Origin of the sequence: Micromonospora sp. SD12 (genome assembly GCF_052068495.1) — a bacterium.
GTDB lineage: Bacteria > Actinomycetota > Actinomycetes > Mycobacteriales > Micromonosporaceae > Micromonospora > Micromonospora echinofusca.
In genome coordinates this window covers 455235-512017 of the sequence record NZ_JBQHDF010000002.1, presented here as the reverse complement: position 1 = coordinate 512017, position 56783 = coordinate 455235, and the positions used below count along the sequence as shown (strand labels likewise).

The window sequence follows — 56783 nt, the reverse complement described above, 5'->3', positions numbered from 1 at the left end:
CGGCGTCCAGCCCTGGAGGGTGGCGGGGATGCCCACCCGGGTGTTGCAGTTGATGACCTGGAAGTGCAGGTGCGGGCCGGTGGACGCGCCGGTGCTGCCCGACCAGCCGATGACGCGGCCCTGCGGCACCCAGGTGCCGGCGTTGTAGATCGCCCGGTTCAGGTGCGCGTAGTGGGTGCACTGGCCGTTCGAGTGCCGGATGATCACCTCGATGCCGTTCTGCCAGTACGGCGACCAGTTCGACATGATGATGGTGCCCCCCTGCGAGGCGGAGACCTCGTAGTTGGCCGGCAGCCCGAAGTCCCAGGCGTACTCGTTGTAGGGGCCGACGTGCGAGTAGGTGCCCTCCGGCCCCTGGGTGACCCGGTAGGACTCGCCCGCCGGGTACGGCAGCTCGTAGTAGTAGTTCGCGGCGGCGGCGGGGGTCGCGCCGGCGACCGTGGCCCCGGCAACCACCAGCAGGGCAGTCACGGCCCCGCCGATCCGGCGCAGGACCGTCTTCATGGTGTTCATGGGGATCGCTTCCTGGTATGTCGGCAGAAATCGGCATCGCCGTGGTCGACGGTGCCCCCGGGAGCTAAGCAGCGCGCCAGATGGGGATCAATCGATCCGTGGACGTCTGGGGTGGGATCAATGGGTCGACAGGGGTCGGCGCGACACCGGGTGACGTCCGCGAGGCGTGGCGTCGAGGGAACCCGTACGGGGACCCGGCAGCCGCGACAGTCCCGGGCGCCGGCAGGCGTGCGGCCGGTCACTACGCTGCCGCCCGTGGAGCGGATGGGGAGCGTGTTCTGGATGGGCGGCTGCGTGGCCGTCGCCCTCCTCATCGGTGTGGGCATCGTCGCGCTGATCGTGACGACCCACCGGCAGGAGCGGGAGCGGCGGGAGCGCTGGCGACAGTGGGCCGCCCGGTACGGCTGGACCTTCGTCGAGCGGCCCCAGCTCACCTGGACGGACCGCGTACCGGGGCGCAACCGCCGGGGCGTGCGGTTCGCGCTGACCGGGACGCTGCACGGCCGGCCCGTCTGCGTGGCCGAGTACGCGTACACCGAGACGCACACCTCGACCGGCGCCGACGGCAACCAGACGACCAGCTCGCAGACCCACACGTACGTCGTCAGCTCGGTGTGGCTGCGACGGGAGTTCCCCACGCTGGCGGTCGCGCCGCGGCACGCCCTCTCGAAGCTGGGTCGCGCGTTGTTCGGCAGCGACACCTACGCCACGGGCCACGAGGAGTTCGACCGGCAGTGGCGGGTGGCCGCGGCGGCGCCGGGGCAGCAGGCGCTGGTCGGGCCGACCCTGATCGCCGCGCACCTCGCCGGGGCGGTGCCGAGCTGGAGCGTCCGGGCGGCGGAGCTGATCACCCACCGGGGCGGCCGGTTGGACGATCCCGCCCTGCTGCCGTCGCTGGTGACCCCGTTGATCACGGTCGCGGACCTGCTGGAGCAGGGCCGCTGACCGTGCACCGCCTGCGATCCGCGGGCCGGCCGACGTGACGGCGGCCGGCGGACCCGACCAGCGCGGGGGAGGCCGGCGGACCCGACCAGCACGGACGGCGGACGGAAGATGCGCGGGAGGCCGGCCCCGAGGGACCGGCCTCCCGTCACGAGGCGCGGGTCACGGCCGCCAGGAGCCGGCGGTCTTGAACCTGTGCCGGTACTCGAGCGTGCCGTTCTTGTCGGCCACGTTGAACACCACCGTGCCCGCCCGCTTGCTGCCCTCGGGCAGGTTGTTGCCGGAGCCCAGCAGGTCGCCGCAGCCGGAGAGCGCGCTCGCCAGGCCGTTGGCCTTGGTGCCGTTGGCGCCCACCCACTCGAAGTAGAACGGGTTGATGGAACTCCTGCCCTTGGTCACCGTCGCGTCGACGTGGGCGATCAGGTACATGCCCTTGTCCGGGGCCGGCGCGTACGACCGGCAGCCCTTGGTCTCCGTGGTGAACCGGGTGACCGTGATCTCGATGGTGCCCTCGTCGTCGGCGACCACCAGGGTGGCGCCGGGCCTCAGGTTGAAGTTCTCGCCGGTCCTCGCCGTCGGGGCGGGGCCGTCCGGCTGAAGCGTGATTCCCGGGACGGCCTTCTCCAGGTCGTTCGCGGCCTTGTTGGCGCCGGCGACGAGCGCGACGATGCCGCCGACGCAGCAGAGCAGGGCCAGCACGGCCACCACGGCCACGACGATCAGGACGGTGTTGTTCTTCTTCGGCGGCGCCACCGGGTGCGGCGCCCCGAGCGGGTAACCGGGTGCGCCGGGCGGGTAACCGGGCCCACCGGGCGGCGGGTAGCCGGGTGCGCCGGGCGGCGGGTAACCGGCCCCACCGGCCGGGTAGCCGGGCGTGCCGGACACCGGCGGGTACGGCGTACCGGAGGTCGGCTGGTGCGGGGCGGCCCACGGCTCGCCCGGTGCGCCGGAGACCGGCGGCTGCGGCATGCCGGAGACCGGCTGGTGCGGTGCGCCGGAGACCGGCGGCGGCGCCCACGGCTCGCCGGGCGCGCCCGACACCGGGGGTTGGGGCGCCCCGGAGAAGGGTGGCTGCGGCGCGGCCCACGGGTCGCCGGCCGGCTGCTGCGGCGGCACGGGCGGGAGCGGGGCCCACGGATCGCCCGTGGTCTGCGGGGCCCCGGAGGTCGGCGGCTGGGGCGGCTGGCCGCCCTGTTCGGCGGGGAACTGCGGCATCGGGGCCGGCGGGTACGGCTGCGGCTGCTGCTCCGGGTTCGGTTGGTTCGGATCCTGAGGCCCGTAAGGGGGCGGGGGGTGACTCACCGTACTCCTAGGCACACCTGACGACGACGGCAAACGCGGCTGACGCTACCGTGCGCGGACAACGGACCATCTTCGCGTCTCCGCCGGCGCCGCGCCGTCCCCTGTTCGGTTACGCCCGCCCCGACCCGTGCCGTGTGCGGCTCAGCGGGGCCGCAGCACGGCGGCGGTGCGTACCAGGGCCTCGTCGACGCTGAAGCGGCCCGTGACCAGCGCGGGCGGATCGGGCACGGGGGCGGTGTCCCGCCGCGCCGGCGCGATGCGGGCCGTGAACGTGCCGGCCTCCGGGTCGAGCTCCACCAGGGCGTCGTGGAAGTCCAGCCACGTGCCGACGAGCGGGTGCCACACCTTGTAGACCGTCTCCTTGACGCTGAACACCACCGCCGGCCAGGAGGTCCCCGCAGGCAGGCGGGCGCACCGGTCCTCCTCCTCGGGCAGGCAGACCAGCCGGCGTACGCCCGCGTTGAGCTCGCGGTGCCCCTCGGCGTCGATGCCGACCGACCGGATCTCGTCGGCGCGGGCCGCGACTGCCGCGCAGTAGCCGGCGGTGTGGGTGATGGCGCCGACCACGCCGCCCGGCCAGACCGGTGACCGGTCGGCGGCCGACGGCACCGCGACCGGGGGCACGCCGAGGGCGGCCATCGCCCGTCGGGCGCAGACCCGTCCGGCGGTGAAGTCGCGGCGGCGGCTCTGCACCGCGCGATCGCTGAGGCAGGCCCGCTCGGCCGGCAGCAGCTCGCCCGTCCAGTCCGACGGCCCGGCCACGGCCACCGCCACGGCCGGCGGCAGCAGGTCACGCATCGCCGCCTCCCCAGGGGTACGCCGGCCCGACGGCGGGCCCGGCGGGCGGCGGCAGGTGCGGCAGGTGCGGACCGCACCGGCGGGCCGGCGCCCGGTCCACGGTCGGCGTCGCGAGGGCCATGACTGGTGAACGTACCGCACCGCGTAACGCCGGAGCGTCCTGCGGCGCTGACAGGGCGTCGCCGGGGGACGATCACCTTCCACTGTCGACGGCGGTCGTCCGGAACGGACCGTCTGGCGAACCGGAGAGGGAGTGCGATGACCGGTGGTGTGGAGTCCTCGGCGTCCGGATCGGACGAGCACGCTCCACTGGCACCCGGCTGGACCTGCGGCACCTGCGGCGCCGACTGGCCGTGCGCGGTCAAGCGGTCCCGGCTGCTGGAGGAGTACCGGACGGACCGGGCCATGCTCAGCGTCTACCTGGGGTCCTGCCTCGCGGCCGCCGCCCAGGACCTGCCGGCGGCGCCCGGGGCGTCCCTTCAGGACCGCTTCATCGGCTGGTTGCCCCGCGTCCCCCGGGTCTCCTGACCAGTGTCCGGGGCGGCCGACCGGCCGCCCCGGACGCTTGGCGGTCAGTACGCGTGCGTCACCGTGATCGTGATGTTCGTGCAGGAGCCCGCCCGGCTGGTCAGCGCGCTCTTCTCGGCGCTGTCCACGCTCAGCCGCCACCGGGTCTTCACCGCGACCCACTCGCCGACGTAGCGGCACTTCTCGTTGGTCGGCAGCCAGGTCGCCGGGTCCTGGTCGCCCTTGGCCTGGTTGACGTTGTCGGTCACCGCGACCAGTGAACGGACGTCGCCGAGGTCGTTGGCGAACGCCTGCCGCCGCGACGTGGTCCAGTTCCGGGCGCCGGAGTCCCACGCCTCGGCCAGCGGGACCATGTGGTCGATGTCGAGGTCGGACGGGTTGGTCCAGTAGGCGCCGTCGTAGTAGGAGCGCCAGCGCCCACCGGTCAGTTGGCAGCCGGAGCCGACGGTGGGGCGGGTGGTGGCCTCGGCGATCAGTACCTCGTACCGGGTGTTGCAGCCGTCGGAGTCCGCGTCGGTCCAGTGTGGGAAGAGGCTCCGGGAGTACCCGGTGCGGCTCTCGGCGGCCACCGGCAGGTCGGCGACGAGGGTGCGCAACGGCACCGAGACGGTGGCCGCGTGGGCGGGGGCGGACAGTCCGAGGGTGGCGGCGGTGACGGTGGCCAGCAGGCCGCCTGCCCAGCGGAGGGTACGGGTCATCGCGAACTCCGTCCGATCGATCGGGGGTTGGCCCACAGTGCAACCGGCCGGGGTGCCGGCGGACCGGACCCGAGATGGCCGGAGAACCAAATCTGTCGATACGTTACGGGAAGTCGTGACTGCTGGGAATCCCGTCAACGGCAAAATGTGGCAGATGCCGGACCCGCCGACGGCGTCGATCCGTACCGTTTGCGCAGGATGACGGACCGTAAGATGCCGGATGTAAACCATCTGTTCGGTGTCACGTCGGTCGGAAATCTGACCGAAGTCGACCCGTTGTGCCAGTGGTACGGGGTGGTTAAGCTCTTGATGCGCGCCCCAATCGCCCGCTTCCCCCGTGGCAGGCGATCGGGGCGCGCTTCTACGTCGAACGGGCCCGCACGCCACCGCGTGCGGGCCCGTTCTCCGTGCACCCGCCGCGCCGGGCGACGGGTGCCGTGCCGTGCCGTCCGTCAGATCCAGCGGCCGTCCAGCCACATCCGCGCGGACCACTCCGCGTACGGCAGCAGCTTCCCGACGAAGATCGGATAGAAGTACGCGAAGCAGAGCGCGACCAGCAGGACGTACGCCCCGACGATCACCCCGCCGACGAGCCTGCGTTCCCGCGCCTCGTCGGACTCGCCACCCGGGGCGGGGGAGCCCGGCTGCGCGTCCGTGGCCGGGGCGCCGATCTGCGCGGTGGCGGCGCCCGGTGGGCCGGCCGGCGTGACGATCGCGCCGAGCACGTAGGTCACCGCCAGCACCAGGAACGGCAGCGCCGGTGCGGTGTAGAAGGAGAACATCGTCCGGCCGTCGAGCGCGAACCAGAACCAGGGCAGCAGGCCGGCCGCCACGACGAGCAGGATCGCCCCCGCCCGCCAGTCCCGCCGGGCCAGGCCCAGCCAGGCCAGCGCCACCAGGGCCGGCAGGAACGACCACCAGAGCAGGGGAGTGCCGAGCAGCAGGACCTCCGCGGCGCAGCTCGCCGCCCCGCAGGACCCGTCGCCGGACCAGTAGAAGGCGACCGGCCGACCCAGCAGCAGCCACTGCCACGGCCACGACTGGTACTTGTGCGGGTCGTCGAGGCCGGCGTGGAAGCCGTACGCGGCCTTGTGGTACTCGATCAGGTTGTTGAGCGCGCCGAACACCGGGGTGTCGCTCAGCGGGGCGTTCGGGTACCGCTCGGCCAGCCGGTAGTAGCCCTCGTCGCCGAGCAGCCAGCCGGACCAGGTGGCGACGTAGGTGAGCACGAGCAGCACCCCGGCCAGCACCAGCCACGGCACCTCGTCGAGGAGCGTGTCCCGCCACGGCCGGCGTGCGCCCGCGGAGCGGCGGACGCCCACCTCCCACAGGATCACCAGCAGCGCGAAGACGGGCAGGAAGTAGAGCGCGCTCCACTTGACCGCGCAGGCGCAGCCGAACAGGACGCCGGCGGCGAGCCGCCACCACGGCCAGTTCCGCCAGCCGCCCGCGGGCCGCCCGGCCCGCCCCGGCCGGCCCGGGTCCAGGCCGGCCTCCAACGCCCGCGCCCACCGGCGGCGCCGCGCGTCGCGGTCGAGCACCAGGGCGCCGAAGGTGGCCAGCACGAAGAAGAGCAGGAAGATGTCGAGCAGCGCGGTGCGCGACAGCACCAGGTGGAAGCCGTCCAGGGCGAGCAGCAGGCCGGCGGCGCAGCCGAGCACGGTGGAGCGGAACATGCGCCGGCCGATGCGCACCAGCAGCAGCACCGACAGGGTGCCGACGACCGCCGCCGAGACCCGCCAGCCGAACTCCGGCGCGGTCGTCATCAGCTGCCCCGGCACCGAGATGCCGTGCTCGGCGTCCGAGTAGCCGAAGGCCCACTCGCCGAGCCCGATCAGCCACTTGCCCAGTGGCGGATGGACCACGTACGACGGGCCGCCGTCCTTGAAGTTCCACTCGACGCCCTTGTCGACCAGCCCCCAGGCGTCCCGGGCGTAGTAGGTCTCGTCGAAGATCTTGCCCGGCGGGTGGCTCAGCCCGACGAAGCGCAGGATCGCCGCGATCGCGACGACCACGCCCGTGGCGAGCCAGGAGCGCCCGTCCAGCCCGGCCTCGACCGTGGCCAGCCGTCGCCGGACCGCGCCGGGAACCCCGCCGGACGCGCTCGGCGGTCCCTGGGGCGGGCCCCCGTCCGTGGGATCCGGCCCCGCCTGGTCCGCGCTCTGTGCTGTCGACGCACTCGTCACCCGGCGATCGTAGGCTGCGAAGGTGCCCGGTGGCGCCCGTCGTCTCCGATACCGGCAACATCGTCGATGAAGGAGTCCCATCTCGTGGGTGAAATGTCCGCAACCGGGCGCCTGGTCCTGCTCGGCGCGCCGCTCGGCAACCCCGCCGACGCCTCTGCCCGGTTCCGCGAGGTGCTCGCCGCCGCGGACGTGGTGGCCGCCGAGGACACCCGCCGGCTCACCCGGCTGGCCCGGGACCTCGACGTCACCGTCGGCGGCCGGATCGTCTCCTACTTCGAGGGCAACGAGGAGCGGCGCACCCCCGAGCTGGTCGACGTGCTCGCCGCCGGCTACGTCGTGGCCCTGGTGACCGACGGCGGCATGCCGAGCGTCTCCGACCCGGGCTACCGGCTGGTCACCGCCGCCCTGGACGCCGGCGTGCCGGTCACCGCCGCGCCGGGCCCGAGCGCGGTCACCACCGCCCTGGCCCTCTCCGGCCTGCCCTGCGACCGGTTCTGCTTCGAGGGCTTCCTGCCGCGCACCGGCGGCGCCCGCCGGTCGCGCCTGCGGGCCCTCGCCGCCGAGGAGCGGACGCTGGTCTTCTTCGAGGCGCCGCACCGGATCGCCGCCGCGCTGGCCGACCTGGCCGCCGCGTTCGGCGCCGACCGGCCGGCCGCGCTCTGCCGCGAGCTCACCAAGACGTACGAGGAGATCGTCCGCCGCCCCCTCGGCGAGTTGGCGGACTGGGCGACCGAGGGGGAGCCGCGCGGCGAGATCACCCTCGTCGTGGCCGGCGCGCCCGAGTCGGCCCCCGAGCGGCCCGACGACGACACGCTGCGGGCCGCCGTCGCCGCCCGCGAGGCCGCCGGCCTGTCCCGCCGCGACGCGATCACCGAGGTCGCCACCCAGTACGCGCTGCGCCGCCGCGACGTCTACACCGTCGTGCACGCCTGACAGAGAGAGGCGTCGGCGACCGCCGAATGGCTTCCTCGCACAAGGCGGTCAGGCCCTGGTCGCCTGGCCCGAAGGCGGCCATCCAGGTCTCGACCAGGAGTATCACGCCCCGAGCGTCCGTCCCGAGAAGAACCGACCATGGTCCAACTCGCCCAGCGGGTGGAGCGATCGTCCGGTCTGAGCACCCCAGGCCAGGAACCGATCCTCCTCACCGACGCAGAGTGACGGATTCAGCTCGAACGCAGTGTCCGCTCGACGTCAGGCGGGAACCTTCCGGCCATCCGCTTTCCTTACCCGTCGCTCGCCGGCACCTGGAAGGAGTCCGAGGCCCCGGACTTCGACGCCAATCTCGACCGCATCGAGCTGGTCAAGTTGCAGCCCGCTATGCGTTCGCGGCTTCAGCTTGCGGGTCAGCGTGAACGTCGCCGACCGGCGGCCCGGGCATGCCGCGCAGTCCAGTGCGCCGACGAAGACTCACCGGGTGATTTCAGGCGGCCCTGACGCTGGGCGCCCCGGCGTGGCCGACCCGGTGAACGCTCGTGGTCAACGCACTAGCGGCGGTTGGCCCGCTCCGTCTGGAGTTCCCCGCCGAATCCTCCCGCATCTGCCGTCGCGGCCCACCTGGCGTTGCCAGTCGTGCGGGATCGCCTGGCCCTGCTCGGCGGCGAAGCTGCGGCTACTGGCCGAGTACCGCGAGAACCGCACGGCCCTGATGGCCCACCTGGCGACGCTGAAGGCCGAGGCTGCCGGGCAGTTGGCCGAGCTGGACCACGGCACCCCGTTGGACGATCTCGACCGGCGCTTCCTGCACTGGGCGACGCCCGTCCTCTGACAGGGCGAGGTGGCCGCCGGCCGGTTTACCCGGGCGCACCCGGCGGCACCACCCCGGATCTCACCAGGCGGCGACGAGGAAGCCGGCGGTGATCACCAGCGGGCCGGCCAGCGCGACGGTGACCGCCCAGCGGCGGGCGCGCGGGTCGGCGATCCGGGTCGACCCCGTCCAGCGGGCGATCCCGGCGGCGCAGCCCAGCACCACCAGCAGGCCGAGCAGCCAGCGCAGGTGCGCGGCCGGGCCGGTGTCCGCGTACGCGGTGCCGCCGTGCGGGCCGGTCATCCGGGCCGGCAGCGTCGTGCCGGTCGCGGTGCGCTCGGCGGCCACCCCGCTCACCCGCACGCCGTGTGCGGTCCACGTCTCGTCGGCCGGGGCGAAGTTGCCCCGGCAGCGCTGCGTCAACCCGCCCCCGGTGCAGTCGGCGATCACCACCGTGCCCCGCGTGGCGTGCCCCACCGCCAGCCAGAACGGGCCGGCGCTGACCCACGCGAAGAACGCCGCGACCAGGCTCAACGCGAGCAGCGCGGCCAGCCCCGGCAGCGGATCGGGCGGGCGGGGGCGGCGTGGTGCCCGCCGCCGTGCGGCCTCGTCCCGCGTCGACCGTTGCCGCTCGTGCGGCGGGTCCTCCCGGACCGGCGTGCCGTCCCAGTGCACCAGCTCGATCGGCGGCCAGTACGCGCCGTCGTCGTCCGGCCCGTCCCCGCCGCCCGGCGTACGCCCGGCGTCGTTCCGGTCGGGCGCGGACCGACCGCCCGCGCCGTCCGGCGTACGCCCGCCGTCGTCGGGGTCCGGCGGGCCGTCGGCGGCCGGACGTCCCCGCCGGGGCCAGCGGTTCGGTTGGCGGACCGGGACCCGGCGTGGCAGGGCGTCCACCGGCGCCCCGGTCGTGGGCTCCACCTCCACGGCGGGCGCGGGGGGCGGCGGCGCGGACCCCGCGACGGCGGCCTCGGTGGGCGGCTCCGGCGGCGCGGCGGCCGGGACCACCCGGGGGTGCGGCGCGAGGGTGCCGCGCGACGCCCCCGCCCCGCCGCCGTCCGCAGGGCCGGAGGGGCGGTCGTCGCGATCGGGGGCCGCTCGTCTGCCAGTCACGGCGTTCATTGCACCCCGCCACCGGGGCGAGGGCCGGCAGCTCAGGCCGCGTGTCGGCGACAAATCGGGCAAACGGCGGAGCCCTTCCGGCCGGGCCGCCGACCCGCGGGCCCTATTGGTTCGCGGTCACCGAGAGCGGGTCACTAGGCTTGCTGGTCATGAGTCACGTTCTCGCGGCGGTCGCCTGGCCGTACGCCAACGGCCCGCGCCACATCGGCCACGTCTCCGGTTTCGGCGTTCCCTCCGACGTCTTCAGCCGGTACATGCGGATGGCCGGGCACGACGTGCTCATGGTCTCGGGCACCGACGAGCACGGCACCCCCATCCAGGTGCAGGCGGACGCCGACGGGGTCACCCCGCGCGAGCTGGCCGACCGCTACAACCGGGTGATCGTCGAGGACCTGCACGGCCTCGGGCTCTCCTACGACCTGTTCACCCGCACCACCACCCGCAACCACTACGCGGTGGTGCAGGAGCTGTTCGAGGGCATGTACCGCAACGGCTACATCGTCCCGAAGACCACCATGGGGGCGATCTCCCCGTCCACCGGCCGGACGCTGCCCGACCGCTACATCGAGGGCACCTGCCCGATCTGCGGCTACGACAGCGCGCGCGGCGACCAGTGCGACAACTGCGGCAACCAGCTCGACCCGATCGACCTCATCGGCCCGAAGTCGCGGATCAACGGCGAGACCCCGAAGTTCGTCGAGACCGAGCACTTCTTCCTCGACCTGCCCGCCCTGGCCGACGTGCTGCGGCAGTGGCTCGACACCCGCGAGGGCTGGCGGCCCAACGTGCTGCGCTTCTCGAAGAACCTGCTCGACGACCTCCAGCCCCGGGCCATCACCCGCGACCTGGAGTGGGGCGTGCCGATCCCGCTCGACGGCTGGCGCGAGCGCCCCGACAAGCGCATCTACGTCTGGTTCGACGCGGTGATCGGCTACCTGTCCGCCTCCATCGAGTGGGCCCGCCGCTCCGGCGACCCCGAGGCGTGGCGCCGGTGGTGGTCCACCGACGGTGAGGGGAAGGACGCCCGCGCCTACTACTTCATGGGCAAGGACAACATCGTCTTCCACTCGGTGATCTGGCCGGCGCTGCTCTCCGGCTACTCCGGCGAGGGCAGCCGCGACGGCGAGCCGGGCCGGCTGGGCCGGCTCAACCTGCCCACCGAGGTGGTCTCCAGCGAATACCTGACCATGGAGGGGAAGAAGTTCTCCTCGTCGCGCCGGGTCGTCATCTACGTCCGCGACTTCCTGGAGCGCTACGACGCCGACGCGCTGCGCTACTTCATCGCCGCCGCCGGCCCGGAGAGCAACGACACCGACTTCACCTGGGCCGAGTTCCTCCGCCGCAACAACGACGAGCTGGTCGCCGGCTGGGGCAACCTGGTCAACCGGTCCGTCTCCATGGCGGCCAAGAACTTCGGCGCGATCCCGCCCGTCGACCCGGCCGGCCTCACCGAGGCCGACGAGGCGCTGCTCGCCGTAGCCCGGGCCGGCTTCGCCACCGTCGGCGACCTGATCGCCCGGCACCGGCAGAAGCAGGCCATCGGCGAGGCGATGCGGGTGGTCGCCGAGGCCAACCGGTACCTCTCCGAGCAGGCGCCGTGGAAGCTCAAGGGCGAGGACGACAAGCCGCGGATGGGCACCATCCTGCACGTCGCCCTCCAGGTGGTCAGCGACGCCAACACGCTGCTCACCCCGTTCCTGCCGCACTCCGCGCAGAAAGTGCACGAGCTGCTCGGCGGCACCGGCGTGCACGCCCCGATGCCGGTGATCGAGGAGGTCGAGGACCTCGACGGCGGGCCCGCGTACCCGGTGCTGACCGGCGACTACACCGTCGGCGCGCGCTGGGAGTCCGTACCGCTTCAGGCCGGCCGGCCGCTGGCCGCGCCGAAGCCGGTCTTCCGCAAGCTCGACCCGTCGATCGTCGACGAGGAACTGGCCCGCCTGGCCGACTGACGGCCGCCTGCCGTGCCGACGGGCGCGACCCCCTCGGGGGCCGCGCCCGTCGCCGTCGGGTGCCGACCGCCGCGCCCGTCGCCGCCGAGGAGCCGGCGGCCCTGACGCGTCAGGCCCGGGCCATCGCCGGCGCGCCGATGAAGTCCATGATGCTGCGGTTCACCTCCGCCGCGTTCGTCCACGGGATGCCGTGCGGCGCGCCCTTCAGCGTGACGAGCTGGCTGCCGGGCAGCATCGGCTGGAGCCGCTGACCGGTCTTCGGGTACGGCAGCACCGCGTCGGCGTCACCCTGCACGATCAGCACCGGCACGTCGATGCGGGACACGTCGCCCCGGAAGTCGGTCTGCCAGGCGTCCACGCTGTCGTGCGTGCCCTTCGCCGAGGCCCGGGTGCCGATCTCCCAGTGCGCCCGGAACGCCTCCTCGCTGACCAGCCTGCCCTTGTTCTCCCGGTAGTTGAAGAACGCCTCGCAGAAGGTGGTGAGGTAGGCGAACCTGTCGTCGATGATGGCCTGCTGGAAGCCCTGGAACAGGCTCTTCTCCACCCCCTCCGGGTTGTCCGAGGTCTTCAGCAGGAACGGCGCGAGCGGGGCCAGCAGCACCGCCCGGTCCACCCGCTGCGAGCCGTACACGCCCAGGTAGCGGGTCACCTCGCCGGTGCCCATCGAGTGCCCGACCAGGATCGCGTCGCGCAGGTCCAGCTCCGTCATCAGCACGTCGAGGTCGGCGGCGAAGGTGTCGTAGTCGTACCCGGACGCCGGCTGGGCGGAGTTGCCGAAACCCCGCCGGTCGTACGTGATCGTCCGGTATCCGGCGGCCAACAGCGGCCCGGTCTGCTTCTCCCAGGTCGCCCCGTTGAACGGGAAGCCGTGGATGAGCACGACCGGCTGCCCGGAGCCGTGGTCCTCGTAGTACAGGTCTACGGGGGCGGAGTTCTCCGTCCCCACGGTGATGAAAGGCATGCGCGTCTCCTCGTCACGTGACGGTCGGGACGCCGGCGGGTTCCCGCCCTGCCCGGGGTTATGCCGCCGCACGCGCCTGCCGGGCCCGGGTCACGGCGCGTACGGCAGGTCCACCACCCGGTCGTCGGTGGCCTCGGCCGCGGGCGCCCACGTCTCGTAGACGCCCCGCTCCTGGCACTGCGCCCCGGTCTCCGCCACGGCGTCCGGGCCGGGTCGGCGCAGGCGCAGGCGCAGCCACCCGGACTCCTCCCGCAGCACCAGGCAGGGCACGCCCCGCCAGTCGGCCAGCCGCAGCCGGCGCGCCGCCGACTCCACCGGGTAGCGGGCGGCCCGCGTCATCGCCAGCACCCGGAACCCGCCCGGCAGGTCGGCCACCGCCTCGTACTCGCCGCCGGCGTAGCCGCCGACCAGGCGGGTGGAGCGGGGTGCCTCGCCGGTCGGCACGTACTCCTGGTCGGGGGAGAGCCCCGGCACCGCCGCCAGCAGGTGCCGCCACTGCGGGCCCACCATCCGCAGCCAGCCGCGCTGCTCGGCCTGGTAGCTGTAGAGCACCACCTCCGCGCCGTCGGGCGGGTAGGCGAGCAGGGTGGCGTTCGCCGGCATCGGCAGGTCCGCGAAGTCCCGGGTGACGAACTCGGGGACGAGCTGGGCGCTGCTGGGCACGAAACCGGTGCCGAGCACCGCCCCGCCCAGCCGGTCCCGGGGCGCGAGCGCGGTCAACCCCCGGTGCGCCTCGCCGACCGGCACGTCGTAGTCGGTCGGGTCGGCCGCCCGCCAGCGCAGCGCGTACGTGACGTCCGCGCCGTCGTGGCCCTCCGTGCCGTCGGTGCGCAGCACGGCCGTGGCCGCCGGCGTACGCAGGTGCGCCACGTCGTGCTCCCGGTAGCAGAAGCCGTGCGGCAGCCACCCGCGCACGTACCCGGCGAGCTGCCGGGCGGAGAGCACCTTGACCATCCGGGTGCCCCGCCGCAGCACCGCCGAGGCGCGCACCGCCGCCAGCGTCGGGTCACCGGCGGCAGCCGGCTGCTGGCTGAGCTGCTGCACGTACGACCAGCCCCGATCGCGGTGCAGCGGCACCAGCAGCGGGGGCTCCGCGTCCTCGGCCGGCACCGCCGCCGGAGGCACGACGCCGACCTCGGTCGCGTGCGCGAACCTGCGCCACGGCAGCGCGGCGCCGGGCCGGGGCGCCCACTCGAATCCGGGTGCCTCCTCGGCACTGAACAGCTCGTACGCCGCGCCCCGGGCGATCTCCTCCGCCGGGTACACCACGCCCCCGTACGTCACGCGCGGGCCGTTTCCGCTGCTCTGAGGGGTGACGGTCACGCCGACGACGCTAGGCGCGAGATGTGCCGTTGCGGTGAACGGCCGGTGGCGTCCCCGGAACACCGGCCGCCCGCGGTGTGTGATGCTGGCCGCGATGAGCGAGCCCACCGAAACCCGCAAGCAGCGCGCCGCCCGCCGGGCCGGGGAGTTCCCGCCCGTACCCGAGCCGCTGCCCCGCCCCGTGCTGGACAGCCACACCCACCTCGACATCACCGTCAGCGAGGCCGGCGTACCGCCACGCCCGCGCGCGGACGGTGAGCCGGGCGACGGGCCCGCCGGGGACCCGGTCGCCGCGGCCGTCGCCGTCGCCGCGTCGGTGGGCGTCGACCGGCTGGTGCAGGTCGGCGTGGACGTCGCCTCCTCCCGCTGGGGCGCCGACGTCGCCGACACCCACCCGGCCGTGCTGGCCACCGTGGCGCTGCACCCCAACGAGGCCCCCCGCCTGTCCGACCTGGACGAGGCGCTGCGCGAGATCGAGGCGCTCGCCGCCCGGGACCGGGTACGCGGCATCGGCGAGACGGGAATGGACTTCTTCCGCACCGGCGAGGAGGGCCGCGCCGTGCAGGAGGAGAGCTTCCGGGCGCACGTCGCCATCGCCAAGCGGTACGGCAAGGCGCTGGTCGTGCACGACCGCGACGCGCACGCCGACGTGCTGCGGATCCTCGACGACGAGGGCGCACCGGACACCGTCGTGCTGCACTGCTTCTCCGGCGACGCCGACTTCGCCCGCGAGTGCGTCCGCCGGGGCTACCTGCTCAGCTTCGCCGGCACGGTCACCTTCGGCAGCGCCGCCGCCCTGCGGGAGGCCGCCGCGGCGACCCCGGTCGAGCAGCTCCTGGTGGAGACCGACGCGCCCTACCTGACCCCGATGCCGCACCGGGGCCGACCGAACGCCTCGTACCTGATCCCGCTGACCGTACGGTCGCTGGCCGAGACGACCGGCACGGACCTGGACGAACTCTGCGCCGCCATCTCCGCCACCGGCGAGCGCGTCTTCGGCCCGTGGTGACGGGGAGGACCCCTGGCCCGCGCGCCCCGGGAGCGGCCCGCATAGGCTACGGGGCGTGACCGGTCTCCTCGGCCCGGCGGAGATCCGGGAACTGGCCGCCCGGCTGGGCGTCACCCCCACCAAGAGGCTCGGCCAGAACTTCGTGCACGACCCCAACACCGTCCGGCGCATCGTCACCGCCGCCGGGCTGACCCCGGACGACGTGGCGCTGGAGGTCGGCCCCGGCCTCGGCTCCCTCACCCTCGCCCTGCTTCCCGCCGCCGCGCACGTGCACGCCGTGGAGCTGGACCCGACGCTGGCCGCCGCGCTGCCGGAGACCGCCGCCCGGCACGCCGGCGCCGACGCCGCGCGGCTGAGCGTGCACCACGCCGACGCGCTGCGCGTCCGCGCCGCCGAGCTGGCCGATCCCGCGCCGACCGCGCTGGTGGCGAACCTGCCCTACAACGTGGCCGTGCCGGTGGTGCTGCACCTGCTGGCCGAACTGCCCAGCCTGCGCCACGGGCTGGTGATGGTGCAGAAGGAGGTCGCCGACCGGCTCGTCGCCGGCCCGGGCTCCAAGGTGTACGGGGTGCCGTCGGTCAAGCTCGCCTGGTACGCCTCGTCCCGCGCCGCCGGGAAGGTCCCGCCGAACGTCTTCTGGCCGGTGCCGAACGTGGACTCGGGGCTGGTCGCCTTCACCCGCCGCGAGCCGCCCCGCGCCGACGTACCCCGGGAACGGGTCTTCGCCGTGGTGGACGCGGCCTTCGCACAGCGCCGCAAGACCCTGCGCGCCGCGCTGGCCGGCTGGGCCGGCGGCGCCGACCGGGCGGCCGAGGCGCTCACCGCCGCCGGCGTCGACCCCGGCGCGCGGGGCGAGGCGCTCACCGTCGAGCAGTTCGCCGCCATCGCCGCGTCGGCTCCGGTCGCCCCACCCGCCGCGCAGTAGGCTGACGCCCGTGACCGAGGCCTGGGGACCGGACGACGAGGACGAGCAGCGGCGGCGTGGCGCCAGCGGACCGGTGCGCGTCCGGGTTCCCGCCAAGGTCAACCTGCATCTCGGGGTGGGGCCGCTGCGCCGCGACGGCTACCACGAGCTGAACACCGTCTACCACGCCATCTCGATCTACGACGAGCTGACCGCCCGTCGGGGCGACACGCTCACCCTCACCATGGAGGGCGAGGGCGCCGGCGAGCTGGCCCTGGACGACACCAACCTGGTCATCCGGGCGGCCCACGCCCTCGCCGGCTACGCCAAGGTGCCGCCGCACGCCCGGCTGCACCTGCGCAAGCAGATCCCGCTGGCCGGCGGGCTGGCCGGCGGCAGCGCCGACGCGGCCGCCGCACTGGTCGCCTGCGACGCGCTCTGGGGGACCGGGCTGTCGCGCGACGAGCTGGCCCGCATCGCCGCCGGCCTCGGCTCCGACGTGCCGTTCCTGATCCACGGCGGCACCGCGCTGGGCACCGGCCGGGGCGAGACGGTCAGTCCCGTGCTGGCCCGCCCCACCACCTGGCACTGGGTGGTGGCCGTCGCCGACGGCGGCCTCTCCACGCCGGCCGCCTACCGGGAACTGGACCGGCTGCGCGACGCCGGCACCGCCGGCGAGCCGCTGGGCAGCACCGACGCGCTCTTCGCCGCGCTGCGCCAGCGCGACCCCCGGGTGCTCGCCGCGACCCTCGGCAACGACCTCCAGGACGCCGCCCTGGCGATGCGCCCGTCGCTGGCGGAGACGCTGAAGGCCGGCGAGGCGGCCGGCGCGCTGGCCGGCATCGTCTCCGGTTCGGGGCCGACCTGCGTCTTCCTCGCGACGGACGCCGCCGACGCGGAGCGCATCGCCGCGGAGCTGACCACCGCCGACGTGTGCCGCGAGGCGCGCACCGCGCACGGCCCGGTCCCCGGCGCGCGCGTCACCTGACCGGCCCGCTCCTCCCCGCGCCCGACCCGGCCTCCCCGGGGGCCGCCGGCCCAGGTTCGCGGGAGCCCGCGCCCGGCGGGCGGCGGGGCGGTCCGCGTACGCTGGAAGCTCAGGCGTCCCAGGTGCCGACCGGCACCGGGACGCCTTGATCATGGGAGGTGAGGTCGTGGCCAACATCGTCAACCTGGACCGGGTGTCCAAGGGCTACGGGGCCGCCGGGCCGCTGCTCACCGACGTCTCGCTCGGCCTGGACGACGCCGACCGGATCGGCGTGGTCGGCCTCAACGGCGCCGGCAAGTCCACGCTGCTGCGGCTGCTCACCCGGATCGAGGAGCCGGACGACGGCCGGGTCACCCACCGCCGCGACCTGCGGGTCGCCTGGCTGCCGCAGACCCTCCAGCTCGCCCCCGAGGCCACCGTCCGGGACGTGGTGCTCGGCACCGCCTGGCTCGGCGAGAGCATGGGCGCCGAGCACGAGTGGGCCGGCGACGCCGGCGTGCGGGCCATCCTCGACGGCCTCGGCATGCCCCATCTCGGCCTCGACCAGCCCGTCGGCCCGATGTCCGGCGGCGAGCGGCGGCGGGTCGCGCTGGCCGCGCTGCTGGTGCGCGAGTCCGACCTGCTCATCCTCGACGAGCCCACCAACCACCTCGACGTCGGCGGGGTCGACTGGCTGGCGAAGTACCTCGTCGGCCGCAAGGGCGCGCTCGTCGTGGTCACCCACGACCGGTGGTTCCTGGACGCCGTCTGCACCACCACCTGGGAGGTCGCCGACCAGACCGTCCGGGCGTACGAGGGCGGCTTCGCCGCGTGGACGCTGGCCCGCGCCGAGCGGGACCGGGTCGCCGCGGCCACCGAGGCCCGCCGGCAGAACCTGCTCCGCAAGGAGATCGCCTGGCTGCGGCGCGGCCCGCCCGCCCGCACGTCCAAGCCGCGTTTCCGTATCGACGCCGCCAACGCCCTCATCGCCGACGTCCCGCCGGCCCGCGACACCATGTCGCTGCAACGGCTCGCCACCGCCCGGCTCGGCAAGCAGGTGTACGACCTGGAGCACGTCACCCTGCACGCCGGCCCGAAGGAGATCCTGCGCGACACCACCTGGCAGGTAGGCCCCGGCGACCGGATCGCCGTCCTCGGCCGCAACGGGGCGGGCAAGACCACCCTGCTGCGGATGCTGGCCGGCATCACCCGTCCCGACGGCGGGCGCTTCGCCACCGGCTCGACGGTCCGGCCGGCCTTCCTCTCCCAGGAACTGGCCGAGCTGCCCGGTCACCTGCGCGTGCTCGAAGCGGTGGAGGAGGTGGCCCGGCGGGTGCAGCTCGGCGACCGGGAGGTCTCCGCCGCCCAGCTCGCCGAGGTCTTCGGCTTCGACGACCGGCGGCTCTGGACGCCGGTCAGCGACCTCTCCGGCGGCGAGCGCCGCCGCTTGCAGATGCTGCGGCTGCTCGCCGGGGAGCCGAACGTGCTCCTGTTCGACGAGCCCACGAACGACCTGGACACCGACACCCTCGCCGCGCTGGAGGACCTGCTCGACTCCTGGCCCGGCACCGTCATCGTGGCCAGCCACGACCGGTACCTCATCGAACGGGTCACCGACGTCGCGTACGGGATGTTCGGCGACGGCCGGCTGGTGCACCTGCCCGGCGGCGTCGACGAGTACCTCGCCCGGGCCGCCGGCCGGCCCGACCCGGTGCTGCCCGAGACGGCGTCCGGAGCCGACGCCGACGCCCCCGCCGCGACCGGCATGTCCGCCGCCGAGGCGCGGCAGGCCCGCAAGGAGCTGGCCCGGCTGGAACGGCAGGTCGCCAAGCTGGAGCAGAAGGAGGCGGCGCTACTCGACCAGCTCGCCGCGCACGCCACCGACTACGCGAAGGTCGCCGAACTCGACGCCCAGCTCAAGGAGCTGCGGGCCGAGCGGGAGCGGACCGAGGAGTCCTGGCTGGCCCTGGCCGACGAGATCCCGGCGAGCTGAGCCACCACCTGCTCGTGGCGCCGCACCGGGAGGCCCCCCGTGTGCGGCGTCACACCCCGGCGTGCGGGACAATCGCTGTCGACCCTCACCCGAACGGCGTTGGAGACTCAGACATGGCCCACACCCCCGTCAACCACCCCGCGCGGCCGGTCTACCGGGCGATCGGCGGGCTGACCGGTCTGTACCTGGTGGCCTTCGGCGTGCTCGGCATCATCGCGAGCGCCGGCAACGAGGTCCTCGCCCAGGATGACACCCAGGTCCTCGGCCAGGGCACGAATCTCGGCTTCTCGCTGCTCAGCGTCCTGCTGGGGGCCGCGGTGCTGGCCGGCACCGCGATCGGCCGCAACCTCGACGTGATGATCAACCAGTGGCTGGCGTACGTCATGATGGTGATCAGCCTCGCCGGCCTCGCCTTCATCCAGACCGAGGCCAACATCTTCAACTTCAGCATCTTCACCGTCATCACGCTGATGGTGCTCAGCCTGGTCCTGCTGATGGTCGGCATGTACGGCAAGGTCGGCACGGACGAGGAGCAGGAGGCCTGGCAGAAGGCCCGCCTCGTGCTCTGAGCTCTTCTGCTGCTGGGTTGTCGCCGGAGCCCGACCCGCTCCGGGCGGTCAGGGTTGATCCCTGCGCGGGTCGGGCTCCGGCGACAACCGACGTGGTCCCGCTCCGACCCGGCCCTGCGGCCCGGTGGGGTGGGATCTTTGTGTTTCCGCCCGCCGTTGAACGGTTTGGCGGACGGACGACCCCCTCCGGGGGACAATCGGGGTGAATGTCCTGATTGGTGGAGGGGCCATGCCGCACTTTCCCGTGAACCATCCGGCGCGACCGGTCTACCGGCTCCTCGCCGGCCTGGTGGGGCTCTACATCCTGGTCTTCGGGGTCTGGGGCGTCGCCCTGACGATTGGCGACCCGCTCTTCGACCGGGGCGACAACTGGGCCCTCGGGCTCCGCACCAACCTGGCCTTCTCGCTGGCCTCCGTGGTCTTCGGGATCGTGCTCATCGTCGGGGCGTCCCGGCGCGGCAACCTCGGCCACTACATGAACCTGACCGCCGGGATCATCTTCCTGGTCACCAGCATCCTCATGATGTCGGTGCTCCAGACCGAGGCCAACTTCCTCAACTTCTCGATGTCGACGGTGATCGTGTCGATGCTCTTCGGCCTGCTCCTGCTCGGCACCGGCCTGTACGACAAGGTCGGCACCGACGAGCACGCCGAGGAGGAGCGGCGCCGCCGCCACCACCCGGTCTCCGAGGCCCACGGCCGCTGACCGGCACCGGGCTCAGCGCCCCCGGACCGTGATCAGGCTCGGCTTCGCCTCCAGGTGCGACAGCCCGCTCCAGGCCAGGTTGACCAGGTGCGCCGCCACGGTCTCCTTGCGGGGCTTGCGCACCTCCAGCCACCAGCGGCCGGTCAGCGCCACCATCCCCACCAGGGCCTGCGAGTAGAGCTCGGCCAGCTTCGGGTCGTAGCCCCGGCTGGAGAACTCGGCCCCGAGGATGTGCTCCACCTGGTGGGCCACGTCGTTCATCACGCTGCTGAAGTTGCCCGCCGCCGACAGCACCGGCGACTCCCGTACCAGCACCCGGAAGCCGCTGGTCTCCTCCTCGATGTAGGTCAGCAGGGCCAGTGCCGCCTGCTCCAGCAGCTCGCGCGGGTGCCCGGCGGTCAGGGCCGTGGTGATCCGGTCCAGCAGGGCGCGTACCTCCCGGTCCACCACCACCGCGTAGAGCCCCTCCTTGCCCCCGAAGTGCTCGTAGACCACCGGCTTGGAGACCTTCGCGCGGGCCGCCACCTCCTCGATGGAGGTGGCGTCGAAGCCGCGCTCGGCGAAGATCTGCCGGGCGATCGCGATCAGCTGCTCCCGGCGCTGGGCCGCCGACATGCGTACGCGCGCGGATGGTTTGCCGGCCCCGACGGGAACCACCGGCCGCCGGCCGGTCGCGCGGTCGCGGCCAGGGACATCGGCCATGTTCTCGTCAGTCCGCCGGCGCTCGGTCACCCGGCCATCCTGCCAGGCGGCCCCCGCGCCCACCGCCCGCGCTACCGCCCGGCGGCCGGTTCGACGAGCTTCGCCGCGACGCGCTCGGGCTTCGGCCAGCGCACGTCCCAGGCCGCGCCGGCCTTCTCGAACAGCCAGATCACCCGGGCCGAGACGTCCACCTGCCCGCGCAGTACGCCGTGCCGGGCGCTGGTCGGGTCGGCGTGGTGCAGGTTGTGCCAGCTCTCGCCGAACGACACGATCGCCAGCGGCCAGAAGTTCGACGCCCGGTCGCCCTGGCGCACCGCGAACGGCCGCTCCCCGTAGACGTGGCAGACGGAGTTGATGGACCAGGTGACGTGGTGCAGGAGCGCGATGCGCACCAGGCCGGCCCAGAAGAGCGCGGACAGCGCCCCCCGCCACGACCAGGTGAGCAGGCCGCCCATCAGCGCCGGGCCGAGGACCGAGACCACCACCAGCAGCGGGAACAGCCGGTCCACGCGGCTGATGTCCCGGTCGGCGAGCAGGTCCGGGGCGAAGCGTCGGCGGTTGGACAGCTCCCGGCCGAAGAGCCAGCCGACGTGCGCGTGGAACAGGCCCCTGGTCAGGCCCCGCACGCTCTCGCCGTACCGCCACGGCGAGTGCGGGTCGCCCTCCAGGTCGGAGAAGGCGTGGTGACGCCGGTGGTCGGCCACCCACTGGATGATCTCGCCCTGCACCGCCAGCGAACCGGACACCCCCAGCGCGACCCGCAGCCAGCGCTTCGCCTTGAACGACCCGTGGGTGAAGTACCGGTGGTAGCCGACGGTGATGCCCAGCCCCGAGACGACGTACCAGAACGCGGCGACGGCCACGTCGGTCCAGCTCAGCCAGCCGCCCCAGGCGACCGGCACGGCGGCGAGGAGGGCCAGGAAGGGGATCACCACGAACGCCCAGAGGGCGACGAGGATGCCCCGTGACTGGGTGCCCTGGGTGAGCGGCTTCGGACCGGCGGCAGGGTCGAGGGACGTGGCGGCCATGGCACCTCGCAAGGGGACGCGATGATCACGTAGTTACGCCTACGTCACCGTAACTTAGGTGCCCGGCGCGCGCACGGGACAGCGGCGCGGATGAATATCTGATCGTGTCGTACGCCCGCCCGGGGTGCTGCCCGCGACCACTCCACCGCCTGCCGGCAGATGCGGGGAGGAAATGGGCGATGGCGTCTCGGGCGAGGGGCGCTAAGGTGTAGGGGTCCGGCAGGCTGTTAAGTTTGCCCGTTCTAGACCGTCCCGGGTCGTCTAATGGCAGGACGTCAGGTTTTGGTCCTGATTGTAGGGGTTCGAGTCCTCTCCCGGGAGCTTCCGCTCGTCGCAGACGATGTCTGGTTAGCATGGCCGCGAGATTGTTCGCCGTCCCGACGGGAGCCCGTGTCGTGTCCCAGCCCCACCTCCGCACCGTTGTCGTGCTCGCCGCCGGAGAGGGCAAGCGGATGAAGTCGGCGCTGCCCAAGGTGCTGCACCCGCTGCTCGGCCGTACCCTCGTCGGCCACGTGCTCGCCGCCGCCGCGCCGCTGGCCGCGGACCGCACGGTGGTCGTGGTGGGGCACGGCGCCGACCAGGTCCGCGCGCACCTGACGGAGATCGCCCCCGCGGCCACCCCGGTGCTCCAGGCCGAGCAGCTCGGCACCGGCCACGCCGTCCGGATCGCGCTGGACGCCGTGCCGGACGCCACCGGCACCGTGGTCGTCATCAACGGCGACGTGCCGCTGCTGCGCCCGGAGACGGTGGCCGCGCTGGTGGAGGCGCACGAGGGCGCGGGCGCGGCGGCGACCGTGCTCGCCGCCGAGGTGCCCGACCCGACCGGCCTGGGCCGGATCGTGCGCGACGCCGGCGGGCGGCTCGAGCAGATCGTCGAGGAGCGCGACGCCACCGAGGCGCAGCGGGCGATCCGGGAGATCAACGCGGGCATCTACGCGTTCGACGTCGCCCGGTTGCGCGACGCGCTGGGCAAGTTGTCGACCGACAACGACCAGGGCGAGGAGTACCTGACCGACGTCTTCGCCCTGCTGGGCTCGGCCGGTGAGCCGGTGGCCGTGCACGTGGCGGCGGACCACGTGGAGACGCTGGGCTGCAACGACCGGGTCGAGCTGGCCACGCTGCGCCGGCTGCTGCGCGACCGCGTCAACGAGGCCTGGATGCGTACCGGGGTCAGCCTGCTCGACCCGGACACCACCTGGATCGACGTGACGGTCGCCCTGGACCGGGACGCCGTGGTCGACCAGAACACCCAGCTGCGCGGCGGCACGGTGGTCGGCACGGGCGCGGTCGTCGGGCCGGACGTGACGCTGATCGACACGGTCGTCGGCCCCGGCGCCACGGTGCTGCGCAGCCACGCGGTGGGCGCGGAGGTCGGCCCGGGCGCCAGCGTCGGGCCGTACGCGTACCTGCGGCCGGACGCCCGGCTGGCCGAGAAGGCCAAGGTCGGCACGTTCGTCGAGGTCAAGAACTCCGAGGTGGGCGCGGGGGCGAAGGTGCCGCACCTGTCGTACGTGGGCGACGCGACGATCGGCGCGAAGGCGAACATCGGCGCGGCGACGATCTTCGTCAACTACGACGGGGTGAACAAGCACCGCACCACGGTCGGCGAGGCCGCGTTCGTCGGCTGCGACACCAGCCTCATCGCCCCCGTCGAGGTGGGCGCCGGGGCGTACGTGGCGGCGGGCAGCGCGATCACGCAGGACGTGCCGCCGGGGGCGCTCGGGGTGACCCGCGCGCCGCAGCGCAGCATCGACGGCTGGGTGGCCCGCAAGCGCGCCGGTACGGCCTCGGCGGAGGCGGCGGCGCGGGCCCAGAAGGCCGATGAGGATGCGTCGGCATCGGGATCCCGGGCAAGTGAAGGTGAGGCAATCCACGGGGATGCCGAGCCGGTCAGGTCGGCCTCGGGCGCGGGGGATACTGCAACCGAATAGTCCCCGGCCCACCACCACCGCCGGGTACCACCGACCAACGGGAGCAGACGGGCCCATGGGCAGCATCGTCGCCGAAAACCGCAAGAGCCTGATGCTTTTTTCCGGACGTGGCTTTCCGGAGTTGGCCAAGGAGATCGGTGAGGTGCTCGGCGTCGCGCCGACGCCGGCCGACGCGTACGAGTTCGCCAACGGTGAGATCTTCGTACGGTTCAAGGACTCGGTACGCGGTTCGGACGCCTTCGTGGTCCAGTCCGTCACGCACGGGGTCAACACGTGGGTCATGGAGACCCTCATCATGATCGACGCGCTGAAGCGCGGTTCGGCCAAGCGGATCACCGTGGTCCTGCCGTTCTACCCGTACGCCCGGCAGGACAAGAAGCACCGCGGCCGGGAGCCGATCTCGGCCCGGCTGGTGGCGGACCTGCTGAAGACGGCCGGGGCGAACCGCATCCTCACCGTCGACCTGCACACCGCGCAGATCCAGGGCTTCTTCGACGGCCCCGTCGACCACCTCTTCGCCATGGACATCCTCGCCGAGTACGTCCAGCACAAGTACGACGGCCGCCCGATGACGGTGGTCGCGCCGGACTCGGGCCGGGTGCGGGTGGCGGAGCGGTGGACGGACCGGCTGGGCGGCTGCCCGCTGGCGTTCATCCACAAGACGCGCGACCCGCTGAAGCCGAACCAGGTGGTGGCGAACCGGGTGGTCGGCGAGGTCGAGGGCCGGGTCTGCCTGATCGTCGACGACATGATCGACACGGGCGGCACGATCTGCGGGGCGGCGGACATCCTCCGGGAGTCCGGTGCGGCCGACGTGATCGTGGCCTCGACCCACGCCCTGCTCTCCGACCCGGCGACCGAGCGGCTGAAGAACGCCCCGATCAGCGAGGTCGTGGTCACCAACACGCTGCCGCTGCCGCCGGAGAAGCAGCTCGACAAGATCACCGTACTGTCGATCGCGCCGCTGCTGGCGCGGGCGATCCGCGAGGTCTTCGACGACGGCTCGGTGACCACCCTCTTCGGTGGCCTGAGCTGACCGTGCGACGCCGGGCCGGGCGGCGCGAACGCCTCCGGCCCGGCGTCGGACGCCCCGGCGTACGGGGTGTCGTCGGCCGGGGCCCGATCACCCTGCGGGCCTGCGGGAACGGTGATAAGGGGACTGCCGGAGCGCGCGGAATCAGCTCGGGTAGACTGGTGCGGTTGCCACGGCGAGGGTGCCCGGCGGGCCGCTGACAAGCGCCGCACGGAGGCACCGTCATCGACGCGGTGCTCCGGGCAGTCGTTCTCGACGCATGAGCCCCAGCGAGCCCCTCGCCCCAGCACCGCCAGACGACAAGCCGCCGCAGCGAAAGCATCAGGAGTTTCCCCGTGTCCGAGGTAAAGATCAGCGCCGAGCCCCGCACCGAGTTCGGCAAGGGTGGTGCCCGTCGTACCCGCCGGGCCGGCAAGGTGCCCGCCGTGCTGTACGGCCACGGCGAGAAGCCCAAGCACATCGCGCTGCCGTCCCGCGAGTTCGCCGCCGCGATCCGCAAGGGTGGCGCCAACCAGCTCTTCGCGATCGAGGTCAGCGACGGCACCCAGGTGCTGGCGCTGCCGAAGGCGATCCAGCGTGACCCGATCAAGGACACCTTCGAGCACGTGGACCTGCTGCTGGTCCGCCGGGGCGAGAAGGTCACCGTCGAGGTCCCGGTCCAGCTGACCGGCGAGGCCGCCAAGGACACCCTGATCGTGCACGACCACGACACCCTGTCGGTCACCGCCGACGCCACCAAGGTGCCGGACCACCTGGAGGCCTCGATCGAGGGCCTGGAGGCCGGCACGCAGGTCACCGCCGGCGACGTGGAGCTGCCGGCCGGCGTCGAGCTGGCCGCCGACGCGGACCAGACGGTCGCCTCGGTGACCGCCGCGCCGACCGCCGAGCAGCTCGAGGCCACCCTCCCCGAGGTCGAGGAGGCCGCCGAGGAGGCCGAGGCCGGTGTCGGCGAGGAGACCGCCGAGGGCGCCGAGGCTCCGGCCGCCGAGGGCGAGGAGAACGCCGAGGCGAAGACCGAGGCCTGATCGGTTCGCAACGTTGCGACAGGCGTCCCCGCGCGGTCGGGGGCGCCTGTCGGCGTATCGGTGTCCGGTGGGTGCGGTGACGGCGAGCAGCGGGAGGGGCGGGGCGTGACGGACGAGGCGGGGCCGTGGCTGGTGGTCGGCCTGGGCAACCCGGGCCGGGAGTACGCCGGCAACCGGCACAACGTCGGCTTCATGGTGGCCGACCTGCTGGCGGGCCGGCTCGGCGCGAAGTTCGGCCGGCACAAGCGGGCGGTGGCGGAGGTAGCCGAGGGGCGGCTCGGGTTCGGCGGGCCGAAGCTGGTACTGGTCAAGCCGCTGACGTACATGAACCTCTCCGGCGGGCCGGTGGCCGGCCTCGCCCAGTTCCACAAGGTGCCGCCGGGCCGGGTGATCGCCGTGCACGACGAGCTGGACATCGGCTACGGCCAGCTGCGGGTGAAGTGCGGCGGCGGCGAGGGCGGGCACAACGGCCTGCGGTCGATGTCCAAGTCGCTGGGCACGAAGGAGTACGTCCGGGTGCGCTTCGGCATCGGCCGGCCGCCGGGGCGGCAGGATCCGGCGGACTACGTTCTGTCGGATTTCGGCGCGACCGAGCGCAAGGAACTGGAGTTCCTGGTGGACCGGGCCGCTGACGTGGTGGAGTCGGTGGTCACCAGGGGCGTGGAGCCGACGCAGAACCTCTACCACGGGGTGTGAGCGCCGGGTTGGGCGCCCGGGGCCGGTAGTCTTCGCCTTTCGGCGCGACGCGACCGTCGGGGCGGGGTCGTCGGCGTGGGCGTGCCGGGCGCGGAGCGAGGCGAGGCGACGGGAGCGAGAGTCATGGGCAGTCCTCCGATGATCGACGGGGCCTTCGCCCGGTGGCTGGCGGCCCGGGCCGGTCAGGCGCTGCTCGGCCTGCGCGCCGAAATGGGCTTCGCGGACGCGGGGGCGTTGCGCTCGGCGGGCGACAAGGTCTCGCACGACCTCATCCGCACCGAGCTGGCGAAGTGGCGGCCGGACGACGCCGTCCTCTCCGAGGAGGACGAGGGTTCGCGGCTGGCGTGGGCGGCGGAGGTGAACGCCGAGGCGGTGTCCCGGCTGACCGCCGACCGGGTGTGGATCATCGACCCGCTGGACGGCACCCGGGAGTTCTCCGAGGAGGGCCGTTCGGACTGGGCGGTGCACGTGGCGCTCTGGTCGCGTACCGCTCCGACGCCGCACGGGCTGGTCGCGGGCGCGGTCGGGCTACCGGCGCAGCAGCGGGTGCTGGGCACCGACTATCCGCCGGCGTACCCTCCGGCGACGGTGGAGGCGGCGGCGCCCGGCGGGCGGACGATCCGCCTGGCGGCGAGCCGGAGCCGGCCGCCGGTGTTCCTGACCGACCTGGCGGAGGACGTCGGCGCGCACCTGGTGCCGATGGGCTCGGCCGGGGCGAAGATCGCCGCGGTGGTGACCGGTGAGGTGGACGCCTACATCCACGCGGGCGGCCAGTACGAGTGGGACTCGGCCGCGCCGGTCGCTGTGGCGACGGCCACCGGCCTGCACGCTTCCCGGATCGACGGTTCTGCGCTGAGATACAACGAGGCGGATCCGCGCCTGCCCGACCTGCTGGTCTGCCGCGAGGATCTCGCCAGTCGGTTGCTTGCAGCGTTGCAGCGTCATTCCGGGTAGCCTGAGCGGCACTTCTTGGCATGCCCGACCGGAAAGGTCTGGAATACGATGAGCGGATTCGAGCGAAGCGAGCCCGTGTCATGACCGCCCCCGCCGCCTACCAGGTGTCGCACCTCGACGCGCTGGAGGCCGAGAGCATCTTCGTGATGCGCGAGGTGGTCGCCGAGATGGAGCGGCCGGTGCTGCTCTTCTCGGGCGGCAAGGACTCGATCGTCATGCTCCGGCTGGCCCAGAAGGCGTTCGCCCCGGCCAACGTGCCGTTCCCGGTCATGCACGTGGACACCGGGCACAACTTCCCCGAGGTCCTGGAATACCGGGACCAGCGGGTCGCCGAGCTGGGGCTGCAACTGGTGGTGGCGAGCGTGCCGGAGGCGCTGGCCCGCGGGCTGGTGCGCGAGTCGGCCGACGGGATGCGCAACCGGATCCAGACGCCGGTGCTGCTGGACGCGGTGGAGAAGCACCGCTTCGACGCGCTCTTCGGCGGCGCCCGCCGCGACGAGGAGAAGGCCCGGGCCAAGGAGCGGGTGTTCAGCTTCCGCGACGAGTTCGGCCAGTGGGACCCGAAGAACCAGCGTCCGGAGCTGTGGGCGCTCTACAACGGCCGCCACCACCCGGGCGAGTCGATCCGGGTCTTCCCGCTGTCCAACTGGACCGAGCTGGACGTCTGGCACTACATCGCCCGCGAGCGCATCGCCCTGCCGTCGATCTACTACGCCCACGAGCGTGAGGTGGTCGAGCGCGACGGGATGCTCTACGCGGTCAACGAGTTCTTCCGGCCCCGGGCGGGTGAGGACCGGTTCAAGGCGCGGGTGCGCTACCGGACGGTGGGCGACGCGTCCTGCACCGCCGCCGTGCGCTCCGACGCCGACACGGTCGAGAAGGTCATCGAGGAGGTCGCCGCCACCCGGATCACCGAGCGCGGCGCGACCCGCGGCGACGACCGGGTCAGCGAGGCCGCCATGGAGGACCGCAAGCGGGAGGGCTACTTCTGATGACCACCGAGACCGTCCCGCCGGCCGACGCGAGCCCGACGGACGCCCGGGCCGTGCCGGAGCCCCGGCCGATGGACCTGCTGCGCTTCGCCACCGCCGGCAGCGTCGACGACGGCAAGTCGACCCTGATCGGCCGGCTGCTCTACGACACGAAGTCGCTCTTCACCGACCAGCTCGCCGCCGTCGAGGCGGTCAGCGCCGCGCGGGGCGACGAGTACACCAACCTGGCGCTGCTCACCGACGGCCTGCGGGCGGAGCGCGAGCAGGGCATCACCATCGACGTGGCGTACCGCTACTTCGCCACGCCCCGGCGGAAGTTCATCATCGCGGACACCCCCGGGCACATCCAGTACACCCGCAACATGGTGACCGGGGCGTCGACGGCCGACCTGGCGCTGATCCTGGTGGACGCCCGCAAGGGCCTGGTCGAGCAGTCCCGCCGGCACGCGTTCCTCTGCTCGCTGCTGCGGGTGCCGCACCTGGTCCTCTGCGTCAACAAGATGGACCTGGTCGACTTCTCGCAGGAGGTCTTCGAGCGGATCGCCGACGAGTTCACCGCGTTCGCCGCGAAGCTCGACGTGCCCGACCTGACGGTGGTGCCGGTCTCGGCGCTGCGTGGCGACAACATCGTCACCCGGTCGGAGAACATGCCCTGGTACGAGGGCCCGTCGCTGCTGCACCACCTGGAGCGGGTGCACATCGCCAGCGACCGCAACCTGGTCGACGTGCGCTTCCCGGTGCAGTACGTGATCCGCCCGCAGTCGACCACCGTCACCGACTACCGGGGCTACGCCGGCCAGGTCGCCTCCGGCGTGCTCAAGCCGGGCGACGAGGTGATGGTGCTGCCGTCCGGCTTCACCAGCCGGATCGCCGCCGTGGAGACCGCCGACGGGCCGGTCGCGGAGGCGTTCCCGCCGATGTCGGTGACCGTACGCCTCGAAGACGAGATCGACATCTCCCGGGGCGACATGATCTGCCGGCCGAACAACGCCCCGGCGGTGTCCCAGGACATCGAGGCGATGGTGTGCTGGATGGACGAGACCCGCCCGCTCCAGGTCGGTGGGAAGTACGCCATCAAGCACACCACCCGCTCGGCGCGGGCGATCGTGCGCGGCCTGCACTACCGGCTGGACATCAACTCGCTGCACCGCGACGAGTCCGCGGGCGGGCTGGGGCTCAACGAGATCGGCCGGGTGCGGCTGCGGACGACCGTGCCGCTGCTCGCGGACGAGTACCGCCGCAACCGCACCACCGGCGGCTTCGTGATCATCGACGAGTCCACCAACCGCACCGTCGGCGCGGGGATGATCGTCGAAGCGCAGTGACCCCCACGGTGGGCGGGTGACCGCCCACCGTGGTCAGTCCAGCCGGGTGGCGCCCGGGCCGGGCAGGACGGTGACGTGGCCGGGCGCGGCGAAGCCCCGCTCGGCGTACGCGGCCGTGACGGCGGCGGCGACCCCGTCGGCCCGTTCCGCGTCGACGAGGGCGAGGACGCAGCCGCCGAACCCGCCGCCGGTCATCCGGGCGCCGAGCGCCCCGGCGGCCAGGGCCGCCTCGACGGCCGTGTCGATCTCCGGGACGGTGATCTCGAAGTCGTTCCGCATCGAGGCGTGCGAGGCGGTCAGCAGCGGCCCGATCTCGCGTACCCGGCCGGCGCGCAGCAGCGCGACGGTGTCGAGCACGCGCTGGTTCTCGGTTACGACGTGCCGCACCCGGCGGCGGGTCTCGTCCTCGTCGAGCCGGGCCAGGGCGTCGGCCAGCCCGTCGGCGGGGACGTCGCGCAGCGCCGCGACGCCGAGCAGCCCGGCGGCCCGCTCGCAGGAGCCGCGGCGGGCGGCGTACTCGCCGTCGGCGTGCCGGTGCGGGGCCCGGCTGTCGACGACCAGCACGGCGAGGCCGGCGGCGTCCAGGTCGAACGGGACCTGCTCGACGGACTCGTCGCGGCAGTCCAGGAAGAGCGCGTGCCCGGCGCGACAGCGGATCACCGCCGACTGGTCCATGATGCCGGTCGGCGCGCCCACGTAGTCGTTCTCGGCGCGCTGGGCCAGCCGGGGCCGTCGCTCGGCGGGCAGGTCCAGCCCGCCCAGGTCGACCAGGGCGGCCAGCACGGCGGCCTCCAGTGCCGCCGAGGAGGACAGCCCGGCGCCCAGGGGCACGTCGGAGGCGATCGCCAGGCGGGCGCCGGGCACCGCGTGCCCCGCCTCCCGCAGCGCCCAGACGACCCCGGCCACGTACGCGCCCCAGCCGGTGACCCGGCCGGGCCCGGCGACCTCCTCGGCGCCGAAGGTGATCGTCTCGCCGGTCAGCTCCGAGCGGACCGTCCAGGTGTCGCCGGGCTGCGGGGCGGCTGCCACCACCGTGCGCAGCGGCAGGCTCGCCGATGAGGTTCGCCCGCCCGGGAGCCGCCCAGCGGCCGGCGGGCGGCTCGCCGTACGCCGAGTGGAAGTCGGCGGTGGCGCGGGCCGCGACGTCGTCGGTCACCGTGGCCCCGCGACGTGCGTGCGGTAGAACGCCCAGGCGTCGGCGACGATGTCGGGCAGGGTCGGCTTGCGCGGCACCCAGCCCAGCTCCTCGCGGGCCAGCGCGGACGACGCGACCAGCTCGGCGGGATCGCCCTCGCGGCGCGGCGCGACCTCGACCGGCACGGGGTGCCCGGTGACCTCGCGGACCACGTCGACCACCTGGCGGTTGGTGAAGCCGTTGCCGTTGCCCAGGTTGTAGATCCGGTGCTGCCCGCCGGTCGCCGCGTCGAGCGCGAGCAGGTGGGCGCGGGCGAGGTCGGCGACGTGGATGTAGTCGCGCACGCAGGTGCCGTCGACGGTCGGGTAGTCGTCGCCGAAGAGCTGGAGCTTCTCCCGCCGGCCGGCGGCCACCTCCAGCGCGATCGGGATGAGGTGGGTCTCCGGGTCGTGCCGTTCGCCGAGCGCGACGTCGCCGTCGAGGTACGCCCCGGCGACGTTGAAGTAGCGCAGCGAGACGGCGGCCAGGTTGTGCCCGATCGCCTCGGAGGTGAGGGCCATGTCGACGGCGAGCTTGGTGGCGCCGTACGTGTTCGTCGGGGCCTTCACCGCCGTCTCGGGGATCGGCAGCTCGGTGGGGTTGCCGTAGACGGCGGCGGTGGAGGAGAAGACCAGGCGGGGCACGCCGGCGGCCCGGACGGCGTCGATCAGGGCGATCGAGCCGACGGTGTTGGTGTGCCAGTAGAGCTCGGGCCGGGTCATCGACTCGCCCGCGGCGATCAGCGCGGCGAAGTGCAGCACCCCGTCGAAGCCCGCGCCGGGGGTGAGCACCCGCGCGGCGTCGTGGACGGGCGCGTCGACGTGCGTCGCGTCGGGGGCGAGCGCCTCGCGGTGGCCGGTGCGCAGGTCGTCGAGCACCACGACCTCGTGGCCGGCGTCGAGCAGCATCCGGGTCACCACGCTGCCGATGAAGCCGGCGCCGCCGGTGACGAGCAGTTTCACGTCGGTCTCCTCCTGCCTGGCCGTCCGGTGGCGGCCCGTGTCGTGATCACCCTACGGCCGGCCGGCCGGTGCCCGCCCCGCGTCGGCCACCTTGTGATTCCATCATGATTCCACAACTTCGAACAGAGCCGAACACGGGCTGCCCGCGGGCCCGGCGCTGTCTACCATCACTGTCATGCGGGAAGCGGGTGCTCCCGGGTTGCGGCGACGCGCCCGGAGCCGGCCACGCCGCGAGCCGGGGCCGTTGCCCCGGGCCGTCGCCCGGATCGTGGTGCGCGCCGCCGACGCCGCCACCCGCGCGGTGACGGCGCTGCTCGGCGCCAGCCCGGCGGCCGGCCGGGAGCGGATCAGCGAGGCGGAGCTGCGCGACCTGGTCGCCGCCAACACCCTGCTCGACCCGGTCGAGCGGCGGATCATCGACGAGGTGCTGGTCGCGGGCGCGAGCCTGGTCCGCGAGGTGATGATGCCGCGCACCGAGGTCGTCTTCCTCTCCGCCCGGCTCACCATCGCCGAGGCGGAGCGGATGGTGCGGGCCGAGACCCACACCCGCTACCCGGTCATCGACGGCACCCACGACGACGTGGTCGGCTTCGTGCACCTGCGCGACGTGCTGCTCCGCCCGGACGTCGACCCCTGCACCACCGTCGGCGAGCTGACCCGGGAGGTGAAGCGGCTGCCCGGCAGCAAACGGGTGCTCGCCGCGCTCAGCGAGATGCGCCGGGAGCGCCACCACCTCGCCGTGGTCGTCGACGAGTACGGCGGCACCGCCGGCATCGTCACCCTGGAGGACCTGATCGAGGAGCTGATCGGGGAGATCCACGACGAGTACGACACCGATCCCGACCCGGTGCACGCCGGCCTGCCCGCCGTGGTGGACGGCCGGCTCAACCTCGCCGACTTCGCCGAGCACACCGGGGTGCGCCTGCCACCCGGCCCGTACGAGACGGTCGGCGGCTTCGTGATGGCCGCGCTGGGCCGGCTCCCCGTCGCCGGCGACGAGGTGCCGGTGACCGTCGGCCCGCCCGGCGACGGCGGCGCGGAACCCGACGACCCGCCCGACGGCTGGCTGCTGCGGGTGCTCACGCTGGAGGGACGGCGGGTGGCCCGGCTCACCGTCTCCGCCGGGCGCCTGCCGGAGCCGCGGCGCGAGATCACCGCCCCCGCGCCGGTGGGGCGGAACCGACCCGCCGGCCCGTCATGACGCGCACCGGGTCTTGCTGACAGAATTGCCGCCATGTCCGACGTTCCCGCCCGCCCCCGCGTCTTCTCCGGCATCCAGCCGACAGCCGACTCGTTCCACCTCGGCAACTACCTGGGCGCCGTGCGGCACTGGGTGGCGTTGCAGGACACCCACGACGCCTACTACTGCGTGGTCGACCTGCACGCGATCACGGCGGGGCACGACCCGAAGACGCTCACGCAGCGCTCCCGGATGGCCGCCGCGCAGCTCTTCGCCGTCGGCCTCGACCCCGAGCGCAGCACGCTCTTCGTGCAGTCGCAGGTGCCCGAGCACTCGCAGCTCGCCTGGGTGCTGGGCTGCATCACCGGCTTCGGCGAGGCGAGCCGGATGACGCAGTTCAAGGACAAGTCGCAGAAGCAGGGCGGCGAGCGGGCGAGCGTCGGCCTGTTCACCTACCCGATCCTCCAGGCCGCCGACATCCTGCTCTACCAGGCCAACGCCGTGCCGGTCGGCGAGGACCAGCGCCAGCACCTGGAGCTCTCCCGCGACCTGGCCCAGCGGTTCAACTCGCTGTTCGGGCCGACCCTGACGGTGCCCGCGCCGCACATCGTCAAGGACACCGCGAAGATCACCGACCTCCAGGACCCGACGGCCAAGATGTCGAAGTCGTCCTCGTCGCCGGCCGGCATCGTCAACCTGCTGGAGGATCCGGCCCGCTCGGCCAAGAAGATCCGCTCCGCGGTCACCGACACCGGGCGGGAGATCGTCTTCGACACCGAGACCAAGCCGGGCGTCTCCAACCTGCTGACCATCTACTCCGCGCTGAGCGGGCGGAGCGTCGACGACCTGGTCGCCGCGTACGCCGGCAAGGGCTACGGCGACCTCAAAAAGGACCTCGGCGAGGTGGTGCGGGAGTTCGTCGGCCCGATCCAGGAGCGCACCAAGGCCTACCTCGACGACCCGGCGCAGCTCGACAAGCTGCTCGCCGCCGGCGCGGAGAAGGCCCGCGTGCTCGCCGGCGCGACGCTGCGCACCGTGTACGAGCGGGTGGGCTTCTTCCCGCCGGTGCGCGGCGAGTAGCGCCCCGGCGCGACGGGTGAGGGCGGACGGGTCGGTGGCCGGAGGGATGACGCACAGCGTGGATCGCAGGGACGGGGCGCCGGACGCCGGCGACACCATCGAGATCGGCATCGCCGTCGACATCCCCGAACCGTGGGGCGGCCTGCTCACCCGGCGGCGGGTCGAGGCCGGCGACCCCCGGGTCGTCCCCGCCCACGTGACCCTGCTCGGGCCGACCGAGATCCCGGTGGCGACGTTGCCGGCGGTGGAACGGCACCTCGGCGCGGTCGCCGCCGCCCACCTGCCCTTCACCCTGCACCTGCGGGGCACCGGCACGTTCCGCCCGGTGACCCAGGTCGTCTTCGTGGCGGTGGCCGCCGGGATCAGCGAGTGCGAACTGCTCGCCGCCGCGATCAGGGCCGCCCCCGAGCTGCACCGCGAGACACGCTTCCCCTACCACCCGCACGTCACGGTCGCCCAGGACGTCGCGCCGGAGGCGCTGGACCGGGCGTACGAGGACCTGGCCGACTTCTCGGCCATGTTCGAGGTCGAGGCGTTCACCCTCTTTTCGCACAGCGGGCAGACCCGGTGGCAGCCGCGCCGGGACTTCCGGCTGGGCGGCTGAGCGGTCGCCCGGGTGCGCCACGGCGTCGACGCCGGCTCCCGCCGTACGACCGCCGCCCGGCGCGGGCCGGCGCCCGGTTGCCCGCGCGGCGGCGGAAGATCGGCGAGGATGACGGCGTGAACGTGCTGGGCCGCATCGAGGCGGGCATCGACCGCCGGATCAGCGCCACCCGCCGCCGGTGGGGCGCCGCCGACCACCTCTGGCGGGCCGGCGTGCTCTACAACGACGTGCTGGGCGGGCGGCTGGCCGCCGCGATCGCCTACTACGGCTTCTTCGCGGTCTTCGCGCTGGCGCTGGTCGGGTACTCGATCTTCGGGGCCATCCTGGAGGACAACGACGAGGTCAGCGCGGCCGCCGCGGACTTCCTCCGGGAGAACCTGCCGTTCCTCGATCCGGTGCAGATCGCCGACAGCAGCGGCACGGTCGGGGTGATCGGCCTGATCATCCTCGCGTTCACCGGAGTCGGCTGGGTGGAGGCGATCCGGTCCTCCCAGCGGCTCATGTACGGGCTCAACCAGCAGCCCGGCAACCTGGTGGTCCGCCGCCTGGTCGACCTCGGCGTGCTGGTGGTCATCTTCGTGCTGCTCGGCGTCTCGGTGGCGGCGGTGGACGCCCTGGAGTCGCTGCTGCGGTTCCTGCTGCGCAGCACCGGCTCGGTCGGCCTGACCACGGTCAGCGCGGTGCTCAGCGTGGTGGTCAACGCGGTGCTGGCCACCCTGCTGCTGGTGGCGGTGCCGAGGCTGCGGATGAGCCGGTCCCGGCTGCGCCCGGTGGTGCTGCTGGTCGCGGTCGGCATCACGCTGCTGAACACCGTCGGGCGCTTCTACGTGGTGCGCACCGAGCGGAACCCGGCGTACACGGTGGTGGCGGGCGCCGTGGGGCTGCTGCTCTACCTCTACCTGCTCAACCAGCTGGTGCTCTTCGGCGCGGCGCTGGCCGCGACCAGCCCACGCGGTCGGGTGGTGGACCTGGCGGCGGCTCCGGGGCCGGTCGACCCGGACGCGGACACGGACCCGGGCACCCCGGGCGGGGCCGGATGAGTGGGGGAGCGGGCGTGCGGATCACGGTCGACCAGGGCTCGGCGGTGCCGCCGTACGAGCAGGTGCGCGGGCAGCTCGCGGAGCTGATCGGGACGGGCCGGTTGGCGGTGGGCACCCGGCTGCCGACCGTCCGTCGGTTCGCGGCCGACCTCGGGCTGGCGGTCAACACGGTGGCCCGGGCCTACCGGGAGCTGGAGGCGGCCGGTCTGCTGGAGACCCGGGGCCGGCACGGCACCTTCGTCGCGCCCGGACGCGACGACGCGTCGGACCGGTTGCAGCGGGTGGCGGCCGAGTACGCCGCCGAGGCCGCCCGGCTGGGCGTACCGCCCGCGACGGCGCTGGCCCTGGTCCGCGCGGCGTTGGACGCGGCGCGACCGGCCTGACGGTGCCGGCGACCCCGGGTCGGGGCGCCGGCGACCCGCGCGCGGTAGGTGGAATGGCGGGAATGACTCCCCGGGTGCCCGGCGCCACGGACATGATGGGCGCGTGGGCGCACTCGTGACACTGGACCTGCCGGACGACTCGCCGATGCTCGGCCTGCCGTGGATCATCACCTTCGGCCCGCTCGGCGACGCCGACGAGTGGGAGCCGGTGGTCTGCGGCCCCTACGAGCGGCCGCACGCCCTCGCGCTGGCCGAGTCGATCGTCGCCGAGGAGCAGCTGATGGCGGTCGTCGAGCCGCTGCTGCCGGCGGTCTCGGCTGAGGAGATCCGGGGCGAGATCGCCGCGGCGCAGATCGCCGCCGAGGACGAGGCGGCGCAGCTCGACCAGGCCGATCTCTACGGCGACTTCGAGGACACCATCGACGAGGAGTTGGAGGCGGCGGCCGAGGAGGCCGACCGCGCGGAGCCGCTCGCCCCGCCCACCGAGGCCGAGCTGCGGGCCGGCTTCGGGCGCATCGCCGCCAAGCTCCCCGGCGGCGCCTGAACTGGTCCGGCCGGCGCATCCCGATGGACGCCGGCGCCACCGGAGCGGACTCCGGAGGCGCCGGCGCCACCTCACCCCCCACCACAAGGGGTCGGTAGCCCAGTCGCCCGTCGGCGCGGGGCACAACGGACGACCAGGTCGATGACGGGTTACCCGCTCAGCGCCGTTCGAACCAAGCGGCCGCGTCGACGCCGAGCAGGTGGCCGGAGCCCTGCCCGGTGAGCGGCTCGCTGGCGGCGATCGGTGCGCCGTACCCGTCGATCAGGGCCGGCGCACCGCTGATGTTGACCACGCAGGTCAGCACGGTGTCGCCGGCGGTGCGGCTGAAGGCGAGCACGCCCGGCCCGGCCTCCAACCAGGTGACTGCGCCCGCGTCGGCGGCCAGCGCCGGGTGCTCGCGGCGGATCCGCAGCGCGGTGCGGTAGAGCTCCAGCGTCGAGCCGGGCATGCCGGTCTGGGCGGCGACCGAGAGGGCACGCCAGGTGGCCGGGGCCGGCAGCCAGCTCAGCTCGCTGCCGGCCGGCCCGAAGCCGTAAGGGGCCAGCTCGCCGCTCCACGGGATCGGCACCCGGCAGCCGTCGCGGCTCTCGCCGGTGCGCAGGAACGCCGGGTCCTGGCGCAGCTCGTCCGGCAGGTCGAGCACCTCCGGCAGGCCCAGTTCCTCGCCCTGGTAGAGGTAGGCGCAGCCGGGCAGGGCGAGCATCAGCAGGGTGGCGGCGCGCGCCCGGCGCAGCCCCTCGGCGCCGTCGCCGTAGCGGGTCACGTGCCGCTGCTTGTCGTGGTTGGAGAGCACCCAGGTGGTGGGCGCGCCGACGATGGTCGACTCGGCGAGCGCGGTGTCGATGACCTTGCGGAACGAGTCGGCGGACCAGGTCGCGTCGAGGAAGTCGAAGCTGAACGCCTGGTGCAGCTCGTCCGGGCCGATGTAGCGGGCGAGGCGCTGCGGGGTCTCGGCCCACGCCTCGGCGACCGCCATCCGGCCGCCCGGGTAGCTGTCCAGGATCGGCCGCCAGGCGCGGTAGATGTCGTGGACCTCGTCCTGGTCGAAGTAGGGGAGCCGGCCCTTGCCGAGCAGCTCCGCCTGGCGCTGGCCGGTGGTCATGGAGTTGAAACCGACGTCCGGCAGCCCCTCGGCCTTGATCATGCCGTGCGCCACGTCGATCCGGAAGCCGTCCACGCCCCGGTCGAGCCAGAAGCGCAGCACGCCCTCGAACTCGGCGCGTACCTCGGGGTGCCGCCAGTTCAAATCGGGCTGGGCCGGGTCGAACAGGTGCAGGTACCACTGGCCGTCGTCGATCCGCGTCCAGGCGGGGCCGCCGAAGATGCTCTCCCAGTCGTTCGGGGGCAGTTCGCCGTTCTCGCCCTTGCCCTCGGCGAAGAGGTAGCGCTCCCGCTCGGGGGAGCCGGGCCCGGCGGCCAGCGCCGCCTGGAACCACGGGTGCGCGCTGGAGGTGTGGTTGGGCACCAGGTCGACGATGATCCGTAGGCCGAGGGCGTGCGCGTCGGTGATCATGTTGTCGAAGTCCGCGAGGGTGCCGAACATCGGGTCGACGTCGCGGTAGTCGGCGACGTCGTACCCGCCGTCGATCATCGGGGAGGTGTAGAAGGGGGTCAGCCAGAGCGCGTCCACGCCGAGGTCGTGCAGGTACGGCAGGCGCTCCCGGATGCCCTGGAGGTCGCCGACGCCGTCGCCGTTGGAGTCGGCGAAGCTGCGTACGTAGACCTGGTAGACGACCGCGGAGCGCCACCAGTCGTCGTCGGAGGCCAGCGGCGAGGGGTTGCTGACGGTCATGGGTGGCGTTCCCCGTTCTGTGGCGCGGGAGGGCGGCACCCGAGCGCGGCGCGGGTGCGGGGGTGGTGTCTGAGCAGAATGCCGCTCGTTACTGCAAGAGTCAAGCATTCCTTGCGCAAGAAATGGCGTCGGTCACGCGGTGCCCCGAGAAAGCCCCGCTCGCGCGGGCCTTCCGGGGACGGGCGGTCAGGCCGTGACGGCGAGCGCGGGCGGGGCCGGGCGCTGCCGGGTCGGGCCGCCCGGGGCCGGGCGCGCGGCGCCGGTGGGGGCGACGGCGGTGGAGCCGCGCACGACCAGTTCCGGGCGGAAGACGTACTCCGAGTGCGGGGCGGCGTGCCCGTTGATCTCGTCCACCAGGGCCCGGACGGCGGCGACGGCCATCGCGGCCACCGGCTGCCGCATCGTGGTCAGCGGCGGGTCGGTGAAGGCCATCAGCGGGGAGTCGTCGTAGCCGACCACCGACAGCTCTCCCGGCACGGACATGCCGCGCTGCCGGGCGGCCCGGATCGCGCCGAGCGCCATCAGGTCGGAGCCGCAGACGATGCCCGTGACGCCCCGGTCCAGCAGCCGGGCGGCGGCGGCCTCGCCGCCCTCCACGCCGAACAGCGACAGCTCGGCCAGCTCGTCGAGGCCGGGCTCGTCGACCCCGACGAGCCGGCCCATCGCGGCCCGGAAGCCGGCCACCCGGCGCTGCACCGGCACGAACCGGTCCGGCCCGGTGATCAGGCCGATGCGGCGGTGCCCGAGCGCCACCAGGTGGGCCACGGCCAGCTCGGTGGCCTCGCCGTCGTCGCAGGAGACGAAGGGCGCGGGGATGCCGGGCGCGTACCCGTTGATCATCACGACGGGCAGCGGGCGGGCGATCAGGGCCCGGTAGCGGTCGTGGTTGGCGGCGGTGTCGGCGTGCAGGCCGGAGACGAAGACTATTCCGGAGACCTGCCGGTCGAGCAGCATCTCCACGTACTCGTCCTCGGTGACCCCGCCGGCGGTCTGGGTGCAGAGCACGGGGGTGAAGCCGCTCTGCGCCAGGGTCGACTCGATCACCTGGGCGAAGGCGGGGAAGATCGGGTTGTCGAGTTCGGGGACCACCAGGCCCACGAGGCCGGCGCTTCGCTTGCGCAGCCGGGCCGGGCGCTCGTAACCGAGCACATCGAGGGCGGTCAGTACGGCCTGCCGGGTCTCGGGGGCCACTCCCGGGCGGTCGTTGAGCACCCGCGACACCGTGGCCTCGCTGACTTCGGCCTGTTGGGCGATGTCGGACAGTCGAGCGCGCATGGCCGCACTTTAGCTCAAAGGCAAGTTCTTGCGTACACTTCTGCAAGCCCTTCCATTCTCTGCAACCTCTTGCTAACGTCCCCGCAACACGCGAGAGCAGCGGCGCAGCACGCCCGGCGCCGGTTGGCAAGAAAATTACAGAGCTTCCACTGGCGGGATCGCCCCTCCCCCGGCGGGCCGCCATGACGACAGGAGTACCGATGCGCATCCGTACCGCGGGTGTGGTCGCCGTCCTCGGCCTGGCGCTCGCCGCCTCCGGCTGTGGTGGCGACAGCAACGACGAGCCGGCCGCGAACGAGTCCAGCAAGGCCGCCACCGGCGGCAAGCTGGTGATCTGGGCCGACGACAAGCGCGCCGCCGCCCTCAAGCCGTTCGGCGAGAAGTTCGGCCAGGAGAACGGCGTCACGGTCGAGGTCCAGGCCGTCTCCAAGGACCTCCAGACCAACTTCGTCACCGCCTCCCAGCAGGGCAGCGGCCCGGACGTCGTGGTCGGCGCGCACGACTGGATCGGCAACCTGGTGCAGAACGGCGCCATCGACCCGGTCCAGCTCGCCGCCGAGCAGAAGAGCGCCTTCAACGAGACCGCCGTCAAGGCCGTGACCTTCAACGGCCAGCTCTACGGCGTGCCCTACGCCATGGAGAACCTGGCGCTGATCCGTAACACCGAGCTGGCCCCCGAGGCGCCGAAGACCATCGAAGAGCTGGTCGCGACCGGCAAGAAGCTCAAGGCCGAGAAGAAGGCCAGCGAGATCCTCTGCCTCCAGTCCGGCCAGAACGGCGACGCGTACCACATCTACCCGCTCTACACCTCGGCCGGCGGCTACCTCTTCGGTACCAGCGCCAACGGCGACTACGACCCGAAGGACCTGGGCGTGGGCAAGCCGGAGTCGATCGCGGCGTTCCAGAAGATCGCCAAGCTGGGTGAGAAGGGCGAGGGTGCGCTGAAGCGCTCCATCACCGGCGAGAACTCCATCGCCACCTTCACCGGCAAGAAGTGCGCCTTCCTGGTCTCCGGCCCGTGGGCCATCGCCGACGCCAAGAAGGCCAACATCAAGTACGACATCTCCCCGGTCCCCGGCTTCGCCGGTGGCAAGGAGGCCCAGCCGTTCGTGGGCGTCCAGTCCTTCTACGTCGCGTCCAAGGGCCAGAACAAGGCCCTGGCGCAGGAGTTCGTCGCGAACCACGTGACCACCCCGGACCTCGCCGTGGCGCTCTACAACGCCGAGCCGCGTCCCCCGGCGCTGACCGCCGCGCTGGACCAGGTCAAGGGCAGCGACCCGGACCTGGCCAAGTTCCAGGAGGCCGGCAAGAACGGCCAGGTGCTCCCGGCGATCCCGGCCATGGCCGCGATCTGGGACCCGTTCGGCAAGGCGGAGGCCGCCATCATCGGCGGCGCCGACCCGGCCAAGACGATCACCGCAGCCGGTAAGACGATCGCCGGCCAGATCAAGTAATGAGCACGTCGTCATCCGGCCCGGGGGCTGCCACGCAGGCCCCGGGCCGGGGGCCCGTACGGTCCGGGTCCCCGCGCAAGTCCCGTACCGCGCGGAACCACGCGCCGATCACCCTGACCGGCCTGCTCGTCAAGGTGGTCCTGCTCGGCCTCGTGGCCGGGATCGCGGTCTGGGCGGCCTTCCCGCTCATCGAGGCCGAGCTCTGGGTCGGGTTGGCGATCCTGCTGGCGACCACCGCCGGACTCTTCTACCTCTACCTGACCCCCCGGCACATCCCCGTCAAGTACCTGATCCCGGGCACGCTCTTCCTGGTGGCGTTCCAGATCATCCCGGTGCTCTACACCGCCAGCACCGCCTTCACGAACTTCGGCGACGGCCACCGGGGCAGCAAGGACGACGCCATCGTCGCCATCCAGAGCGGCTCGGTGACGCAGGTCCCCGGCTCGACCCAGTACCCGCTGACCGTCGCCACCAAGGGCGACCCGGCCACCGGCGCGCTGGTCTTCCTGGTCACCGACCCGCAGACGAATACGGTCTCCGTCGGCGACACCGAGGGCCTGCGCCCGCTCGACGCCGGCAGCGTCACCGTCGCGCCGGGCGGCAAGGTCACCGCCGCCGACGGCTACCAGATCCTCAACTTCGGCGAGGCCAGCAAGCGGAGCAAGGACATCACCGACCTGGTGGTGCCGACCTCCGGGGGCGCGCTGCGCTCGTCCGGCCTGTCGCGTGCCTACGAGGGCAAGGCGGTCCGGGCGTACGACGCGGGCTGCGACTGCATCCGCGACAGCGAGACCGGAAAGACCTGGACCGCCGACGGGGAGGTCGGCTCCTTCGTCGCCGCCGACGGCGAGACCCTGGCCCAGGGCTGGCAGGTCAACGTCGGGCTGCGGAACTTCGCCAGCGTGCTCACCGACCCGGCCATCTCCGGCCCGTTCTTCAGCACGCTGATCTGGAACTTCGCCTTCGCGCTCGGCTCCACCGGCTTCACGTTCCTGCTCGGCATGGGCATCGCGCTGGCGCTGCACTCGCCCCGGATGCGGGGCACGAACTTCTACCGGGTGTTGCTGATCCTGCCCTACGCCATGCCGTCCTTCGCGATGCTGCTGGTCTGGCGGGACATGTTCAACACCGACTTCGGCCTGATCAACAACCTGTTCGGGCTGGGAGTGGACTGGTTCGGTGAGACCTGGTCGGCCCGGCTCGCGGTGCTGCTGGTGCAGCTCTGGCTCGGCTATCCGTACATGTTCCTGGTGACCACCGGCGCGTTGCAGGCCATCCCACGCGAGTTGACCGAGGCCACCTCGGTCGACGGGGCGTCGCCGTTCCAGTCGTTCCGCGCGGTGACCATGCCGCTGCTGCTGGTGGCGATCTCGCCGCTGCTGATCGCGTCCTTCGCGTACAACTTCAACAACTTCAACGCGATCCAGTTCGTCACCGAGGGTGGACCGTTCCCGGCGGACAACCCGACGGCCGGCGCCACCGACCTGCTGATCACCTACACCTACCGGCTGGCCTTCGGCGCCCAGGGCGCCGAGTACGGCCTGGCCGCCGCTGTCTCGATCTTCATCTTCGCGATCGTGGCGACGGTGTCGGCGATCAGCTTCTCCCGGACCCGCAAGCAGGAGGAGGTGTACTCGTGAGCACCCGCACGGACGCGCCCGTCGCCAACCGCAACGCGGCCGGACGGAGGAACCGCTGGTTCGCCCAGGTGGGATGGCGGCACCTGGTCGGCATTCTGGCGGTGGCGTTCAGCCTCTTCCCGATCCTGTTCGTCGTCTCGGCGGCACTCAACCCGCTCGGCACGCTCTCCTCCACGGAGCTGCTGCCGACCGGCGCCTCGCTGGAAAACTTCACCAACCTCTTCGAGCGGACGGCCTTCGCCCGCTGGTTCCTCAACTCGCTGCTCCTGGCGGGGGTGGCCAGCTTCGCGTCGATCTTCCTGTCGGCGCTGGCGGCGTACGCCTTCTCCCGGATGCGGTTCGCCGGCCGTCGCGTCGGACTGCTCTCCCTGCTGCTGATCCAGATGTTCCCGCAGTTCCTGGCGATCGTGGCGATCTTCCTGATCTTCACGAAGGTCACCGAACTGTGGCCGGTGATCGGCTTCAACACCCCGTGGGGCCTCTTCCTGCTCTACATGGGTGCCGCCCTCGGCGCGAACACCTGGCTGATGAAGGGCTTCTTCGACACGCTGCCGAAGGAGCTGGACGAGTCGGCCACCATGGACGGCGCCTCGCACGCCCAGGTCTTCTTCCGGATCATGCTGCCGCTGGTGGCGCCGATCCTGGCGGTGACCGGCCTGCTCGCCTTCATCGGTTCGATCAACGAGTTCGTGATCGCCAACGTGTTCCTCACGAACACCAACTCGAAGACCCTCGCGGTCGGAATGTTCGGGCTGGTGGCCGGCGAGCGCAACAACAACTTCGGGATCTTCGCGGCGGGCACCCTGCTCACCGCCATCCCGACGGTGCTGGTGTTCCAGCTCCTCCAGCGCTACATCGTCAACGGCCTCACGGCCGGGGCGGTCAAGGGCTGAGCCTCCTCGGCTCACCGCTGCGGCAAGGGCGTCGGCGTCCGACGTACACCGGAGCAGTCACGGATCGACCGCCGCGGCCGGGCAACCGGCCGCGGCGGGAGACCCCTTTCTCTCCCAGTCCGACCGACGCGAAAGGCGCCACCATGTCCCTGTTGCCGCACCACGACGGTTCCGCCCTGTACGTGCCCGAGCAGGAGCCCGCCCTCGGCGACGTCGTCGACGTCTTCGTCCGGGTGCCGGCCGGCGCCGACGTCCGGCAGGTGCACGTGCGCACCACCGGCGACGGCGAGCCCCGCTTCACCGAGGCGGTCGTCGACCGCACCGACGGCGGCGACGTCTGGTGGCGGGTCCCCGTCGAGGCCCGCAACCCGGTCAGCAACTACCGGTTCATGCTCACCGGCAGCCGCGGCTACCGCTGGCTGAACGCTGCCGGCCTGGTGCACCACGACGTGCCCGACAACGGCGACTTCAAGCTGGTCACCCACGCGCCGCCGCCGGCCTGGGCCCGCGACGCGGTGATCTACCAGATCTTCCCCGACCGGTTCGCCCGTTCCGCCGCCGCCGAGGGTCGCGAACTGCCGGACTGGGCCATCCCGTGCGACTGGGACACCCCGGTGATCGGGCGCGGGCCCGAGACGCCCCGGCAGTTCTACGGGGGAGACCTGGACGGCGTCACCGGGCGGCTGGACCACCTGGACCGGCTCGGGGTGAACACCGTCTACCTGACCCCGATCTTCCCGGCCCGCTCCAACCACCGCTACGACGCGGCCAGCTTCGACACCGTCGACCCGCTGCTCGGCGGGGACGCCGCCCTGGCCCGCCTCGCCGACGCCGTACGCGCCCGGGGCTGGCGGCTGCTCGGCGACATCACCAGCAACCACACCGGCGACGCGCACGAGTGGTTCACCAGGGCTGCCTCCGACGTGTCCGCGCCCGAGCGGGAGCTGTACTACTTCGACGAGGTCTCCGGTGACTACGAGTCCTGGAACGGGGTCAGGTCGCTGCCCAAGCTGAACTGGGGAAGCGCCGAGCTGCGTCGGCGCTTCGCCACCGCCGACGACTCGCTGCTGCGCCGCTGGCTGCGCCCGCCGTACGGGCTGGACGGCTGGCGGGTGGACGTGGCGAACATGACCGGGCGGCGCGGCGCCGACGCGTACACCCACGAGGTGGCGGCGCTGCTGCGCGAGGTGGTCGCCCGGACCCGGGCCGACGCCCTGCTGATGGCCGAACACGGCCACGACCACACCGGCGACCTCGACCGGAACGGCTGGCACGGCACGATGAACTACGTCGGCTTCACCGACCCGCTCTGGTCCTGGCTGCGCCACGGCGACCAGCCCGTGCCGAACTTCCTCGGTACCCCGGGCGGGGTGCGCCGGCGGGACGCGGGCGCGGTGCTCGCCACCATGAACGCCTACCGCTCGCTGATCTCCTGGCGGTCGTACACCCACTCGTGGCAGCTGCTCGGGTCGCACGACTCCGCCCGGATCCGCACGGTGGTCGGCGACGCCGCCCGGCAGGAGGTCGCCGCCGGCCTGCTCGCCACCATGCCCGGCACCCCGATGATCTTCGCCGGCGACGAGCTGGGCCTGACCGGTACCAACGGCGAGGGCTCGCGTACCCCGATGCCGTGGCACCGGCCCGAGAGCTGGGACGCCGCGACGTTCGCCGCGTACCGCGCTCTGGTCGCGCTGCGCCGCGCGGAGCCCGCGCTGCGCCACGGCGGCCTGCGCTGGCTGCACGCCGACGCGGACACGCTGGTCTTCCTGCGCGAGGCGCCGATCGGCACGGTGCTGGTGCTGGCCCGCCGCGCCGCCGGCGAGCCGCTGCGCCTGAGCGGGCTGCGGCCGGCGGAGAACCTGTACGGCGGTGCCCCCGCCCTGCGGCCCGACGCCGACGGCGCGGTCACCCTCCCGGCGGACGGCCCCACCTTCCAGGCGTGGCGCCTGACCTGACGGCCGGGTAGCGGGGCGGAACCCCTACCCGCCCCGCTACTACGATCCGTCGTTGATGGGGGAGGATGGTGGGCGTGGAAGCTCTGAGACTGATACTTCGCTACGTCCATCTGATCGGTTTCGCCCTGCTGCTCGGCGGCGCGATCGTCCAGTACGTCAGCGGGAAGCTGCGGATCAACCCACCCATGCTGTGGGGGTCCGTGATCATGCTGGCGACCGGGATCGGCCTCTCCGCGCCGCTGCGCGACGGCGACGAGCCGGCCCCCGCGAAACTTGTTACCAAGTTGGTGCTCGCCATCCTGATCTTCGTCATGGTGTTCTTTTCCCGGAAGCGTGACGTGGTCAACCGTGGGCACTTCCTGGCAATCGTCGGGTTGACCCTGGTCAACGCGGCGGTGGCCGTCTTCTGGCGGTAACGTCACCGGCAGGGGGTGGCGTGCAGAACCGGACGTTCCGCGACGCCCCGCCGCGCATCTACCAGCACCGAGAGTGATCTGCCCCACCTAAGGGTTACGTAGGGGTAACAGGCACTCAACAGTCGTGCACGATTGTCGGCCGGTGGGTGGGCGCGGGCGTACGCTCCCGTCCGTAACGTGGGACGCCGGCGGCGCAGCGCAGGCCGGCTCAAAGGGCTGCCACCGTGCAGGACGCGGTGTGCAATGGGAAGGAGACGTCTTGCGCTCGATGCGTGGGATGCGGATCGCCTCCGCCTTCGCGGTGGGTGGGCTCGTGCTGGGTGCCGCCGCGTGCGGTGAGGCCCCCGAGGAGAACAACAACGCCGGCAGCGGCGACAAGAAATACAGCGCCTGCATGGTGACCGACGTCGGCGGCATCGACGACAAGTCGTTCAACACCTCCGCCTGGAAGGGCCTGGAGGAGGCCAAGAAGGCCAACGACAAGATCGACATCAAGTACGTCGCGTCGAAGGCCGAGGCGGACTACGAGGTCAACCTGACCCAGTACGTCAACCAGAAGTGCGACTTCATCCTGGCCGTCGGTGGCCTGATGGGTGACGCCACCTCCAAGATCGCCAAGGCGAACCCGAACCAGCAGTTCGGCATCGTCGACGCGAAGGTCCCGGAGACCAACGTCTACCCGATGCAGTTCGACACCGCCCAGGCCGGCTTCCTCGCCGGTTACCTGGCCGCCGGCATGACCAAGAGCGGCACGGTGGGCACTTACGGCGGCCTGCCGATCCCGCCGGTCACCATCTTCATGGACGGCTACGCCGACGGCGTCGCGCACTACAACAAGACCAAGAGCAAGACGGTCAAGGTCGTCGGCTGGGACAAGGCCGCCCAGAAGGGCTCCTTCACCAACGACTTCGTCAAGCAGGACGAGGGCAAGAAGGTCAGCGACGCGCTGGTCGCCCAGGGCGCCGACATCATCATGCCGGTCGCCGGCGGCGCCGGCCTCGGCACCACCGGCGCGGCCAAGGCGTCGGGCGGCAAGTACAACACCATCTGGGTCGACGTCGACGGCTGCGAGAGCACCCAGGACTGCGCGGCGATCATCACCACCGTCGAGAAGAACATCCCGGACGCCGTCAAGGAGGCCGTCGTCAAGGCCGCCAACGGCGAGAAGCTGTCGGCCACCCCGGGCTACCTCGGCAACCTGTCGAACAACGGCGTCGGGCTCGCCCCGTACCACGAGTTTGACAGCAAGGTCCCGGCCGAGCTGAAGGCCGAGATCGACAAGCTGAAGGCGGACATCGCCGCCGGCACCGTCACCGTCACCTCCGCGGCCCAGCCGAAGTGAGGCTCCGCCGGCCGCCCGCGGTGAGACGATCACCCGGGTAGGCCGGCGAGCGGTACAGCACGACGATCCGGCCGCCCCGGCGTCGCGGGGAAACCCCCACGGCGCCGGGGCGGCCGATCCACACCCACCCGACGACGGCCCCGCGCCGCGAGCGGTACACCGGCAGCTACGCTGCACCATCGCTTCGCACTCCAGGAGGTTGCGCTGAGACTCGAACTGCGCGGCATCACCAAACGGTTCGGTGACCTGGTCGCCAACGACCACATCGATCTGACGGTGGAGCCTGGAGAGATCCACGCCCTGCTCGGCGAGAACGGCGCGGGTAAGTCGACCCTGATGAACGTGCTCTACGGGCTCTACCAGCCCGACGAGGGCGAGATCCTGGTCGACGGCGCGCCGCTGAAGCTGCGGGGCCCGTCCGACGCGATCGCGGCCGGGATCGGCATGGTGCACCAGCACTTCATGCTGGTGCCCGTCTTCACCGTGACCGAGAACATCATGCTCGGCGCCGAGCAGGTCCGGGGCGGCATCGCCGGCTTCCTGGACCGGCGTCGGGCCCGGCGCGAGGTCGCCGAGGTCTCGGAGCGGTACAACCTGCGGGTCGACCCGGACGCGGTGATCGAGGACCTGCCGGTCGGCATCCAACAGCGGGTGGAGATCGTCAAGGCGCTCACCCGCGACGTCGACCTGCTCATCCTCGACGAGCCGACGGCCGTGCTCACGCCGCAGGAGACCGAGGAACTGCTCACCGTAATGCGGTCGCTCAAGGCCGCCGGCAAGTCGATCGTCTTCATCACCCACAAGCTGGGCGAGGTCAAGGCCATCGCCGACCGGATCACCGTGATCCGGCGCGGGAAGACCGTCGGCACCGCCTCCCCCGAGGCGAGCCGGGACGAGTTGGCCGCGCTCATGGTCGGACGCAGCGTGCGGCTCACCGTCGACAAGGAGGCCGCCACCCCCGGCAAGCCGGTCCTGGAGGTCTCCGGCCTGGTCGTCGACGACGACCGGCAGGTCCGGGCGGTCGACGGGATCGACCTGACCGTGCACGCGGGCGAGGTGCTCGGCGTCGCGGGCGTGCAGGGCAACGGCCAGACCGAGCTGATCGAGGCGATCATGGGGCTGCGCCCGACGCTCGCCGGCACGGTCACGCTCGACGGGCAGCCGGTGCACGGCTGGTCGACCAAGAAGGTGCTCCGCGCGGGCGTCGGCTACGTGCCCGAGGACCGCAGCGTCGACGGCCTGGTCAAGGAGTTCTCCGTCGCGGAGAACCTGGTGCTCGACATCTACGACCGGCCGCCGTTCGGCAAGGGCCTGGCGTTGCAGCCGGACGCCATCGCGAAGTCGGCCAGGGAACGGATCGAGCAGTTCGACGTCCGCACCTCCTCGGCCGACGCGCCCGTCGGCACCCTCTCGGGCGGCAACCAGCAGAAGGTCATCGTGGCCCGTGAGCTGTCCCGGCCGCTGAAGCTCTTCATCGCCGCCCAGCCGACCCGCGGCGTCGACGTCGGGTCGATCGAGTTCATCCACAGCCAGGTCATCCGCGAGCGGGACGTCGGCACCGCCGTCATGGTGGTCTCCAGCGAGCTCGACGAGGTGATCGGCCTGGCCGACCGGATCGCGGTGATGTACCGCGGCCGGATCATCGGCATCGTCGGCCCCGACACCCCGCGCGAGGAGATCGGCCTGCTGATGGCCGGCATCACCCCCGACGCGGCCCCCGCCGCGGCGAACGGCACGACCCCGGCCGACGGCGGCGCGGCGGCCCCCGCCGCCGAGAGCCCTGGTAACGAGGACGAGGCATGACCAACCCGAACCCGGGCTCCCCGGACAAGGAGCCGGCCACCGAGGCGCACGCCGCGCAGGCCGCGCTCGGCAACACCGAGCGCGCCGAGACGGCCACCTCCCCGAAGGCCCCGGCCCCGGAGCCGAAGCCCTCGCTGGGCCGGCTGTTCCTGGACAACCTCTGGGCGGCCAACACCTTCACGGTGACTCTGCTGTCGCTGGTGCTGGCGATGGTGGTCGGCGCGATCCTGATGATCGTGTCCGACCCCGACGTGCTCGCCACCTACAGCTACATCACCGCCCGCCCGGCCGACGCGCTCAACGCGAGCTGGACGCTGGTCAGTGAGGCGTACGGGAACCTCTTCAAGGGCGCGGTCTTCGACCCGGACGCGGTCGGCTTCCAGGCGGCGATGAGCCCGATCTCCGAGACGCTCACCTATACCGCACCGCTGGTCTTCACCGGCCTGTCGGTGGCGCTGGCGTTCCGGGGCGGCCTGTTCAACATCGGCGCCCAGGGCCAGGCCGTCATGGGCGTGATCCTGGCCGCGCTGGCCGGCTTCCTGCTGCCGCTGCCGCCGGGCCTGCACCTGCTCGTCGCGGTGCTCGCCGGGGCGCTCGGCGGTGCGATCTGGGGCTTCATCCCGGGCATCCTCAAGGCGCGCACCGGCGCCCACGAGGTGATCAACACGATCATGCTCAACTACATCGCCACGTACTTCCTGACCTGGATCATCGTGCAGAACGGCGTCCAGGACCCGAACCGTACGGACGCGATCAGCCGGCCGGTCGACGGCTCGGCCCAGCTGCCCCGGCTGCTCGGCGACGGGCTCCGGGTGCACGCCGGCATCATCCTGGCGGTGCTGGCGACCTGGGCGGTCTGGTGGCTGCTGAACCGTTCCACGCTCGGCTTCGAGCTGCGCGCCGTCGGCGCCAACCCGGACGCCGCGCGGACCGCCGGCATCAGCGTCACCCGGACGTACGTCCTGATCATGGTCTTCGCCGGGATCCTGGCCGGCCTCGGCGGCTCCAACATGGTGCTCGGCTCCACCGCGAGCGCGCTGACCCCGCTGGTCGTCGCGCAGATCGGCTTCGACGGCATCCTGGTGGCGCTGCTCGGCCGGGTGAAGCCGTGGGGCGTCGCGCTGGCCGCGCTGCTCTTCGGCGCGCTCCAGGCCGGCGGCAACCGGATGCAGTCCTACTCGGGGATTTCGCTGGAGCTGGTCACCGTGCTCCAGGCGCTGATCGTCATCTTCATCGCCGCGCCGGCCCTGGTGAAGGCGATCTTCCAGCTCCGGGCCGCCCGCGCCGCCCGGTTGCAGACGAGCCTGGCGAAGGGCTGGTAACTCATGTCCACCATGGCTGTCGAAGACGTCGCGGTCGCCCCTGTGGACCAGGGCTTCTGGACCCGTACCCGCAAGGTCGGCGCAGTGCTGCTCGCTCTCGGCCTGCTGGCGACGGTGCTGTTCGGGGCGCTCGCCACCGGCGAGCAGGCCCGCTTCACCCTCAGCGAGGACGCCGCCGGCGCCGCCCTGAAGATCCACGGCACCCTCGGCGCGATCCTCTTCGGCCTCGTCGCGGTCGCCGCCGGCGTCGCGATGCTCGCCGGGCTGCCGAAGCGCTGGTTCACCGTAGTGCTCGGCGTCGGCCTGGTCGGCTTCGTGCTGTCGTTCCTCTGCTGGCAGGTCTCCGACGCGCCGGCGGGGCAGAACTTCATGCCGCTGGTCAACATCGTCCGGGGCACGTTCATCCTGGCCCTGCCGCTGGTCTTCGGCGCGCTGGCCGGTGTGCTCTGTGAGCGCTCCGGCGTGGTCAACGTGGCCATCGAGGGACAGTTGCTGATGGGCGCCTTCAGCGGCGCGCTCTTCGGCAGCCTCACCGGCAACGTCTGGGTGGGCCTGGTCGCGGCGGCGATCGGCGGCGCGTTCATCTCGCTGCTGCTGGCCGTCTTCTCGATCCGCTACCTGGTCGACCAGGTCGTCATGGGCATCGTGCTCAACCTGCTGGCCGTCGGCGTCACCGGCTTCCTCTACGAGCGGCTGATGCAGACCAACGCGCAGAAGTACAACAGCGCCCCCCGGTTCAGCAACTGGGAGATCCCGCTGCTGTCGGACATCCCGCTGCTCGGCCCGGCGCTGTTCCGGGGCAACATCTTCCTCTACCTCGGCCTGCTGCTGGTGCTGGTCATCCACATCGCGCTGTTCCGCACCCGGTGGGGTCTGCGGACCCGCTCGGTCGGCGAGCACCCCACCGCCGCCGACACCCTGGGCGTCAAGGTGCTCGGGCTGCGCTACCGCAACGTGCTGCTCGCCGGGGTGGTGGCCGGCATCGGCGGCGCCTCCTACACGCTGGCGCTCTACTCGTTCACCAAGAACATGATCGGCGGCAAGGGCTTCATCGCCCTCGCCGCGCTGATCTTCGGCCGGTGGAGCCCGACGGGGGCGTTGCTCGCGGCGCTCTTCTTCGGCTTCGCCGACCAGCTCGCCACCTACCTGGGCGCCATCAACAGCGCGATTCCGAGCCAGTTCCTCGCCATGCTGCCCTACCTGGCGACGATCCTGGCGGTGGCCGGACTGGTCGGCCGGGTCCGGGCACCGGCCGCCGACGGCAAGCCGTACATCAAGGGCTGACGGGGGAGTACCACATGGAGATCGACTGGGAGCGGCTGCGGGACGCCGCCACCGAGGTGATGCGGCACGCGTACGTGCCGTACTCGAAGTTCCCGGTCGGGGCGGCCGCGCTGGTCGACGACGGCCGGGTGGTGGTCGGCTGCAACGTGGAGAACGCCGCGTACGGCGTGGTGCTCTGCGCCGAGTGCGGCGTGGTCTCCTCGCTGCACGCCACCGGGGGCGGCCGGATCGTGGCCCTGTCCTGCGTCGACGCCACCGGCGAGCCGCTGATGCCGTGCGGCCGGTGCCGCCAGCTGCTCTGGGAGCAGGGCGGGCCGGAGTGCCTCATCGAGGCGAAGGGCGGCCCGCTGCGGATGGCCGAGCTGCTGCCGCACGCCTTCGACGTCGCCGACCTGGAGGCCGTGACCGGGGAGGCCCCGGTGCCCGTGGTGCCGGATCGGCTGGCCGCCTGGCGTGGGCGCGGCACGGTCTTCGTGCACCCCGACCTCTCCGCCGGCCAGCAGGTCTGGACGGCCTACTGGGAGCGGTCGGCGGGCGACGACGAGGGCGCCGAGACCGGCGTGCTGGAGGAGGGCCCGAGCTGGGGCGACCCGGCGGAGGCGATCACGTGGGGTCTGGCCCGTACGCCCCGGGTGGTGGTCGTGGACGCCTCGGGGGCGATCTTCTGGGCGGGCGAGGGTGAGCCGCCGATGGAGATTCCTGCCCGCTGGGGTGGTTGAGCTTAGAGCGGCTGGGGCCGACCGTGACCGGCTCCGGGCGGTCAGGCTTGATCCCTCCGCCGGTCACGGTCGGCCCCAGCCCTGGTGGGCGCGGTCCGCGAACCGGTATCGCCATAACGACGAGAAAGATCTTTTGTGATGAGTGGTTTTGCGGCGGTTGACGTCATTCGGGTCAAGCGGGACGGGGGTGTGCTCTCCGACGCGCAGATCGACTGGGTGGTGGACGCGTACACCCGGGGGGTGGTGGCCGACGAGCAGATGTCGGCGCTGGCCATGGCGATCCTGCTGCGCGGCATGACCGCACCCGAGATCGCCCGGTGGACCGCCGCGATGATCGCCAGCGGGGAGCGGCTCGACCTCTCCGCCGTCGACCGGCCGACCGTCGACAAGCACTCCACGGGCGGCGTCGGTGACAAGATCACCCTGCCGCTCACCCCGCTGGTCGCCGCCTGCGGCGCCGCCGTGCCGCAGCTCAGCGGCCGGGGCCTCGGGCACACCGGCGGCACCCTGGACAAGCTGGAGTCGATCCCGGGCTGGCGGGCGGCGCTGAGCAACGACGAGTTCACCGCCCAGCTCCGCGACGTCGGCGCGGTGATCTGCGCGGCCGGCGCCGGGCTCGCCCCCGCCGACCGCAAGCTGTACGCGCTGCGCGACGTGACCGGGACCGTCGAGGCCATCCCGCTGATCGCCAGTTCGATCATGAGCAAGAAGATCGCGGAGGGCACCGGCGCGCTGGTGCTCGACGTGAAGGTCGGTTCCGGCGCGTTCATGAAGTCCGTCGAGCAGGCCCGCGAGCTGGCCCGGACGATGGTCGAGCTGGGGGGCGCGCACGGCGTACGGACGGTCGCCCTGCTCACCGACATGTCCACCCCGCTGGGCCTGGCCATCGGCAACGCCGTCGAGGTGACCGAGTCCGTCGAGGTGCTCTCCGGGGGCGGCCCCGCCGACGTGGTCGAGCTGACCCTGGCGCTGGCCCGCGAGATGCTCGACGCGGCCGGGCTGCCGGACGTCGACCCGGAGGCCGCCCTGCGCGACGGCCGGGCGATGGACTCCTGGCGGGCGATGATCCGCGCCCAGGGCGGGGACCCGGACGCCCCGATGCCCACCGCCAACGAGGTCGAGGTGGTCCGCGCGGACACCGACGGTTACGTCGCGGCGATCGACGCGTACGACATGGGGGTGGCCGCCTGGCGGCTCGGCGCCGGACGCGCCCGCAAGGAGGACCCGGTCAGCGTGCCGGCGGGGGTGGTGCTGCACAAGCGCCCGGGCGAGGCGGTGCGGGCGGGCGACCCGCTCTACGAGCTGCGCGCGCAGGACGCCGCCCGCATCCCGGCGGCGCGGGACGACGCCGCGCGGGCGGTGCGGATCGCGCCGGTCGCGCCCGCCGCGAAGCCGCTGGTGATCGAGCGGATCGGCTGAGCGCGGCGGTCGCCGGGGCGGCATGGTGTCCGCCCGTTCGGACCGCTATCCTCCCTGGCCAAGGGGGGACAACCGGCGCCGAGTCGTCGCGAGCAGACAGGATCTTTCGCCGTGACCGTACCTGCCCCCGATCCGCGGGAGGTGCGTGAGGCGAGCCTGGACGAGTTGTCCCGGCTGCGTCTCCCGCTGCCGCCCGCCCAGTTCCCGCTCGTGTGGGAGCCCGGCGACCAGATCGAGCTCCGCCCCACGGTGGAGATCGAGGCCCGCATCGCGGTGCTGCACCTGATCCTGGCCCGCTGCTTCGGGATGCCGCCGCAGGCGGCGATGAGCTGGCTGCTCGCCTCGCACCTGGTGGAGATGGTCACGCCGCCGGAGTTCCAGTTCGTGACCGGCGGCAAGGGCGACCACCGGTCGTTCGTGCTGCACCACGACGCGCTCTTCGCCCTGGCCTGGGTCCTCGGCCTGACCAAGCAGCTCGACCCGACGCTGCCGGTCGACGAGCGGCTGGTGGAGCGGATGCCGCACATCCCCGAGGGGGAGAACTTCGGCCAGTGGCGGGCCCGGATCCTCACCGCCCCGCAGCACCCCGCCGACGCGGCCGCCCTGCTGGACCTGCACTACTGCCTGGACTGGGCGTACCTGGAGACGGAACGGGCCGGCCGGACGCCGCCCGGGCTGGTCGACGCCAACGCGATCGGCCAGCGCCGCTGGGCGCTGGAGTGGGCGGTGATGCTGCGCGGGCCGTACCACGACGAGCCCCCCGGCTGGGAAGAGGTCGACCTCTCCACCTGAGGGGCGGTCAGCGCGGGGCGGGGCGCCAGACGGTCAGCCGCACCGCGACGGTCACCCGGACCGGCTCGGCGAGGGCGGCCACCCGGGCGGCGAGCCCGGCCGGATCGGTGTGCCAGGCGCTGGGACCCATCCCGACCAGCGTCGCGACCTCCGGGCCGGTCAGCGCCAGCTCGCGCCGGTGCTCGGCCGCCGCCACCTCGGTGAAGTGCCCGCCGAGGCTCTCGGCGACCCGGTCCGCCTTGGCCGGGTCGACCCGGAGCAGGCCGAGGGCGCCGACCAGTTCGGCGAGGTGGTCGGCGGCCGGCGTGACCACCAGCAGGAACCCGGCCGGGTCGAGGACCCGGTGGAACTCGGCGCCGTTGCGCGGTGCGAAGACGTTCAGCAGCACGGCCGTGCCGGCGTCGGCCAGGGGCAGCCGCTGCCAGGTGTCGGCGAGCGCCGCCGCCGCGCGCGGGTGCGCGCGGGCGGCCCGACGCAGCGCCGGCTTCGACACGTCGAGGGCGAGACCCACGGCGTCCGGCAGCGCCGCCAGCACCGCCGCGAGGTGCCGGCCCGTCCCCGCGCCGGCATCCACCACCAGGGGGTACGCCCCGCCGACGCGTGCCCCGTTCTCCTCCCCGGCCGGCAGGCGCCGAGCAGCCGTCACGCGGTCGACGGCCTCCGTGGCGGCGGCGGCGAGGGCGGCCGAGATGAGGTCGTAGTGGCCGGCGGAGAGGAAGTCGGCGCGGGCGGCCACCATCTCCGCGGTGTCCCCGGCGTGCGGGGCGCGGCCGGCGAGCAGGTTGACGTAGCCCTGGCGGGCCACGTCGAAGCTGTGCCGGCGCGGGCAGCGCAGCGCGCCGGCGCCACCGGTGGCCTCCTCGGCCAGCGGCTCGGCGCAGACCGGGCAGCGGAGCCGGTCGACGATGCGGGGGTCCACGTCAGGCGTCCAGGAAGGTCAGCACCGCGCGAATCGGGCGGTGGTCGTCGTCGCACTCGCGCTCGGGATACACCGGCTCATTCTCCGGGTCGGGTGAGGTGGTCGACCACCCGGTGGGTGAGCGCGTCCAGCGCGGCGACCTCGTCGGGGGTCAGCAGGTCGATGAGGTGCCGGCGGACGGCCGCCACGTGGCCGGGGGCGGCGGCCTCGATGGCGCGCCGGCCCTCGGCGGTGAGTACGACGACGGCGCCGCGCCCGTCCGAGGCGCACTCCTCGCGGGTGACGAGGCCGCGCTGCTGCATCCGGGTGAGGTGGTGGGAGAGCCGGCTGCGCGACCAGAGCATCCGGTCGGCCAGCTCGCTGAGCCGCAGCCGCTGGTCGGGTGTCTCCGAGAGGTCGGAGAGGACGTCGTAGTCGGGCTCGGAGAGCCCGGCGTCGCGCATCAGCTCGCGGGCCAGCTCCAGGTCGAGCAGGCGGCGCATCCGCCGGTAGCCCCGCCAGGCGCTCTGCTCCCGCTCGTCCAGCCAGCGTGGTTGCTCCATGCCGACCATCCTAGCCACTTGGTTGACACGTCATCTACCCGCCTCCTAGGGTGAGTGACATGTCAACCAGATTGCCGGGCCGGCTGGCCCGCCTGCTGAGCGGCCTCGTGCTGTTCGGCGTCAGCGTGGCCCTGATGGTCCGCGCCGACCTGGGCCTCGCGTCCTGGGACGTGCTGCACCAGGGCCTCGCCGCCCGGACCGGGCTGCCCCTCGGGCAGGTGGTGAACCTGGTCGCCCTCGCCGTGCTGCTGCTCTGGATCCCGCTCCGGCAGCGCCCCGGCGTCGGCACCGTCGCGAACGCGGTGGTGGTCGGCGTCGCGGCCGACGTCGCGCTCGCCGTCCTGCCGCC

51 protein-coding genes, 1 tRNA gene and 1 pseudogene (2 of these 53 cut by a window edge) are annotated in these 56783 nt (G+C 73.0%); 37 read left to right on the top strand and 16 right to left on the bottom strand.

Annotated features, from left to right (window positions below; all coding sequences use genetic code 11):
• Positions 1 to 513 carry the 5' portion of a M23 family metallopeptidase gene (locus ACTMS2_RS06090; protein WP_441174487.1) on the bottom strand. It extends 42 nt beyond the left edge of the window, so only the first 513 of its 555 coding nucleotides appear in the window; the start codon lies at positions 511 to 513; its stop codon lies off the left edge, out of view.
• Between the two features lie 255 nt (positions 514 to 768).
• On the opposite strand from ACTMS2_RS06090, the gene ACTMS2_RS06085 reads away from it, so the two are divergent.
• Positions 769 to 1458 carry a hypothetical protein gene (locus ACTMS2_RS06085; RefSeq protein WP_441174485.1) on the top strand — a complete coding sequence of 230 codons (690 nt, stop codon included), beginning with the start codon at positions 769 to 771 and terminating at the stop codon, positions 1456 to 1458.
• 159 nt (positions 1459 to 1617) lie between these two features.
• Here ACTMS2_RS06085 and ACTMS2_RS06080 read toward each other — a convergent pair whose 3' ends face one another.
• Positions 1618 to 2670 carry a hypothetical protein gene (locus tag ACTMS2_RS06080; protein WP_441174484.1) on the bottom strand — a complete coding sequence of 351 codons (1053 nt, stop codon included), beginning with the start codon at positions 2668 to 2670 and terminating at the stop codon, positions 1618 to 1620.
• Positions 2671 to 2898: 228 nt separating this feature from the next.
• The gene (locus tag ACTMS2_RS06075; RefSeq protein ID WP_441174482.1) at positions 2899 to 3555 is read right to left on the bottom strand and encodes a 4'-phosphopantetheinyl transferase family protein; all 657 of its coding nucleotides are present in this window, start codon (positions 3553 to 3555) and stop codon (positions 2899 to 2901) included.
• A 258-nt stretch (positions 3556 to 3813) separates the two neighbouring features.
• Here ACTMS2_RS06075 and ACTMS2_RS06070 point away from each other — a divergent pair, with 258 nt between their 5' ends.
• The gene (locus ACTMS2_RS06070) at positions 3814 to 4083 is read left to right on the top strand and encodes a hypothetical protein (protein WP_441174481.1); all 270 of its coding nucleotides are present in this window, start codon (positions 3814 to 3816) and stop codon (positions 4081 to 4083) included.
• Between the two features lie 44 nt (positions 4084 to 4127).
• Here the strand turns inward: ACTMS2_RS06070 and ACTMS2_RS06065 are convergent, their stop codons facing one another.
• The gene (locus tag ACTMS2_RS06065) at positions 4128 to 4781 is read right to left on the bottom strand and encodes an HNH endonuclease family protein (RefSeq protein ID WP_441174480.1); all 654 of its coding nucleotides are present in this window, start codon (positions 4779 to 4781) and stop codon (positions 4128 to 4130) included.
• 452 nt (positions 4782 to 5233) lie between these two features.
• Positions 5234 to 6967 (bottom strand): dolichyl-phosphate-mannose--protein mannosyltransferase, encoded by a 1734-nt coding sequence (locus ACTMS2_RS06060; RefSeq protein ID WP_441174479.1) that lies wholly within the window; start codon positions 6965 to 6967, stop codon positions 5234 to 5236.
• 66 nt (positions 6968 to 7033) lie between these two features.
• On the opposite strand from ACTMS2_RS06060, the gene rsmI reads away from it, so the two are divergent.
• Complete coding sequence (gene rsmI / locus ACTMS2_RS06055) at positions 7034 to 7900, top strand: 16S rRNA (cytidine(1402)-2'-O)-methyltransferase (RefSeq protein WP_441174478.1); 867 nt, start codon at positions 7034 to 7036, stop codon at positions 7898 to 7900.
• A gap of 892 nt (positions 7901 to 8792) precedes the next feature.
• Here the strand turns inward: rsmI and ACTMS2_RS06050 are convergent.
• Positions 8793 to 9830, bottom strand: a complete 1038-nt coding sequence (locus ACTMS2_RS06050; protein WP_441174477.1) for a hypothetical protein — start codon at positions 9828 to 9830, stop codon at positions 8793 to 8795.
• Between the two features lie 149 nt (positions 9831 to 9979).
• On the opposite strand from ACTMS2_RS06050, the gene metG reads away from it, so the two are divergent.
• Positions 9980 to 11782: a methionine--tRNA ligase gene (gene metG / locus ACTMS2_RS06045; protein WP_441174476.1), complete on the top strand. Its 1803-nt coding sequence runs from the start codon at positions 9980 to 9982 to the stop codon at positions 11780 to 11782.
• A 109-nt stretch (positions 11783 to 11891) separates the two neighbouring features.
• On the opposite strand, the gene ACTMS2_RS06040 is transcribed toward metG, so the two are convergent.
• Positions 11892 to 12743 carry an alpha/beta fold hydrolase gene (locus ACTMS2_RS06040; RefSeq protein ID WP_441174475.1) on the bottom strand — a complete coding sequence of 284 codons (852 nt, stop codon included), beginning with the start codon at positions 12741 to 12743 and terminating at the stop codon, positions 11892 to 11894.
• A gap of 90 nt (positions 12744 to 12833) precedes the next feature.
• On the bottom strand, positions 12834 to 14066 hold the full coding sequence (locus ACTMS2_RS06035; RefSeq protein ID WP_441174474.1) for a hypothetical protein: 1233 nt from the start codon (positions 14064 to 14066) through the stop codon (positions 12834 to 12836).
• A gap of 82 nt (positions 14067 to 14148) precedes the next feature.
• On the opposite strand from ACTMS2_RS06035, the gene ACTMS2_RS06030 reads away from it, so the two are divergent.
• From ACTMS2_RS06030 to ACTMS2_RS06005, 6 genes are all read left to right on the top strand, one after another.
• A complete protein-coding gene (locus ACTMS2_RS06030; protein ID WP_441174473.1) occupies positions 14149 to 15075 on the top strand; it encodes a TatD family hydrolase in 927 nt (308 codons plus the stop codon).
• A 55-nt stretch (positions 15076 to 15130) separates the two neighbouring features.
• A complete protein-coding gene (gene rsmA / locus ACTMS2_RS06025) occupies positions 15131 to 16000 on the top strand; it encodes a 16S rRNA (adenine(1518)-N(6)/adenine(1519)-N(6))-dimethyltransferase RsmA (RefSeq protein ID WP_441174472.1) in 870 nt (289 codons plus the stop codon).
• Between the two features lie 10 nt (positions 16001 to 16010).
• Positions 16011 to 16967: a 4-(cytidine 5'-diphospho)-2-C-methyl-D-erythritol kinase gene (locus tag ACTMS2_RS06020; protein ID WP_441174471.1), complete on the top strand. Its 957-nt coding sequence runs from the start codon at positions 16011 to 16013 to the stop codon at positions 16965 to 16967.
• Between the two features lie 166 nt (positions 16968 to 17133).
• A complete protein-coding gene (locus ACTMS2_RS06015; protein ID WP_441174470.1) occupies positions 17134 to 18939 on the top strand; it encodes an ABC-F family ATP-binding cassette domain-containing protein in 1806 nt (601 codons plus the stop codon).
• Between the two features lie 113 nt (positions 18940 to 19052).
• Positions 19053 to 19508 carry a DUF4383 domain-containing protein gene (locus tag ACTMS2_RS06010; RefSeq protein WP_441174469.1) on the top strand — a complete coding sequence of 152 codons (456 nt, stop codon included), beginning with the start codon at positions 19053 to 19055 and terminating at the stop codon, positions 19506 to 19508.
• A gap of 229 nt (positions 19509 to 19737) precedes the next feature.
• On the top strand, positions 19738 to 20214 hold the full coding sequence (locus tag ACTMS2_RS06005) for a DUF4383 domain-containing protein (protein WP_441174468.1): 477 nt from the start codon (positions 19738 to 19740) through the stop codon (positions 20212 to 20214).
• A gap of 12 nt (positions 20215 to 20226) precedes the next feature.
• On the opposite strand, the gene ACTMS2_RS06000 is transcribed toward ACTMS2_RS06005, so the two are convergent.
• Both ACTMS2_RS06000 and ACTMS2_RS05995 read right to left on the bottom strand, forming a co-directional pair.
• Positions 20227 to 20916, bottom strand: coding sequence for a TetR family transcriptional regulator (locus ACTMS2_RS06000; RefSeq protein ID WP_441174672.1), 690 nt, complete (start codon positions 20914 to 20916; stop codon positions 20227 to 20229).
• Positions 20917 to 20987: 71 nt separating this feature from the next.
• Positions 20988 to 21944, bottom strand: a complete 957-nt coding sequence (locus ACTMS2_RS05995) for an acyl-CoA desaturase (RefSeq protein WP_441174467.1) — start codon at positions 21942 to 21944, stop codon at positions 20988 to 20990.
• Positions 21945 to 22194: 250 nt separating this feature from the next.
• Here ACTMS2_RS05995 and ACTMS2_RS05990 point away from each other — a divergent pair.
• The 8 genes from ACTMS2_RS05990 to ACTMS2_RS05955 all read left to right on the top strand — a co-directional run bounded on the left by ACTMS2_RS05990 (position 22195) and on the right by ACTMS2_RS05955 (position 29900).
• Positions 22195 to 22265 (top strand) — tRNA-Gln (locus ACTMS2_RS05990).
• A gap of 74 nt (positions 22266 to 22339) precedes the next feature.
• On the top strand, positions 22340 to 23875 hold the full coding sequence (gene glmU, locus ACTMS2_RS05985) for a bifunctional UDP-N-acetylglucosamine diphosphorylase/glucosamine-1-phosphate N-acetyltransferase GlmU (RefSeq protein ID WP_441174466.1): 1536 nt from the start codon (positions 22340 to 22342) through the stop codon (positions 23873 to 23875).
• Between the two features lie 55 nt (positions 23876 to 23930).
• On the top strand, positions 23931 to 24911 hold the full coding sequence (locus tag ACTMS2_RS05980) for a ribose-phosphate diphosphokinase (RefSeq protein WP_101414085.1): 981 nt from the start codon (positions 23931 to 23933) through the stop codon (positions 24909 to 24911).
• A gap of 332 nt (positions 24912 to 25243) precedes the next feature.
• Positions 25244 to 25933 (top strand): 50S ribosomal protein L25/general stress protein Ctc, encoded by a 690-nt coding sequence (locus ACTMS2_RS05975; RefSeq protein WP_441174465.1) that lies wholly within the window; start codon positions 25244 to 25246, stop codon positions 25931 to 25933.
• Positions 25934 to 26038: 105 nt separating this feature from the next.
• The gene (gene pth / locus ACTMS2_RS05970; RefSeq protein ID WP_350822118.1) at positions 26039 to 26629 is read left to right on the top strand and encodes an aminoacyl-tRNA hydrolase; all 591 of its coding nucleotides are present in this window, start codon (positions 26039 to 26041) and stop codon (positions 26627 to 26629) included.
• A gap of 123 nt (positions 26630 to 26752) precedes the next feature.
• Entirely contained in the window at positions 26753 to 27583 is an 831-nt protein-coding gene (locus ACTMS2_RS05965) for an inositol monophosphatase family protein (protein WP_441174464.1), read from the top strand.
• Between the two features lie 80 nt (positions 27584 to 27663).
• Positions 27664 to 28575 carry a sulfate adenylyltransferase subunit CysD gene (cysD, locus tag ACTMS2_RS05960; RefSeq protein WP_089002098.1) on the top strand — a complete coding sequence of 304 codons (912 nt, stop codon included), beginning with the start codon at positions 27664 to 27666 and terminating at the stop codon, positions 28573 to 28575.
• Positions 28575 to 29900, top strand: a complete 1326-nt coding sequence (locus tag ACTMS2_RS05955; protein WP_089002097.1) for a sulfate adenylyltransferase subunit 1 — start codon at positions 28575 to 28577, stop codon at positions 29898 to 29900. Before cysD ends, ACTMS2_RS05955 begins: the two co-directional genes overlap by 1 nt.
• Positions 29901 to 29933: 33 nt before the next feature.
• Here ACTMS2_RS05955 and galK read toward each other — a convergent pair.
• Positions 29934 to 31056: pseudogene (galK, locus tag ACTMS2_RS05950) on the bottom strand (galactokinase).
• Positions 31053 to 32036 carry a UDP-glucose 4-epimerase GalE gene (gene galE / locus ACTMS2_RS05945; protein ID WP_441174463.1) on the bottom strand — a complete coding sequence of 328 codons (984 nt, stop codon included), beginning with the start codon at positions 32034 to 32036 and terminating at the stop codon, positions 31053 to 31055. The pseudogene galK and the gene galE overlap by 4 nt, the downstream one beginning before the upstream one ends.
• Before the next feature lie 175 nt (positions 32037 to 32211).
• Between galE and ACTMS2_RS05940 the strand changes: the two genes are divergently transcribed.
• The 6 genes from ACTMS2_RS05940 to ACTMS2_RS05915 all read left to right on the top strand — a co-directional run bounded on the left by ACTMS2_RS05940 (position 32212) and on the right by ACTMS2_RS05915 (position 36867).
• On the top strand, positions 32212 to 33237 hold the full coding sequence (locus tag ACTMS2_RS05940) for a hemolysin family protein (RefSeq protein ID WP_441174462.1): 1026 nt from the start codon (positions 32212 to 32214) through the stop codon (positions 33235 to 33237).
• Positions 33238 to 33270: 33 nt separating this feature from the next.
• Positions 33271 to 34296, top strand: coding sequence for a tryptophan--tRNA ligase (trpS, locus tag ACTMS2_RS05935; protein WP_441174461.1), 1026 nt, complete (start codon positions 33271 to 33273; stop codon positions 34294 to 34296).
• Positions 34297 to 34342: 46 nt separating this feature from the next.
• The gene (locus ACTMS2_RS05930; RefSeq protein ID WP_441174460.1) at positions 34343 to 34900 is read left to right on the top strand and encodes a 2'-5' RNA ligase family protein; all 558 of its coding nucleotides are present in this window, start codon (positions 34343 to 34345) and stop codon (positions 34898 to 34900) included.
• A 116-nt stretch (positions 34901 to 35016) separates the two neighbouring features.
• The gene (locus tag ACTMS2_RS05925) at positions 35017 to 35940 is read left to right on the top strand and encodes a YihY/virulence factor BrkB family protein (RefSeq protein WP_441174459.1); all 924 of its coding nucleotides are present in this window, start codon (positions 35017 to 35019) and stop codon (positions 35938 to 35940) included.
• A gap of 14 nt (positions 35941 to 35954) precedes the next feature.
• A complete protein-coding gene (locus ACTMS2_RS05920) occupies positions 35955 to 36323 on the top strand; it encodes a GntR family transcriptional regulator (RefSeq protein WP_357715802.1) in 369 nt (122 codons plus the stop codon).
• A 103-nt stretch (positions 36324 to 36426) separates the two neighbouring features.
• Entirely contained in the window at positions 36427 to 36867 is a 441-nt protein-coding gene (locus ACTMS2_RS05915) for a hypothetical protein (RefSeq protein WP_441174458.1), read from the top strand.
• Between the two features lie 157 nt (positions 36868 to 37024).
• On the opposite strand, the gene ACTMS2_RS05910 is transcribed toward ACTMS2_RS05915, so the two are convergent.
• Together ACTMS2_RS05910 and ACTMS2_RS05905 are read right to left on the bottom strand one after the other, a co-directional pair.
• The gene (locus ACTMS2_RS05910) at positions 37025 to 38659 is read right to left on the bottom strand and encodes a glycoside hydrolase family 13 protein (RefSeq protein ID WP_441174457.1); all 1635 of its coding nucleotides are present in this window, start codon (positions 38657 to 38659) and stop codon (positions 37025 to 37027) included.
• Positions 38660 to 38845: 186 nt separating this feature from the next.
• Positions 38846 to 39934, bottom strand: coding sequence for a LacI family DNA-binding transcriptional regulator (locus ACTMS2_RS05905; RefSeq protein ID WP_441174456.1), 1089 nt, complete (start codon positions 39932 to 39934; stop codon positions 38846 to 38848).
• A gap of 200 nt (positions 39935 to 40134) precedes the next feature.
• On the opposite strand from ACTMS2_RS05905, the gene ACTMS2_RS05900 reads away from it, so the two are divergent.
• From ACTMS2_RS05900 to ACTMS2_RS05845, 12 genes are all read left to right on the top strand, one after another.
• Positions 40135 to 41388 carry a sugar ABC transporter substrate-binding protein gene (locus ACTMS2_RS05900; protein ID WP_357715794.1) on the top strand — a complete coding sequence of 418 codons (1254 nt, stop codon included), beginning with the start codon at positions 40135 to 40137 and terminating at the stop codon, positions 41386 to 41388.
• A complete protein-coding gene (locus ACTMS2_RS05895) occupies positions 41388 to 43028 on the top strand; it encodes an ABC transporter permease subunit (protein ID WP_441174454.1) in 1641 nt (546 codons plus the stop codon). Before ACTMS2_RS05900 ends, ACTMS2_RS05895 begins: the two co-directional genes overlap by 1 nt.
• Positions 43025 to 43921, top strand: coding sequence for a sugar ABC transporter permease (locus ACTMS2_RS05890; RefSeq protein ID WP_441174453.1), 897 nt, complete (start codon positions 43025 to 43027; stop codon positions 43919 to 43921). Before ACTMS2_RS05895 ends, ACTMS2_RS05890 begins: the two co-directional genes overlap by 4 nt.
• A 143-nt stretch (positions 43922 to 44064) precedes the next feature.
• Positions 44065 to 45876: a glycoside hydrolase family 13 protein gene (locus ACTMS2_RS05885; protein WP_441174451.1), complete on the top strand. Its 1812-nt coding sequence runs from the start codon at positions 44065 to 44067 to the stop codon at positions 45874 to 45876.
• 74 nt (positions 45877 to 45950) lie between these two features.
• Positions 45951 to 46292 (top strand): hypothetical protein, encoded by a 342-nt coding sequence (locus ACTMS2_RS05880; RefSeq protein ID WP_441174450.1) that lies wholly within the window; start codon positions 45951 to 45953, stop codon positions 46290 to 46292.
• 277 nt (positions 46293 to 46569) lie between these two features.
• A complete protein-coding gene (locus ACTMS2_RS05875) occupies positions 46570 to 47634 on the top strand; it encodes a BMP family lipoprotein (protein WP_441174671.1) in 1065 nt (354 codons plus the stop codon).
• Positions 47635 to 47805: 171 nt separating this feature from the next.
• Positions 47806 to 49437, top strand: coding sequence for an ABC transporter ATP-binding protein (locus ACTMS2_RS05870; RefSeq protein ID WP_441174669.1), 1632 nt, complete (start codon positions 47806 to 47808; stop codon positions 49435 to 49437).
• Complete coding sequence (locus ACTMS2_RS05865; RefSeq protein ID WP_441174449.1) at positions 49434 to 50759, top strand: ABC transporter permease; 1326 nt, start codon at positions 49434 to 49436, stop codon at positions 50757 to 50759. The genes ACTMS2_RS05870 and ACTMS2_RS05865 overlap by 4 nt, the downstream gene beginning before the upstream one ends.
• Before the next feature lie 3 nt (positions 50760 to 50762).
• Positions 50763 to 52043, top strand: coding sequence for an ABC transporter permease (locus ACTMS2_RS05860; protein WP_441174447.1), 1281 nt, complete (start codon positions 50763 to 50765; stop codon positions 52041 to 52043).
• Positions 52044 to 52057: 14 nt separating this feature from the next.
• Positions 52058 to 52762, top strand: coding sequence for a cytidine deaminase (locus ACTMS2_RS05855; protein ID WP_363893431.1), 705 nt, complete (start codon positions 52058 to 52060; stop codon positions 52760 to 52762).
• A 138-nt stretch (positions 52763 to 52900) separates the two neighbouring features.
• Positions 52901 to 54181, top strand: coding sequence for a thymidine phosphorylase (locus ACTMS2_RS05850; protein WP_441174446.1), 1281 nt, complete (start codon positions 52901 to 52903; stop codon positions 54179 to 54181).
• Positions 54182 to 54292: 111 nt separating this feature from the next.
• Positions 54293 to 54973 (top strand): DUF4272 domain-containing protein, encoded by a 681-nt coding sequence (locus ACTMS2_RS05845; RefSeq protein WP_441174445.1) that lies wholly within the window; start codon positions 54293 to 54295, stop codon positions 54971 to 54973.
• A gap of 7 nt (positions 54974 to 54980) precedes the next feature.
• On the opposite strand, the gene ACTMS2_RS05840 is transcribed toward ACTMS2_RS05845, so the two are convergent.
• Entirely contained in the window at positions 54981 to 55892 is a 912-nt protein-coding gene (locus ACTMS2_RS05840; protein ID WP_441174444.1) for a putative RNA methyltransferase, read from the bottom strand.
• A 77-nt stretch (positions 55893 to 55969) separates the two neighbouring features.
• Positions 55970 to 56434, bottom strand: coding sequence for a MarR family winged helix-turn-helix transcriptional regulator (locus ACTMS2_RS05835; protein WP_363620376.1), 465 nt, complete (start codon positions 56432 to 56434; stop codon positions 55970 to 55972).
• A gap of 59 nt (positions 56435 to 56493) precedes the next feature.
• Between ACTMS2_RS05835 and yczE the strand changes: the two genes are divergently transcribed.
• Positions 56494 to 56783 carry the start of a membrane protein YczE gene (gene yczE, locus ACTMS2_RS05830; RefSeq protein WP_441174442.1) on the top strand. The gene runs 340 nt beyond the window's last position, so 290 of the gene's 630 nt are visible here — the first part of the coding sequence; the start codon lies at positions 56494 to 56496; the stop codon falls past the right edge of the window.

Coding starts and splice junctions, on each gene's coding strand:
- ACTMS2_RS06080 (WP_441174484.1), bottom strand. CDS start 2,670: ATGCCGCAGTTCCCCGCCGAACAGGGCGGCCAGCCGCCCCAGCCGCCG.
- ACTMS2_RS06075 (WP_441174482.1), bottom strand. CDS start 3,555: ATGCGTGACCTGCTGCCGCCGGCCGTGGCGGTGGCCGTGGCCGGGCCG.
- ACTMS2_RS06070 (WP_441174481.1), top strand. CDS start 3,814: ATGACCGGTGGTGTGGAGTCCTCGGCGTCCGGATCGGACGAGCACGCT.
- ACTMS2_RS06065 (WP_441174480.1), bottom strand. CDS start 4,781: ATGACCCGTACCCTCCGCTGGGCAGGCGGCCTGCTGGCCACCGTCACC.
- rsmI (WP_441174478.1), top strand. CDS start 7,034: ATGAAGGAGTCCCATCTCGTGGGTGAAATGTCCGCAACCGGGCGCCTG.
- ACTMS2_RS06050 (WP_441174477.1), bottom strand. CDS start 9,830: ATGAACGCCGTGACTGGCAGACGAGCGGCCCCCGATCGCGACGACCGC.
- metG (WP_441174476.1), top strand. CDS start 9,980: ATGAGTCACGTTCTCGCGGCGGTCGCCTGGCCGTACGCCAACGGCCCG.
- ACTMS2_RS06040 (WP_441174475.1), bottom strand. CDS start 12,743: ATGCCTTTCATCACCGTGGGGACGGAGAACTCCGCCCCCGTAGACCTG.
- ACTMS2_RS06030 (WP_441174473.1), top strand. CDS start 14,149: ATGCTGGCCGCGATGAGCGAGCCCACCGAAACCCGCAAGCAGCGCGCC.
- ACTMS2_RS06010 (WP_441174469.1), top strand. CDS start 19,053: ATGGCCCACACCCCCGTCAACCACCCCGCGCGGCCGGTCTACCGGGCG.
- ACTMS2_RS06005 (WP_441174468.1), top strand. CDS start 19,738: ATGCCGCACTTTCCCGTGAACCATCCGGCGCGACCGGTCTACCGGCTC.
- ACTMS2_RS06000 (WP_441174672.1), bottom strand. CDS start 20,916: ATGGCCGATGTCCCTGGCCGCGACCGCGCGACCGGCCGGCGGCCGGTG.
- ACTMS2_RS05995 (WP_441174467.1), bottom strand. CDS start 21,944: ATGGCCGCCACGTCCCTCGACCCTGCCGCCGGTCCGAAGCCGCTCACC.
- ACTMS2_RS05980 (WP_101414085.1), top strand. CDS start 23,931: ATGGGCAGCATCGTCGCCGAAAACCGCAAGAGCCTGATGCTTTTTTCC.
- ACTMS2_RS05965 (WP_441174464.1), top strand. CDS start 26,753: ATGGGCAGTCCTCCGATGATCGACGGGGCCTTCGCCCGGTGGCTGGCG.
- cysD (WP_089002098.1), top strand. CDS start 27,664: ATGACCGCCCCCGCCGCCTACCAGGTGTCGCACCTCGACGCGCTGGAG.
- ACTMS2_RS05955 (WP_089002097.1), top strand. CDS start 28,575: ATGACCACCGAGACCGTCCCGCCGGCCGACGCGAGCCCGACGGACGCC.
- ACTMS2_RS05940 (WP_441174462.1), top strand. CDS start 32,212: ATGCGGGAAGCGGGTGCTCCCGGGTTGCGGCGACGCGCCCGGAGCCGG.
- trpS (WP_441174461.1), top strand. CDS start 33,271: ATGTCCGACGTTCCCGCCCGCCCCCGCGTCTTCTCCGGCATCCAGCCG.
- ACTMS2_RS05930 (WP_441174460.1), top strand. CDS start 34,343: ATGACGCACAGCGTGGATCGCAGGGACGGGGCGCCGGACGCCGGCGAC.
- ACTMS2_RS05910 (WP_441174457.1), bottom strand. CDS start 38,659: ATGACCGTCAGCAACCCCTCGCCGCTGGCCTCCGACGACGACTGGTGG.
- ACTMS2_RS05905 (WP_441174456.1), bottom strand. CDS start 39,934: ATGCGCGCTCGACTGTCCGACATCGCCCAACAGGCCGAAGTCAGCGAG.
- ACTMS2_RS05900 (WP_357715794.1), top strand. CDS start 40,135: ATGCGCATCCGTACCGCGGGTGTGGTCGCCGTCCTCGGCCTGGCGCTC.
- ACTMS2_RS05895 (WP_441174454.1), top strand. CDS start 41,388: ATGAGCACGTCGTCATCCGGCCCGGGGGCTGCCACGCAGGCCCCGGGC.
- ACTMS2_RS05885 (WP_441174451.1), top strand. CDS start 44,065: ATGTCCCTGTTGCCGCACCACGACGGTTCCGCCCTGTACGTGCCCGAG.
- ACTMS2_RS05875 (WP_441174671.1), top strand. CDS start 46,570: ATGCGGATCGCCTCCGCCTTCGCGGTGGGTGGGCTCGTGCTGGGTGCC.
- ACTMS2_RS05865 (WP_441174449.1), top strand. CDS start 49,434: ATGACCAACCCGAACCCGGGCTCCCCGGACAAGGAGCCGGCCACCGAG.
- ACTMS2_RS05860 (WP_441174447.1), top strand. CDS start 50,763: ATGTCCACCATGGCTGTCGAAGACGTCGCGGTCGCCCCTGTGGACCAG.
- ACTMS2_RS05855 (WP_363893431.1), top strand. CDS start 52,058: ATGGAGATCGACTGGGAGCGGCTGCGGGACGCCGCCACCGAGGTGATG.
- ACTMS2_RS05850 (WP_441174446.1), top strand. CDS start 52,901: ATGAGTGGTTTTGCGGCGGTTGACGTCATTCGGGTCAAGCGGGACGGG.
- ACTMS2_RS05835 (WP_363620376.1), bottom strand. CDS start 56,434: ATGGAGCAACCACGCTGGCTGGACGAGCGGGAGCAGAGCGCCTGGCGG.